Origin of the sequence: Shewanella sp. NKUCC05_KAH, from assembly GCF_019345585.1 — a bacterium.
GTDB lineage: Bacteria > Pseudomonadota > Gammaproteobacteria > Enterobacterales > Shewanellaceae > Shewanella > Shewanella oncorhynchi.
On sequence record NZ_JAHKQZ010000003.1, the window covers coordinates 57,672 to 115,342 of the forward strand.

A 57,671-nucleotide genomic window follows, 5' to 3' on the forward strand; every position below is an offset into this window, starting at 1 on the left:
GATTGAAGCGACATCTATTCTACTGACGGACTTTTCTGCACGCTTTCTTGCGGAGCGATTTCCTTCCGATAAAGATGATATTGATTATCTTGCTAAGCGCTTTAATGAAACAGTTTCTCAAGCGTGGGAGAGAGTCGTTGAATTTGCTAAGTTACATTATTGTTTATCCGACAGGTCAGACTCTGCTTTCTGGCGTGATAATCGCACCGATGAAACTATTCCTGAAGGCTTAAAACAACGTCTTAAAATGTGGCAAGATTTTATTCCAATCGCAGAGGATTTCCCTTCAAAGTTTGAAGTGTTCAACAGAGAAAATTATTTATATGTGCTTTACGGTATGAAGTATTCTACTCGACCCACTTATAGCAATGCAGAAGTTGATCAACGCGTTGTTCAACATCTGGCTAAGATGACGTTGTTAAAAAGTAAAATGATAAGTGAGTTGCCAGATCATAGAGAACTACTTGATAAAATCCGTCTCTACGGATTGCAATCTATATAGAATTGTACGAGTTATATAGAAAATATTAACAAGGAAAATAAAGATGACAACACATTATGTCCCTTTGAATGATTCTATTCATAGACACTTAAAAGTGAAAAATATTATTGACTATAAAGTTTTTGAAAAAATGCACATGTTGCCTCTTCAGGTTCAAGAGTTCATGTCAGCAGCAACGAGCTTTCCTATTATATTTACCAAAAACTCTCAAACAGGTGAATTCTTACCTGTAGCAGTTACATCTTTAAAAGAGAACTCGAACAAATTGATGATAAATGGTAGATGGATTGCTCGTTATTTACCTATTCAAGTTCAATTGTATCCTTTGGGTGCGAGTTATATTGATAATAAAATAATTATTGGAATTGATCTAAATAACTCGTCTGTGTGTGAAAACGGTGAAAATTCTTTGTTTACAGCTGATGGCGATAATACTGCTTATCTCAATACGCAGCTAGAGTTGGCCAGTCTTCAGGCTGACTATCAGGGAATTACAAAACATTTTATTAAGACTTTAATACAGCATGAGCTATTACAGCCTAGAACATTAACAGTAAATGCTCTGGACGGTACTAAGACCAATATTAATGGTATTTATACCGTTGATGAACAAAAAATTCATGAACTAGACGAAAGCGTTATGCTGGATTTTGCAAAATGTGGATTTTACTCTGTGATTTATGCACACCTTTGTTCTCTTAGTTTAATTGATTTAGTCATGGATAAATAACATTTAAAGAATGGTGTCATGCTGTATTGGTGGCATCAAATTATACGATTTATTTATGCTAGCTTTAAATTTAAGTAATGAATATGAATCACTTATAAATTTCTAACTCGCCAACATGACGCTACCCGTCAAAATGATCCAAATGGAGAAAAAGAGTTTTAATACTTTTACTGGGAGAAAGAGTGCTAATTTACGAGCGAGTAATCCTCCGATAATGGCGCCAGGGCCTGCGAATAACACTAACTCAAAGAGGGCATGGCTATTTGTTGAAAAAATATGGATAGGGCTTGCCGACCAGACTGTAATCGCAGAAACAACAACGCCAGTGGCGACCGCCATTTTGGCGCATAGTCCCTTTATCATGAGATAAATGACGACTAATTCACCGACACCTACCGATAACCAAGCTGTGATAATACCGCCGAAATAGCCAATGAGAGCGAGCCAAAGAAAATCGACCGGCATTATAGAGCGAGTGATTTGTGTGCTACTTTTGCTACTGATAATGATGGCGATACCAAGCACTATCGAGAAAATGCTAAAGCTGGTGTGTAGCGAAGAGGGCGAATTGAGTTGTAGTAATTGGCTACTCCAGAAACCTAAGACAGAAAAGAAGGCAGCAAGTAATGATGCTTTTACAAAACCAGACCATGCATCATCTTCTCGGTGGTGCTTTTTATAATGCAGTGACCATGAAATCGCGCCTGCGGTCATGCCAAAGCATTGGATCATAAATGAAGTCGAGACACTTTGAGACTCACTAAAGTTGAGGCTCGAAAATACCGGAATAAAGATGACGCCACCGCCAGCTCCTGTCGAGTTTGCAAATATCGCTCCTGTGATTCCTAGAAAAACGAAGCGTCCATATTCTTGGATAAGATCAAATAGCGAATGAAAATGGCTCGCCCAAAATAACCAAGCTCCACAGAGTAGTAATATCAAACTGAGGTTTAGGTAATATCGATTTAAGCGCGGAGCAGGCTGGGTATTATTGGGCACAAGTGTGTTAATGGGATTCATCAATAGCTACCGTGATCTTTGTCATGTTATCGCTATGTTATCAATGAAAGACAGCGTTGTCATATAAGCTTGAATAAATAAATTAAACATTTTAAGTATATGAAAAATTAGCATTAATTATGTATTTTCATAAAAAATAACAATAATTGTCAAAAAAATGTAGAAATCCTGTTCTTTCTTGTGTACTTTAATAATGACAACGCTGTCATCTGCTTGTGTGACGCGTTGTTTGTAAGGTCTGCATGAGAGGATGAGGTCTCCTTATCATGTGTTTGGCAGGAGTATTGCTGTCGGGCGGCGATACGTTTGTCTTTGATATTTTGATAGTCTCTCCCCAGAAACTAGCGTGGGCTGGGTACTGTAAGCAGTGCCCAGCCATTTTTTTAGGATGTTTTACGGTATTACTCAATTGCCTACCTCAGCACTTGAACGTTAGCGGCATAGATAAATAAAACTCACTGGTATAAACCAGATAATAAAAGAGGCTGCAATTTATGGCGATTCATTTAACGGCTGTGATGCGTGTCATTGCAATTGGCATGACGAGTGTCATTGCCCATATCACCGCACTCATCATGACAAGAAGAACGGTTGGCATACCCCTGTTTATAATGGCATTAGCGTTTTTTTCGGCATTTTCCTCTTTTGCTGTATTTGCTACCGACACAGCTATAAACCATTTAGCTTCAAATTCTGATGTGTCTAAATCGTCTGCACAGGTTTCAAAAAAAATCACCACCGCGATACAGCAGGAATGGTTACTAAAGTTACTTGATGAAGCACTGCGGCGCTCGGATTCGGGTTATCAAGCGCAAGAAATGTCGACTCAAATGAATCAAAAGCGCAAGGTCGAAGAAGCACTCGCTGGGACAGTCGACGTGTTTTGGAGCATGACCTCAAAGGAATTGGAAGAAACTGTGCTTCCCGTGCGCATTCCATTGTTTAAAGGGTTACTCGGTAATCGGCTGCTGATTATCCGTAAATCGGATGAGGCACGATTTGCTAATGTGAAAACCATGGCGGATTTTAGGCAGTTAAAGGTGGGGCAAAATCGTTATTGGCCCGATGCAACGATTTTAGAAGCCAATGGATTACCCGTCGTCACTAGCTATCAGTACACCAATTTATACCCCATGTTAGAAGGCGGGCGTTTCGATTATCTTGCCCTCGGCGCCCAGGAAATTGGCGAAGAACTCGCAAATCACCCCGATCCCGCACTTAAGGTCGATAGCCATATCCTGCTGCAATATCGTTCGCCAGCTTATTTCTTTGTTTCCCCTAAGCGCCCCGAACTTGCTGCGGCCATTTTAGCCGGGCTTGAAAGTATGGTAAGCGACGGCTCTTTTGATGAGATGTTTAATCGCGAGCTTAAAATTGAGCAACTGTATCGTGAGGCTAAGTTTGAACAACGGGTGATTATCCGTCTTGATACACCTGATTTAAGTCCATTAACACCAATAGAACGCACAGAATTATGGTTAGATCTTTTTAGTATGCAAGGTGCAAAATAATGAAAACATTAGCCTTAAAAGTACAGATTGGATTAGCGGCAGCAATTTTTATGATTGTTAGCGTTCTGTTCGGTGCATCTTACTGGTTGGCGAGCGATAAATTGGCCGCCAGTGAAACTGAGTTTGAAGAAAATACCGTCGCCAATTTACAAGTGACCATGGCGCAGCCCATCTTCACCTACGACTATGAGCAGATCCGTGCAGTGCTATCTGTGATGCTTAAATCTGCGCAGATTTATCATATTGTCGTGAGTGACCATCGCGGTAAAGTGTTAGCCGAGAGTCAACAGGCTCAAACAGTGGCCGATGAGTATCTAGTGAAACGTGAAATTCAATTTGCTGAGCAAGGTAACCCAACGGGCCAATTGGCTATTCAGTTTTCTATGTTGCCTATTCGCGCTCAGTTGTCAGATTTACTCTTAGGTTATTTCTTGCAGGCGTTGTTAATTCTCGGTGGCAGTTTATTTGTTATCTTCATTATTCTTAAACGTTTAGTGATTAATCCACTTGGGAATGTGGTCCGTGCTATGGAAGAAATTGCCAGCGGTGACGGCGATTTATGCCACAGATTACCCGTTGAGAGTCAGGATGAGATTGGTCAGCTTGCCAAGGCATTTAATGGTTTTGTTGAGCAAATTCACGGCACGATTTCCAGAGTGCACGAAACCTCAGGGCAATTACTGGGCGATGCCAAAGCGCTTGGTTCACTGTCGCAAACCAACAATGATCGTGTGCAAACCCAATTAAAAGAAACCGAGGCGGCAGTGACGGCTGTAACTCAGCTGAGCGCCAGTGCCAATGAAGTCGCCATTAATGCGAAACGCACCGCGGATGCGGCGAGTCAGGCCGATAAAGCGGTCGATGACAGCCAGCGGCAGTTCGATTCGGGATTAGACATTACTCGTAAACTGGCATCTGAATTAGCCCGCTCGGCACTGTCTGTTTCACAGTTACAGCAAGAAACGCAAAAGATTGATGAAGTCGTTGTAGTCATCAACAGTATTGCCGAACAAACCAACTTACTGGCGCTTAATGCTGCGATTGAAGCGGCGAGGGCGGGTGAACAAGGGCGCGGTTTTGCTGTGGTTGCCGACGAAGTGCGTACGCTGGCGAGCCGAACCCAACAGGCAACTGGTGAAATACAGAAAATGATCCAGCAGGTCCAGAGCCGAGTGGCCGAAACGGTCACTGTGATGCAAGCGAGCCAAGCCCTCTCAACTCAGGGCGTTAACCGCTCAGAAGAAATTAAGTTAGTGCTTACTAAAGTGACTGATTTAGTCTCAAATATCAGTAATATGAACATCGAAGTTTCCCATGCGGCACAGGAGCAAACCTGCGTCACCGAAGCGATTTCTCGCACGTTAAATGATCTTGCCAATGTCTCAGGTTCAGCCTCACTCGATAGCGAGCACTTAGCGCACTCGAGCGAGCGACTGTTTCACCAAGGGGAAAGACTGCGGACGTTAGTAACTTCCTTCAGATTATAGCCATTTCTGGAGCTAGATAAGGATAATCATGAATAAAACACTTTCAGCAAGCGCCATTTTACTGGCTTTAGGATTAGCGGCCTGTTCCGAGGCGCCTGTGACGCCTTCCGCAGCGTCAGCCGATAAGGCTGTAGCTCAAACACAGCAAGCTCAGGACGCATTAACTCAAGCGCAGTTACAACAACTCGGGGATTCGTTAGTCGTAACTTACCGTGTTGTGACCAATGTGCCAGACGATAAGTGCCTAAAAGATAAAGCCGATGGCCGCTGTTTTGTCGCTCAAATTGATTTCGTCCCTGGTATGGATTTAGCCAGCCAAGATTGGGAAATTTATTTAAGCCAAATGCGCCCTGTGCAATCGGTTGAAAGCGGTGAATTGACGATAACGCACGTTAAAGGCGATTTACATCGTATTACGCCAACGGCCGCTTTTAAGGGATTTGTTAAGGGCGAGAAAAAGCAACTGACGTTCCGTGGTGAGCCGTGGCAATTGGCTGAAACCGACGCTATGCCAAACTATTACCTCGCAGCAAAAGGATTAGAGCCCGTCATTATCGCCAGCACTCAAGTTGGTAAAGATGCCGAAACGGGTTTAGAGACACGTCCGTATGTTGAAGGGGTTACGAATTTTAAAACCCAATATCAACGCACTGAAACGGATAAACTCGCGCCAGCCGATGCCGCGCAATTATTTAAAGCTAATCAAAGCGTGAGTGAAGATGCCGCCTTGGCTGTGGATACCATTATCCCAACGCCACAAAAGGTGAAGATCCATTCAACCGATACACCAGTATCCCTTGCTGGTGGTATTAAGCTCGAATATCAGCATGATAACCCAGAGCAAAAGCGTCAAGTTGCGGCGGCGGTGGTACGTTTAGCTCGCCTGGGTGTGGCTGAATCTGCGAGTGGCATTACGGTGAAATTTGCCAGCCAAAAAGGGGATGAGGGCAGTTATCGCTTAGATATTCAGCCAACTGAAATTGTGATCGCTGCCAATGATGTGGCGGGCTTCTCTTACGGTTTGTCATCATTAGCAAGCCTTGTGGATGTGAATTCGCTGAAAATGAATGCCATGACCATCGAAGACAGCCCACGCTATCCGTTCCGTGGTATGCACATTGATGTGGCTCGTAATTTCCACAGCAAACAATTGTTGCTGGATTTGCTCGACCAAATGGCGGCTTATAAGCTCAATAAACTGCATTTACACATGGCTGATGATGAAGGTTGGCGACTCGAAATCGACGGGCTACCTGAGCTGACCGACATCGGTAGTAAACGTTGTCATGATCTTGCTGAAAATACCTGTCTGTTACCGCAACTGGGCAGTGGTCCTTTTGCGGAGTCGAGCGTTAATGGTTTCTATACTAAACAAGACTATATCGACATAGTGAAATATGCCGAGGCGCGTCAAATTCAAGTGATCCCATCGATGGATATGCCGGGTCACAGCCGCGCCGCGATTAAAGCGATGGATGCGCGTTTTCGTCGATTACAGGCTGAAGACGTAGAGCTTAAAAACACGGGCAAAGTGCAGGTTGTCCCTGTGCAGGAAACGGCAAATCAAGCTAACACAGCGGTAAAAGCGTTAGATGCGGGCGCTCGTCAATTGCAAGCTGAAGGGAAAACTACTACAGCTGAGCAATATTTGTTATCCGATGCAAACGACAAAACGGTTTATTCTTCAGTGCAATATTACGACGACAATACGCTTAACGTGTGTATGGAGTCGACTTATCACTTTGTCGATAAAGTGATTGATGAAATTGCCAAGTTACACCAAGCCGCGGGTCAACCATTGACGCGTTACCACATTGGTGCCGATGAAACGGCGGGAGCTTGGAAACAATCTCCGCAGTGTTTAGCATTTGTCGCCAATAACGATAAAGGCGTTAAGTCGATAGATGACTTAGGCGCTTATTTTATTGAACGAATTTCGACTATGTTAGCGGCAAAAGGCATTGAAGCAGCAGGATGGAGTGATGGTATGAGCCATGTTCGCCCTGAAAATATGCCCGCTAAGGTGCAGTCTAATATTTGGGATGTGATTGCCCACAAAGGTCATTCGCGCGCCAATCAGCAGGCAAATCTCGGCTGGGAAACCGTACTTTCTAATCCTGAGGTGTTGTACTTTGACTTCCCCTATGAGGCCGATCCTAAAGAGCATGGTTATTATTGGGCGAGCCGCGCGACCAATAGCCATAAAGTCTTTAGCTTTATGCCTGATAATTTAGCCGCTAACGCCGAGCAATGGACCGATATTGAAAATCAGCCATTCGAAGCGGATGACAGAATAAAACTTGATGAGGCGGGTAACAAAGTCTCGGGCCCAAGGGAGAAAGGCAAACCTTTTACTGGCTTGCAAGGGCAGATTTGGAGTGAGTCGATTCGCAGTGACGATACGATTGAATACATGGTGTTTCCGCGTTTGTTGATGTTGGCTGAGCGTGCTTGGCATCAAGCCGTATGGGAAGTACCTTATCAATATCAAGGTGCTGTATATAATCAAAGCTCGGGTGCTTTTACCTTAACCATGCGTGATGCACAGGCAAAGGAGTGGCAACAACTCGCGAATACCTTGGGCCACAAAGAGTTTATCAAGCTAGATAAAGCGGGGATTGATTATCGCGTACCGACGGTCGGCGCCGAGATCCGTGACGGTAAACTGTTTGCTAATATCGCCTATCCCGGCCTTAAACTCGAATACCGTAGCCTCAATGGCCAATGGCAAGCTTATCAAGCGGGATTGGCGGTCACTGCACCGATTGAGATCCGCGCCATTGCGGCCGATGGTATTCGTAAAGGCCGAAGTTTAATCGTTAACTAAATCAATTTTTATATCTGGCTGTATTTTAAAGATAAAATACAGCCTTTTTGTTTTTCTGTGTCAGTGATTTCCTAAATTTGATTTTAGATCATAAATCACTTAAAAAAGTAAATGACAACGCTGTCATTTTTGCTGTAACATTGAGTTAACTAAAGTTGAGCGCTGTATTAACGGCAAATAATAAGCAACGGTAGCGCTGCATTGATAGGTGAAGAGGGGTGTCATGGGGTTAGTCCAGACAAAAGATCAACCACTGTTTATAGGTGTAGATGGAGGCGGTAGTAAATGCCGAGCCACCATCTACTCAGCAGAGGGTACCGTTTTAGGGACAGGTGTTGCTGGACGCGCAAATCCACTGCATGGTCTAACACAAACATTTGAATCCATTGAAGCATCGACTCGCCTAGCGTTGCTGGATGCGGGCATGAACGAGAGCGATAGTCACTTGCTGGTGGCGGGTCTTGGTCTTGCTGGCGTAAATGTCCCTAGGTTATATCAAGATGTTATCAACTGGCAGCATCCTTTTGCAGCTATGTATGTCACTACCGATTTGCATACGGCTTGTATTGGTGCCCACCGCGGTGCCGATGGCGCTGTGATCATCACGGGTACTGGCTCTTGCGGTTATGCCCATGTTGGTGATACCAGCTTGAGTATTGGTGGTTATGGTTTTGCATTGGGCGATAAGGGCAGCGGTGCTTGGCTTGGATTAAAAGCTGCGGAACACGTGCTGTTAGCACTCGATGGCTTTGCCGTACCAACTCGATTAATCGATATGCTGTTGAATGAGTTTGGTGTCACCGATGCGCTAGGCATTGTCGAAAATCTAGCGGGTAAATCATCAAGTTGCTACGCCGCATTAGCCAGAAGCGTACTCGATTGTGCCAATGAAGGTGACGCAGTCGCGACTGCCATAGTGCAAGAAGGTGCTGATTATATTAGCGAAATGGCGCGTAAGTTATTTAGCTTAAATCCGGTGCGTTTTTCTATGATCGGTGGTCTTGCTGAGCCTTTACAAGCTTGGCTCGGTGCCGATGTGGTCGCTAAGATTTCAGAAACCTTAGCACCACCCGAACTCGGTGCTATGTATTTCGCCCAGCAAGAATTTAATAAGTCGTTGTCAGTGCACATAGGCACTGAAGCCAAATCCTGTATTTGAACGTGAAGGTAAAAGACATGACAAACACTATTATGGAACAAGAAGCACGCACTGCACCGCAAAAAATTGCGGGTCAATTAGAAGCTAACGCTGACATCATGCAGCAGTTAGGTGAGAAACTGCGCGCCTTCGCCCCTCGTTTTGTGATGATAGTAGGTCGCGGCTCATCGGATCATGCGGGAGTGTTCGCTAAATACTTATTTGAGATTGAAGCGGGTGTACCGACCTTCGCCGCCGCACCTTCAGTGGCGAGTGTGTATGGTAAAACCTTGAAACTCGAAGGCGCGTTAGTCATTGTGATTTCACAATCTGGCCGGAGCCCTGACATTTTGGCGCAGGCGCGTATGGCAAAAAATGCCGGTGCTTTCTGTGTTGCCTTAGTGAATGATGAAAGTGCACCGATTAAAGATATCGTCGATGTCGTTGTGCCTTTACGTGCCGGCGAAGAAAAAGCCGTTGCCGCGACTAAGAGTTACCTCGCGACGTTGTCGGCGATTTTACAACTTGCCGCCGCTTGGACTCAAAGCGAATCGCTTGCTAGCGCCGTCGCTTCTTTACCCCAAGCGCTGCAAACGGCGGTGGACGCTGAGCCACAACTCACGCCAGAATCCGTTGCCGACGTGAAGAACTTAGTCGTACTCGGCCGTGGTTTAGGTTATGCGGTATCGAAGGAAATCGCGCTTAAGCTAAAAGAAGTGTGTTCAATCCATGCCGAAGCGTTCAGCAGCGCCGAGTTCCTCCACGGCCCTGTCACTTTAGTTGAGAAAAAACTCACTATCGTCGATGTGTGTATTGGCGATGAATCTTACGCTAGCCATATTGAACAAATTGAAAACGTGAGCCAACGCGGCGCCGATTTAGTGCATCTGAATCAAACCTCGACGGACATTCACCCTCGTGTTGCTCCGTTAGCGTTATTACAACGATTCTATATCGATGTGGCTGCGGTTGCGATTGCCCGCGGTATCGATCCCGATCAACCTGCTGGCCTTAAAAAAGTGACCCAAACGCTTTAAGCTGCCTAGCTTTAAGTGGCCAAAGTTTAAGAGGTTTAGGTGTTGCGGATTAGATTTAGCGGACTTTTAGCTGCACGATTAAACCTGTTCAGCTAAGCTCGTGCAGCTAAGCCCTCGCAGTGAACTTAATTTAAGACTTAAGTCACTCGTGTTATTTATTGAAAGAGGTTTGCGATGAAAATCACCTTGATCGCCGAGCGTATTTTTGATGGTGAATATTTCCATCAAGATGTGCCTGTAACTGTTGAAGACGGGCACATTCTGGCGTTTGATACGGTTGTTGGCGCGAAGGAAATCCGCCAAGCCGGAACGCTGGTGCCTGGTTTTATCGATGTACAAGTGAACGGTGGCGGCGGGGCGTTATTCAATGCCAATCCGAGTGTTGATTGTATTGAGACTATCGGCCGTGCTCATGCGCGTTTTGGCACGACAGGATTTTTACCCACACTTATCACCGATGATGTCAGCGTGATGGCCAATGCGGCCGATGCCGTGGCTGAGGCTTTAGTCAAAGGTAGCACTGGCGTTTTAGGGGTGCATTTTGAAGGGCCACATTTATCTGTACCTAAAAAAGGTGTGCATCCACAGGGCTTTATTCGCGAAATCACAGAGGCTGAACTCGCGGTATTTTGTCGTCAAGATCTGGGGATTAAAGTGGTCACGCTTGCGCCTGAGAATGTGTCGCCAGAGGTGATCCGTACGCTCGTTGCTTCGGGCGTTAAGGTGTGTTTGGGTCATTCTAATGCCGACTACGATACTGTGGTTGCGGCATTAGCGGCAGGCGCTACGGGCTTTACTCACCTTTATAATGCTATGTCTCCTCTGGGCTCCCGTGAGCCAGGCATGGTTGGCGCGGCGATTGAGAGTGAAACCGCTTGGTGTGGTTTGATTGTCGATGGTCATCATGTGCATCCCGCGGCGGCAAAGGTCGCACTACGGGCAAAACCGAGGGGCAAAATGATGTTAGTCACCGATGCTATGCCGCCTGTGGGTATGGACGGTGAGACTAGCTTCGAGCTCTTCGGTACGCAAGTGCTGAGAGTCGGCGACAGATTAAATGCTGTGACAGGTGAGCTGGCGGGCTGTGTGCTCGATATGGCGACTGCGGTCAATAATACCGTCAACTTGTTGGGTTTACCTTTGGCGGAAGCCTTGAGAATGGCGGCGTTGTATCCCGCACAGTTCCTCGGGATTGATCATAAAGCTGGCCGTTTAGCACTGGGACATAGGGCTGATTTTGTTTTGCTCGATGCGCAGAACAAAGTGCAGGCAAATTACATTGCGGGACAAGCAGTCTATTCAGGGCCGATTTATGCGGGCCAGGCAATAGGGGCACACCCTTAAATCGCTTTCGCAGTTTAGGTGATGTGTAACAATTGGCCCTTGTCGTATTTTGATGACAGGGGCTAAGTTTTTTTATTGTACAGCACTAATTTTAAACAGTATTAGTTTTGCTCAACTTTTATAAAAGCTTTTAATAACAATAATAAAGGATGATGGCATGGGGACTACACAGACAAACGCAATTATGCCAGCAAAGGTGAATAAACCTAGGTTGATGTCTCTGGATGCACTGCGCGGCTTCGATATGTTTTGGATTTTGGGCGGTGAGGCCCTGTTTGGGGGCTTGCTTATTTTAACGGGCTGGGCAGGTTGGCAATGGGGCGATGAACAAATGCACCATAGCCAATGGCATGGTTTTCACTTCTACGATTTGATTTTTCCGCTGTTTATTTTCCTCTCTGGTGTGGCCTTAGGTTTATCTCCCAAACGTTTAGATAAATTACCGATGAAGGATCGATTACCTGTGTATCGGCATGGGATTAAACGACTCTTTTTATTGCTGCTACTGGGCATTTTATATAATCACGGTTGGGGTACGGGCGCGCCTGCCGATCCTGAAAAAATTCGCTATGCCAGTGTGTTAGGTCGAATCGCCTTTGCATGGTTCTTTGCCGCATTACTGGTGTGGCATACGAGCCTACGAACGCAAGTTATTGTCGCCTTGGGCATTTTACTCGGTTATGGCGCAATGCAACTTTGGTTGCCTTTCCCCGGTGGACAGGCAGGCGTGCTCTCGCAAACGCAATCCATCAATGCCTATGTCGATTCGATTTTATTACCCGGCATAAGCTATCAGGGACGTACACCCGATCCTGAAGGTTTACTGTCGACCATCCCCGCCATAGTCAATGCGTTAGCGGGTGTGTTTGTCGGCCACTTTATTGTTAAATCCCATCCTAAAGGTGAGTGGGTCAAAGTGGGATTACTCGCCGTAGCAGGTGGTGCTTGCTTAGCCTTAGGTTGGCTGTTGGATCTTATTATTCCGGTCAATAAAGATCTGTGGACCAGTTCATTTGTGCTGGTGACGTCGGGCTGGAGCATGCTCCTACTGGCGGTATTCTATGCACTAGTCGATGTGCTTAAGTGGCAAAAAGCCGCATTTCTCTTCGTGGTGATAGGCACCAACGCCATCATTATTTACCTAGCCTCGAGTTTAGTGGATTGGAAATATATCGCCCAAAGCGTGTTTGGCGGCTTAGTGATGGCCTTGCCTGAAAATGCTCAAGCGTTAGCTGCGGTTATCAGCTTACTTGCGGTGCAGTGGCTGGTTTTATATTGGATGTATCGCCGCAATATTTTTGTCAGAATTTAGTCAGTTAGCTTAATCGCTTGAGATAAGCCGCACGCACTCAGTGTCTGCGGCTTTTTTTACATTATTTTCTGGATGTGAGTCATCACTTACTTATAACTTATCAGATGGCCAATCGATGATTACGAGGGAATATTCGCGAGAATTTATTAAATGACAGCGTTGTCTTTTTGTGTTATTTGTTTTAACATCACTGAAACAATGGTGCGTTTGGATGATAACATTAGCCATTGCGGACGAGTCGCGATACGGATATTCGGGAACTTAGGCATTAATTTAAACCCCGTTATCACCTAAATAATTAATTACTATAAGAAGCAGGTTTATGGAAATGACACTCGATAAAAGCCAGCAGAAAAGCAGCTTTCTCCCCATGGCCATAGTGGCCGCTCTCTTTTTCATCCTCGGATTCGCCACTTGGTTGAATGGTTCTTTGATGCCTTATTTGAAACAAATATTGCAACTCAATCCCTTTCAAGCGTCGTTGATCCTGTTTTCTTTTTACATTGCAGTGACCTTTACTGCCTTGCCATCCGCTTGGCTTATTCGCAAAGTCGGCTATAAGAATGGTATGGCGATAGGCATGGGCGTGATGATGTTGGCGGGCTTACTGTTTATCCCTGCTGCGGAAACACAAATATTTGCCCTATTCCTTTTCGCCCAATTAGTGATGGGCGCAGGCCAAACCCTATTACAAACTGCGGTTAACCCTTATGTGGTGCGTTTGGGGCCTGAAGAATCTGCGGCCGCCCGTGTCAGTGTGATGGGTATTTTGAATAAAGGTGCGGGTGTGATTGCGCCTTTGGTGTTTTCGGCGTTGATTTTAGACAGCTTTAAAGACCGTATTGGTACTGAGCTAACTCAAGTACAAATTGAAGAAATGGCTGACGGTTTAGTATTCCCCTATTTAGGCATGGCTATTTTTATCGGTATTTTAGCGCTCGCGGTAAAAAAATCACCTTTGCCAGAGTTGTTGAATGAAGATGAAGCTGCTGAAAATACGGATAAAGGGCAACTTAAAGCGGCATTATCTCACCCTAACTTAGCCTTTGGCGTGTTAGCGCTGTTTGTTTATGTTGCTGTAGAGGTTATTGCTGGCGATACCATTGGTACATTTGCTTTGTCTTTAGGCATAGAGTCATACGGTGTTATGACTTCCTATACTATGGTGTGTATGGTGCTGGGTTATTCTTTAGGTATCCTGTTAATTCCTCGTTTTATTTCACAACCTAAGGCTTTGATGGTGTCGGCTATTCTGGGTTTGTTACTGACATGCGGTATTTTGTTTGGCGACAATAATTCCTACGCTATTGCTAATGTTTTGTTAGTGCCTTTTGGCGGTGTGGCGCTGCCCGATACTTTGTTGATGATTGCTTTTCTTGGTTTAGCTAATGCGATTGTTTGGCCTGCGGTGTGGCCGCTAGCTTTGTCAGGTATGGGTAAATTGACCAGTACAGGTTCTGCGCTTCTCATCATGGGGATTGCAGGTGGTGCCTTTGGTCCAGTGTCTTGGGGGTTAATGAGTTCAGCGACAGATATGGGAATGCAGGGCGGTTATATTGTGATGTTGCCATGCTACTTGTTCATTCTGTTCTACGCGGTGAAAGGCCATAAGATGCGCAGTTGGTAGTCAAGTCTGTTTGAACAGCTAAAAAGAAGCCCTCGATGATGAGGGCTTTTTTGTGTCTTAGTTAATCTAACCTAAGGCGAAATTAGAACGCGTAACTTACGCTCGCAAGCACGGTATCTGAGTTTTTGAATGCGCCATCAGAGACCTTTTGGTCACCGCTGAGATCTGTTCCTAACCAAGCGAGAGAAAGCCCAAAGCCTGCCAATTCGGTCGATACGCCAACAGAGTAATCAGAGTAGCTATCAAAACCTTCACCATCATCTAAGGCATCACCCACATTGTAACCATAGTGCAAATCTAGGCTCCAATTCTCGACAAATTCGTAGGAGTAGTTTAGTTCTCCATAGTGATAATCTAAGTCAGTACCACCGTAATCATTGGTAAACCAATAGGCTAGGCGAAAGCCCTTAAATTCCATACCCGTAATCACTTCGAAATAACCTATATCACTCTCACCTGAGTAGTTATAACGGTTAAGGGTGATGTCGTAGGTCAGATCTTCGTTGATCTCACCACCATAGGCGACATAGAAATCGTATTCGATCGCTGGGCCGTTATAACCTGGCTCATCAAAGTCCACGTTACTTGCCCAAGCCCCGACAGAGAAACCCGAATCGAAGCTCCAATCGATACCACCTTGCAGGGCAGGATCTCCAGCGGTTTGTGATACGCCGCGAAAACGATAGTCGTTAGTAAGACTAATTTCCCCAGTCACTTCGGCGGCGACCATGCCGGAGAATAGGGTCGTGGTTAGCGCGAGTCCGACAAGCTGTACCAGCCGTTTTTTTTTCAGATTATTATGCACGGTATTTCTCCCATTTTCTTTGTTGACTCGGACGTGTTACTGGCGACCATGGTTATTCAATCGCGCCAGTGCATCCGTTGGTTTGCCAAACAACAGCCTAGGAAAACCCGTTGCTGTGACCTCATGGCGAGTTATTGCTAAGATAACTTAGCTTTTTTGAGGCTAACATCAGCCTCGTCGATCTCACTTTTGCTCGAAAATGACGTAAACCTTGCGGCAGGGCTCCACTACTTCCCAAGTGCCTTGAAAACCCGCGGGTATGATAAACCTGTCACCCACAGTGAACGTCTGCGATTGACCTTGAAGATCGGTGATAACACTTATTCCTTCGAGGATTTCGCAGTACTCGTATTCAGTGTAGTTTATTTTCCAAGCGCCTGATTCACTTTGCCAAATTCCACTGTGAAATTGATCACAAGGGCTAGAATAATGATTCTCTAGCCCTTGAGTTGGATTGCCAGCTAACAACTTTTCCGTCGGTAACTGGTAGGTTTCGACGGGTGTTTGCGCCGTAGCAAAGCGAATAATGGCGTTGATACTCACAGTCATTTGCGATTTCCTTGTTGAGCTGACATTCGGCTATTTCATCGTTGGCATCACAAACTCGGCTTGAGTCTGTTTACCCACCGGCCAGCGGGCAGTAATTGCCTTACGCTTAGTATAAAAACGCACGCCATCGGGGCCATGCATATGCAGTGGCCCAAACAGTGAACGCTTCCAACCGCCAAAACTGTGGAACGCCATTGGTACCGGGATCTGCACATTCACCCCAACCATACCGACTTGTACGTGGTGACAGAAATGTCGCGCCGCTTCACCACTTTGGGTGAAAATCGCCGTGCCATTGCCAAATTCGTGTCGGTTAATCAGCTCAAGCGCCGTTGGGTAATCTTTCACGCGCACAATCGCCAGCACTGGCCCAAAGATTTCTTCGCGGTAGATGCTCATTTCAGGCGTGACGTGGTCGAACAAACAGGCGCCGAGGAAATAGCCCTGTGGATTTTCTTCAACACTCAGTTTACGGCCATCGACCAGCAGCGCTGCGCCTTCTTGCACACCGGCTTCAACATATTGGGTGACCTTGGCAAGGTGCTGTTTTGAGATCAGCGGACCCATTTCCATCTCTGGCGTTAGGCCGTTGCCGACTTTTAAGGTTTGGATTTGCGGTAGCAGTTTTTCCACTAACGCGTCGCCTACATCGCCTACTGCCAGCACGACTGAAATTGCCATACAACGCTCACCAGCACTGCCGTAAGCGGCGCCCATTAAGGCGCTAACGGCTTGATCTAAATCCGCATCTGGCATGAGTAACATATGGTTTTTCGCGCCGCCTAAGGCTTGTACGCGTTTGCCATGTTTAGAGGCTGTGCTGTAAATGTATTCGGCTATTGGCGTTGAGCCTACAAAGCTCACCGCTTGCACATCTTTATGGGTGAGTAAGGTATCGACGGCTTCTTTGTCGCCGTTAATCACGTTAAACACGCCATCGGGAAGACCCGCTTCTTTAAGCAGCTCGGCAATCCGCATCACCGAGCTTGGGTCTTTTTCCGAGGGTTTCATAATAAAGGTGTTACCGCAGGCAATCGCGATTGGGAACATCCACATGGGAACCATCACGGGGAAGTTAAAGGGCGCTATGCCTGCGACAACACCTAAAGCTTGATTAACTGACCAAGAATCGACGCCGCCACCGACTTGCTGGGTGTGTTCACCTTTAAGCAAGTGCGGAATACCACAGGCAAATTCGACCACTTCGAGACCACGGATCAACTCGCCCTTAGCATCGTCGATCACTTTGCCGTGCTCACGGGTGATAAGCTGCGCCATTTCATCTAGGTGCTGCTCGACTAAGGCTTTGAATTTAAACAGCACTCGAGCACGGTTGAGCGGCGTGACTTGCGACCATGTTTCAAAGGCGGTTTTAGCGATAGCGATGGCTTCGCCGACTTCGGTTTCGCTTGCCAGTGAGACTTGGCCACGTAGCTCACCCGTAGCGGGTTCAAAAATATCTTGGGTTCTTATACTGGCAGGGGTGTGCTGACCATTAACAAAATGAGTGATCTTGAGCATAGTTAACCTTTGAAGTTCCCCGCCGCAGCGGGGTGTTAAATGTGAGAGTGGAACGAACCGCTGGTGCTATTATCCAACAGCGTTAATGGCATCGCTTAGGCTATTAACCATTTGGTCAATCTCGCGTTTATCGACAATCAGTGGCGGTGACATGGCAATGATGTCGCCCGTGGCTCGCACTAAAGTGCCGTGGCGGAAGCAGTGTTCAAACACGCCGTAACCCCGTTTACCCGCGCCTTGAGCGTTAGGGGAGAATTGAATCCCCGCCACTAAACCTGTGTTGCGGATATCAATCACATTCGGCAACCCTTTGAGGCTGTGCACTGCGTCTTCAAAGTAGCGCTCAAGCTCAAAACTACGTTCGAATAATTGCTCATTCTCATAAATTGATAGGGTGGCAAGTGCCGCAGCCGCGGCCACGGGATGACCTGAATAGGTGTAGCCGTGGAAAAACTCAATCAGTTCATTAGGGCCTTGCATGCAAGTGTCGTGAATAAAATCTTGCACAAACACTGCGCCCATAGGGATGGCGCCGTTATTGATGGCTTTAGCCGTGGTGATTATATCTGGGATAACGCCCCAACGTTGACTCGCAAAAGCGGCGCCAACGCGGCCAAAAGCGGTAATGACTTCGTCAAAAATCAGTAGGATGCCGTGTTTTTTGGTGATTTCACGTAGACGTTTTAAGTAACCTTGTGGCGGCAATATCACCCCTGCTGAACCCGACATAGGTTCAACGATCACGGCGGCAATATTCTCGGCGCCATGCAGGGTCACTAGTTGTTCTAATACTTCGGCTTTTTCAGCGCCAAAGTGTGAGAGTCCACGGGTAAATGCCGCATTTTGGATATCTAAGGTGTGCGGTAAGTGATCGACGCCTTGCAGTAATTGGCCGCTAAATGCCTTGCGATTATTGCTTAACCCACCCACAGAGATGCCGCCAAAGCCGACACCGTGGTAACCCATTTCGCGCCCGATAAAGCGGGTGCGTGAGGCTTGACCATTGGCTCTGTGATAGCAAAGTGCCATCTTAAGCGCAGTATCGACGGACTCAGAACCTGAGTTAGTAAAGAAGACTTTGTTCAATCCCTCAGGACTGAGCTCGACTAACCGCTCGGCAAGTTCAAAGGCGATAGGATGACCCATTTGGAAGGAGGGCGCGTAGTCCATCTCTTTAATTTGTTTGCTGACCGCTTCGCTGATTTCCTTGCGACCATGGCCTGCGTTACAACACCATAAACCTGCGGTGGCATCTAACACTTTATTACCATCAATATCCGTGTAATACATGCCTTCGGCCTTGGCGAGTAACCGCGGACTGGCTTTGAATTGGCGGTTAGCGGTAAAAGGCATCCAGAAATGTTCAAGTGAGGGTACGCTTGAGGAATTGAGCGGCAAATCGGCCATAGTGTCTACCTTGTCCTGTATTTTCAGGTCTTGTTTTAGGGTGGCTAATATTTGCTATGCTATGTTAGAAATAATGAACATGGAAGAGCCGTGTGCAGTTATTTGTGGCAAAAAAGCTATTTTTGTAAAAAATATTGAATTTTATTGCTTAAACAGCGTAACCTGAAGCTCGGATTATGACTGTGATGATGTTTACCATTTGCACTAAAGTCGTCACAGACCACTATTTTCTTGTCGATGAACGATAAACCACACCTATACGAATGATTAAGAGGTCATCATGAGCACACCGAAGAGCCGCAGCGAATGGGAAAGTCTGGCTGCCAGCCTGTCTATTAATGGTAAGGCGTTTATCAATGGCGAATACCAAGATGCCGTTTCGGGTAACACCTTTGATTGTATTAGTCCTATCGATGGCCGCTTGTTGGTAAAAGTGGCGAGTTGCGATCTTGCAGATGCTAATCTTGCGGTTGCTAATGGCCGCAGCGTATTCGAGTCTGGTGTTTGGTCGCAGCAATCTCCGGTAAAGCGCAAACAAGTGATGATACGTTTCGCCGAGTTACTGGAAGAAAATGCCAATGAACTCGCGCTGTTAGAAACCCTCGACATGGGTAAACCAATTCGTTTCTCCAAAGCGGTGGATGTGGCGGGGGCTGCCCGTGCGATTCGCTGGTCTGGCGAAGCGATTGATAAAATTTACGATGAACTCGCGCCAACGGCTCACAATGAAATTGGCATGATCACCCGTGAGCCTGTGGGGGTTGTGGCCGCGATTGTTCCGTGGAACTTCCCAATGCTGATGGCGTGTTGGAAGCTCGGGCCCGCGCTGGCCACGGGTAATAGTGTAGTGTTAAAACCCTCTGAAAAGTCACCCTTAACGGCTATCCGTATGGCGCAATTGGCTATCGAAGCTGGGATCCCACAAGGCGTACTCAACGTGTTGCCAGGATTTGGTCATACCGTAGGTAAAGCCTTAGCGTTGCATATGGATGTGGATACGTTGGTGTTCACAGGTTCCACCAAAATTGCTAAACAATTAATGATTTACGCTGGTGAGTCGAACATGAAACGCGTGTGGTTAGAGGCGGGAGGCAAGAGCCCTAATATCGTCTTTAATGACGCGCCAGATCTCAAAGCCGCTGCTGTTGCTGCTGCCGAAGCCATTGCTTTTAACCAAGGTGAAGTTTGCACCGCAGGTTCGCGTTTGCTGGTGGAGTCCGGGGTGAAAGATGAGCTTATCGCGCTTATCGCAGAGGAGCTAGCCTCATGGCATCCAGGGCATCCACTCGACCCTGCCACTGTGAGCGGCGCCGTTGTTGATAAACAACAGTTAGACACAGTACTCAGTTACATTAAAGCAGGTAAAGATGAAGGCGCAACCTTAGTCCACGGTGGCTGCCAAGTCATGGCCGACACAGGCGGCGTGTATGTGCAGCCAACGGTATTTTCTAACGTAAATAACCAGATGAAGATTGCCAGTGAAGAAATCTTTGGCCCTGTGTTATCTGTTATTGAATTTAATGGCATGGAAGAGGCGATATCAATCGCCAACGATACTATTTACGGTTTAGCCGCTGGTGTATGGACATCGGATATCAGCAAGGCCCATAAAACTGCTAAAGCCCTGCGCTCTGGCATGGTGTGGATCAACCATTATGATGGCGGCGACATGACAGCGCCATTCGGTGGCTATAAACAGTCAGGTAATGGCCGAGATAAATCTCTGCACTCCTTCGACAAATACACAGAATTGAAAGCGACTTGGATCGTGTTATAACCGCTCTTTTTTTGTCTATATTTGTCTATATAAGAGAAGGAGCCGCTTTCGCTAAATACTAAAACCTCTTTTTATATTACATGGAAAGAGGTTTTTTATTTTTTGGAGCTCAAGGCGTCCCCATTTTTATAAGCCATATTTCACTTGTAAAATCTGCATCTGTTACCGTAAATAAAATGTTACCGTCTTAATTCATAATCTTGTTGCTCATTTATACCCGATAGAATATTGACTTTAAACACTCCCATTAATATCTCAATTTACTTCCATTCTTATCTGCTTCATAAATATCGTAAGTTATCGCTTATAAATTTGTGGCTTTCAAACATTACCATTAATGAATTTAGTCATAGAGTGAAAAGTGTTGTAAGTTATTTGTGATATTATAGGGTGCTTAGAGCATTGAATAAGAAGGCAAGTATGCACAATGTAGAAGAGTTTGGGGCAATCGTCAGTAAAGCTCTAGATAGTTACAAATCCGATTTTATGGAACTTGTTAGGGAATATGCGATTTCTTGTAAAAATCAAGGTGAGGCATATTGCGATTTTTTTGTCGATATAGCCTCTATGATGAATGGCGCATGGCTTTTAACCGCAGTATGTGAGTTTGAGTATGCTTCTGAATTTAAAGCCTTTAATTGGTATCAATTATTGAATGTTGATATAGACAATATGCCAGAAGATGATTTGTTCTCCCTACAAAATAAGCTATATGAAATCGGTTATATTTGGTTGGTGGAGCAATTAATTTCCTCTAAAAAAGAAATAAAATGTATCGAAATTAGGTTGTTTCATAATGGCAGCAATGAATACCAATCTTTGGCATAATTAGCTTCTAACAGAGCTAAACGACATCAGTCACTGGGCTCATTGGATAGACTTTTTTGTGTGTGGTTATGTCATACCGTTGGTAGTATTTACCTCTAGGGCAAGTATGAAGAACTTTATTAGCAAAGATCTAGATATTGAAGAGTTCAAAAAAAGATTTGATAACACCAGAGAAAGTTTTATAAATTCTCTAAAAACAGCAAGTAAAGGTTATCGAAATGTAAGGTTCTTCGCTTGTGATGAAAGTGGAGTCCCCATTAAATGGGTATGGGATGATGAAACGTTCACACATAACTGGGAAGAGGGCACTCTTGAAGACGCTATTCAGTTTGCCCGTCACATGATAAATAGTGGAATGTATTTTGCGTTTATGGGGTGTTTGTCTGGTTCCAGTGATCTTGATATTTGGCTGACCACCTTTGAAAACCCCATAAAGAAACCTACATGGCCAAGTGGTAAAGAACCCAAATTTGAGATTATCCATGAAGTGTTAACTCGTTAGGGCTTTGTTTACCGATCTAAATTAGGAAACAAAGCCTCGTTATGACTGCATATTTTATCTCAACGTAAGAGCATTCACCTGTAAATACGTGATTTTAGCGTGCAACTGCTGTAGCCTCGTGGAAATTTATTGTTTCTTATTTTGATCTTTTAGGATGCAGGTCTTGAGCTTTGCCATCTAAGGTTGTTCGTTATTTCCCAGTGATTTTTTGCTGAGCCAATCACTCGTCAGCAAAGCGTTCACTCATTAGAGAGGGTGTCATGTGAATGCACTTCAAAACCCAATTAGGCAGTTCAATGTCGTCAAACTAGCTGTACTGGCATTACTAAGCTTTTTGGCCGGCTGTTCTTCAATGCAGACGGGTGAGAATGGAAACTGGGTGGGATTCACGGAAGCTGGTCAGGCTTCATTTTATGGGGATAAACATCAGAATAAGCAGACGGCCAGCGGTGAACTTTACAAACATAAATTAAAGACAGCAGCGCATAAAAAGTTACCCTTTGGCTCGAGTGTTAAGGTCACCAATGTCGATAATGGCAAAAGTGTGATTGTGAAAATCAATGATAGAGGGCCTTTCGTGCGTGGCCGCATTATTGATCTGTCTAAATCGGCGTTCAGTAGTATAGGCAATACTTCTTCTGGCTTGATTGACGTGAAAATAGAAGTCATTAAATAGCGGCTATTTTGAAAACGGCTATCTTGAACACGGCCATATCGAAAAGATTGTTTTGAAAGCTGCATCTTAAAAATGAGCAGTTTGAAAGCACTATCTTCAAAACACGGCTTCGACGCAATCTAATGATTGAATGCACTAATGATTGAATGCACTAATGATTGAGCGCATAAAATCGAGTCCACGCTTTTAAAGAAAAGACAAAGCAGACAATTTGTTAAGCCGATATTTGGGCTTTACGGCATTTGGTGAGAGACTAGCGGCAGACTTGGATAACAGTAAAAGGACCCGCTATGGAATACCCACTTGTTAGTACGCAGTGGCTCGAAGCACACCTCACCGATCCCCATTTAGTCTTGCTCGATGCCAGTATGGAAACCGTTATTGGTAAAGAACCCTTAGTTTACGATGAGCCTATTTGCATTCCGCGCTCACGTCGATTCGACTTGGAAAATGTGTTTTGCGATAAGACTTCAACCCAAATTCATGCCTTGCCGACGTTTGAGCAATTCAGCCAAGGGATAGCCCAACTTGGGATTGAGGTCGACAGTGTTATCGTTATCTATGATAACCAAGGCATTTATTCATCTCCACGGGCGTGGTGGACCTTTAAAGTCATGGGTTTTAATCGAGTCTATGTACTAGATGGTGGCTTGCCTCAGTGGATTGAAGAAGACCGCATCACCTCATCGCGTTATCAAGCCGAAGGCGTCGATTACGGCCCGACGGATATCGATACATTAGCTGATGTGCTGCAATACCACCCCGAGCGGGTGATGGATGCCGAGGCCGTGTTATCACGTATCGAAGATGCCGGAACGGCGATTGTCGATGCCCGTGGTGCGCCACGCTTTTTAGGGAAAGTGAGTGAGCCGCGTCCCGGTGTGCGCTCTGGGCATATTCCTTGCTCGGTTAATTTACCCTTCGCTCAAGTGCTCGATGGTAATAAAATCAAAACGGTCAGTGAGCTACAGTCTATTTATCAAGGGCTAGCAGCGGATAAATCCGCAATGATATTCAGCTGTGGTTCTGGGATTACGGCGTGTATTTTGATCTTAGCTTCGGTTGCAGCGGGGCATAAAAATCCTATCCTCTATGACGGTTCATGGGCGGATTGGGGCAGCCGTAACGATCTGCCGATAGAGTGTTAATTGAGTATCACCATTGAAATTAGTGCTGTAGATTAATTAAGTTAGCGTGGTTTTTGTTGAACATCATGTGACTTTTACGTCGTTTGGCGAAATGCCAAGGAGAAACCTTTGATAGCGAGATTGATCGATAAGTTGGTATTTGGATTTATTTTAGTGATTGCCTTACAGTTACCACAACTGGCTGATCATTATCAGCAATTTTTATCAGGCCTTTATGAATCGACTCGATGGCAGGTAGAAGGTTACGAGGCAACGGCTAAGGAATATCATTACGCCGATGTTGATGCCATGATTGCCAGCCACCAGCAAAATGAGGAGCCAAGTGTGCGTGCCGACGCTGAGCAAAAGGTACAGACACTGGCGCTTTATAAAGCGTTAACACAGGGCGTGGCGATCTTTAATACGGGCAATTTGTTTGAGAAAACTGCCTATATGTTTAACCCTGTTCGCTTTGATTATCTTGAGAAAACCATCAGTAACTTTAAGCCAGGGATACCTTTAACTTCTAGTGGTATTGGCTTTGGCGTCTTGGTGGCTTTAGTCGTGCATTATCTTGGGTCTATCCCTTTTATCCTGTGGGCAAGGCGTAACAAGCGACTTAAAACAAGTCCTTAAATCTGTGATACAGCATGCCTGCAGCGAGTATAGGTGAGCGGAATGTTGGGCCGCCGGGGAAGGTGATGTGTTTGATTTTAGCGAACACATCGAAATGTCCCGCCTGTTGGCAAATAGCCTCGGCAAGCAGTTTTGCCGCCATGTGAGTGGCATTCACGCCGTGTCCCGCATAGGCTTGGGCGTAAAAAATATTATTTGCATCGGGAAGGCGACCAATTTGTGGCATACGGTTAGCACCGATACCTATCATACCGCCCCATTCATAATCGATACGCACGCCTTTTAACTGCGGGAAAACTTTCTCAAGATTCGGTCTCAGTGCCGCTTCAATATCTTTCGGATCTTTACCCGAATAGGTACAAAGGCCGCCAAACAGCAAACGACGATCTGCCGATAAGTGAAAGTAATCTAGGGCAATTCGCATATCTGCGAAGGCCATGTTTTGCGGGATAATACTCGCGCATTGGGCCTCAGTTAAGGGCTCTGTTGCCAATAAATAACTGCCTGCAGGTAATACTTTCCCCCCTACAAAGCTATTAAGTTTGTGGCCAATATAGGCATTGCCCGCCAGCACTAAGTATTGGCATGTGACTTCGCCCTTAGCGGTAATGACCTTAGGTTTGGCGCCTTGAATGATTTTTTCAGCAGCGCTGTACTCAAACAACCTAGCGCCGAGATTGCGGGCGACGCGAGCTTCACCGAGGGCAAGATTAAGTGGGTGTAGATGACCGCTACCCATATCAACCAGCGCACCTTGATAAAAATCTGAGCCTATGACTTCACCTAATTGTGGCTTAGTTAACAGCTTGATTTCTTGCTGATAACCCATGGCCTTGAGTGCGCTAAATTCTTCTTCAAGCTCATCCATGTGACGAGGTTTTACCGCTAAGTCGCAATAACCCATTTGCAGATCACAGTCGATACTGTGTTCTCGTATGCGATTTCGCACTATCTCGACGGCTTCAAAGCCCATCTGTTGAATTGCTTGAACACCTTCAGTGCCTATTTCACTTTGAAATTGTGCAGGGTCATGGCCTATGCCGCGAATGAGTTCGCCGCCATTACGCCCCGATGCGCCCCAGCCAATTCGCCTCGCTTCTAACAGCACAACACTCATACCGCGCTGTGCGAGTTCTATGGCGGTATTGATACCGCTAAAGCCGCCGCCCACTATGCAGACATCGGCACTGATATTGCCTTCGAGTTGTGGGTGCGCGTAAATTTCTTTAGCGGTATCAACATAATAAGAGTGTGGATACTGTTCGCTGTGCACTGGAGGTTTGCTTGCCATTATGGCTCCCAAAAATTGTTTTTATTGTAAATTGGACTTGTCTCAGTATACTCATCACACTTTTAACATGACGCAAAAAAGTGTTCGTTTTATTTAACACGCTTTTTATGTAGAATACAATGAAAGCAGTAAAACACGCGCTTTTTGGGCGAAAATGCGTTCTGGATGGTGTTTATCCTGAACAACCTGTTCGTCATCTATCGGGATTGACCCGAGCCTTTAGGGGGATGTGAAATTTGGATATTGGAGCCAGCCTCAAAACTGTTCGAAAAATGAAAGGCTTATCTCAACGAGAATTAGCCAAACGTGCTGGTGTGACTAACAGTACGATTTCAATGATCGAGAAAAACAGTGTTAGCCCGTCAGTCAGCTCTTTAAAAAAAGTGCTGTCGGGTATCCCGATGTCTTTAGTGGACTTTTTCTCCATTGAAGCCTCAACGGATAGTGAGCAAAAGGTCGTCTATCGATCCAATGAATTACTGAATATCGGTACTGGGCCACTTGAATTTAAACTGATTGGCCGTGATTACCCGAACCGTGCAATGTCAGTGATGAATGAGATTTACCCACCCGGTTCAGATACGGGTGAAGAGATGCTAAAGCACGAAGGTGAAGAGGCCGCTATGGTGATAGAAGGTAAATTCGAACTCACTGTTGGGGATGAAGTGTATATTTTGGAAGCGGGTGACAGTTATTATTTTAACAGTGAATTACCCCATAGATTCCGCAATCCCTTCGATGAACCTTGTCGCCTTGTGAGTGCGACTACGCCTGCAAACTTCTAATTAAGTCATTAACTTACCCTATTATTCAACATATTAGGCCACTTATTAGCTAAAAGTGAGTGGCGTAATACTGTTATTCAACATTCCTGCGTATTTATACCAATCACATTAAATATCTAATCAGTTCAGAGCCTCACAGGCATTTCAATCCAAGGCGCATTGACGCAGAAATGGTCATTCCCTTTTAAGTCAATGCAACACGGGAGTGGGATGCCTGTGAGGCTCCCGAAGGGCGGGTTTCAACGCACTTTATACTGCGTTTAAGGCTTTCGACAGAGCACCACTATGCCTTAAGCCTTCGCCTTGTCTAAAGCGCGTTGAACTCCCGCTGAATGAACAGATATTTAATACGATTGGTATTACCTGCTTTCTAACCCTGTCATATTGGTTATGTATCCTCTTCTTTGTGTAAATAATATTGGTTCAAATTTGGTTCGAATACGGTTTAATTTACCCTGTAAAAAGTGAGCTTTATGCTGGTGTAACCGCTGGTTTATATACATGAATTAGCGAGAAATGGGGTAAATATACATTTAACTACATGTTATTTATGCTTATTAAGAATAAGTGGATTAAATAACCTTTAACAAGTGTTTAACCTCTTGCCTAGTGCTAAATTTCGGTGTACTGTGTGAAAAAATGAACATTTAAAGGCAAAGTGTTCGTTATGCTAGTAAAATCAATTCTAAAGGTGAGATATGTCAGCCGATTTACCCCTCATAGGTGTTATTGCATGCAATCAACAATTGGGATCACACCCCTTTAATATTGTTGGTGAAAAATACCTTTTAGGCGTAGTTAATGGCGCGAAAGGCTGGCCGTTAGTGATCCCATCTTTAGGTGGCGATTTACCGATAGACGCTATTTTAGATCGTCTTGACGGTATTTTGTTTACTGGCTCTCCTTCTAATGTAGAACCCCATCTTTATGCAGGCCAGCCGAGTGAGCTTGGTACACACCATGATCCTAAACGTGACGCGACAACTTTGCCGCTGATCCACGCTGCTATTGCTGCTGGGGTACCTGTATTAGGTATTTGTCGCGGTTTTCAAGAAATGAATGTGGCTTTTGGTGGCAGTTTGCATCAGAAGCTCCATGAGGTGGGTGGCTTTATTGAACATCGAGAAGATAAAACCACATCCTTAGATGTGCAGTATGGGGCTTCTCACAGTATTACTGTTGAGCCCGGGGGGCTTATTTACGAGGCCTGGGGCCGTAACTCTGCAGAGATTAACTCTGTACATACTCAAGGCGTGGAGCGCCTGGGTGTTGGGTTGCGGCCAGAAGCTTATGCTCCAGATGGGTTAGTGGAGGCTTTCTCCGTAATTGGTACTAAAGAATTTGCCCTCGGTGTGCAATGGCATCCAGAGTGGAAGGTGAGCGAGAATCCGTTTTACCTCTCCATTTTCAATGCTTTCGGTGATGCATGCCGACGTAGGGCTACAACTCGAGTGAAATAATAATGAATAAGCTAATCGCTTTTTTAAAAGAACGAAAAATCACAGAAGTCGAATGTGTTATCAGTGACATGACTGGCATCGCCCGCGGCAAGATTGCTCCAGTCGATAAGTTTCTCGATGAAAAAGGCATGCGTTTGCCCGAAAGTGTGTTGTTGCAAACTGTGACCGGTGATTTTGTCGACGAAGAGATTTATTACAGTTTGCTCGATCCCGCCGACATCGATTTTGTTTGTGTACCCGATGAAAATGCCGTCTTTATGTTGCCTTGGACCATCGAAGCCACGGCACAGGTTATCCACGATTGCTACGACAGAATGGGTAATCCTATTGAGCTTTCACCACGTAACGTATTGAAAAAAGTCTTGTCTCTCTATGACGAACAGGGCTGGGAACCTGTTATCGCTCCCGAAATGGAGTTCTATTTGACTCGTCGTAGTGACGACCACGATTTACCCCTAAAGCCTCCAATTGGTCGTTCAGGCCGCCCCGAAGCGGGTCGCCAGTCATTCTCTATTGATGCTGCCAACGAATACGATCCTATGTTTGAAGACATGTACGATTGGTGTGAGCTTCAAGGTTTAGATATCGATACTTTAATCCATGAAGATGGTCCCGCACAGATGGAGATTAACTTCAGTCATGGCAACGCATTATCTTTAGCTGATCAAGTGTTTATCTTTAAGCGCACTTTACGGGAAGCCGCGCTGAAGCACGATGTTTGCGCCACTTTTATGGCAAAACCCGTGACGGATGAGCCTGGCAGTGCGATGCATATTCATCAAAGCGTGATCAATAAAGAGACGGGCAAGAATATTTTCACCAATGAAGATGGGACTAAGAGCAAGCTATTCTTGGGATATATTGCAGGCCTACAAAAATTCATTCCTGAGTTGCTGCCACTGATGGCGCCAAATGCGAACTCGTTTCGTCGTTTCCTCCCCGGCACTTCGGCACCTGTAAACTTAGAATGGGGCGATGAAAACCGTACCTGTGGTTTACGCATTCCAGAATCTTCACCACAAAACCGTCGCATTGAAAACCGCATTCCCGGCGCCGATGCTAACTGTTATTTGGCGATTGCCGCGAGCTTGTTGTGTGGCTATATCGGCATGGTTGAGTCGCTAAAACCTTCGACTCCTGTGCAAGGTAAAGCCAATGAAAGCCGTAGCAATAATACCCATTGTTTACCGCTGACATTAGAGGAAGCATTAGCGGCGATGGAAGAAAGTGATGCCTGTAAGCAATATTTAGGCGAATCCTTCACCACTGGATTTGTTGCGGTAAAACAGGCTGAACTTGAAAACTTCCGCCGTGTTGTCAGCTCATGGGAACGTGAATTCTTATTACTCACTGTGTAATGTTTTGGATTGATTGCACTGACCGTGTTGCCGCGTTAACCCAAGGAATAAGGGGTTAACGTTGGCCATAACGATACTGATGCGTGCACTGTTTTAGTGAGGTTGCACTTAACTGGTGCAACTCGCTTGTTAAATAATATGATGGTTTTTAATGGTTTGTCCGTTAAAGTGAATATTCAATTCCATCGCTTGTCTGCTAGGGAAATAAAATAGGTTTAACAATTTTAGGTTGTTCGCTTACTAGCGTTACTAACTAATTGTTAGTCATATTTAAAATGTGTTTATCTAAGTGTTTTTTTGCGATTGCTTAGGGACTTGAGGCATTTGCCTTAATGTTGCAAAATGTACAAGCAGTGTCATATTTAGTCTATTTTTTTGAGTGTTAATGCAATACCGATGCCTCGAAAATTTGGCACGAAACCTGATACTTAACAAATTGCAGCAAGATATAAAGTAGGCATGGTTATCATGCCGTAGAGACTGCCGATGCGGTTTTTAAGGTGTAGCATTGGTCGAAAATAACAACAATATCCGGGCAGCCCGGTGACACAATGTCAGAATTTGCTTAAGCAGTTCTGCTACCCGAGAAAGGAGAAAGCATGAAGCTATTTAATAAGATGACCACATTAGCGCTGGTGACTGCGAGCGTATTTGCGAGCGCAGTGGCCCAAGCGGAAGAAGTGGTTCGCGTGTATAACTGGTCAGATTATATCGCGGAAGATACCTTAGAAAACTTCAAGAAAGAAACGAGCATTAGGGTAATTTACGATGTATTTGATAGTAACGAAGTGCTTGAGGCTAAATTACTGTCTGGTCGTAGTGGCTACGATATCGTTGTACCTTCTAACCACTTTCTCGCTAAGCAAATCAAAGCGGGTGCCTTCAAACCTTTAGACCGCGCTAAGTTACCTAACTTTAAAAATTTAAATCCAGCTCTGATGAAGTTGCTTGAAAAAGCCGATCCGGGTAACCAATATGCCGTGCCTTATTTATGGGGAACCAATGGCATTGGTTACAACATAGATAAAGTGAAAGCCGCTGTGGGGGAAGATGCGCCATTTAACTCAATGGAACTGATCTTCAATCCTAAATACGCTGAAAAAATTTCTAAGTGTGGCTTTGCTATGTTGGACTCTGCCGACGATATGGTGCCACAGGCGATGATTTATTTAGGCTTAGATCCTAACAGCACTAAGGCTGAAGATTATGAAAAAGCGGGTGAGTTACTGGAAAAAATTCGTCCTTATGTGACGTATTTCCATTCTTCACGTTATATTTCTGACTTAGCGAACGGTGACATCTGTGTCGCTTACGGTTTCTCCGGTGACGTATTTCAAGCGAAAGCCCGTGCTGAAGAAGCAAAAAATGGCAATAAGATCGGCTACTCCATTCCAAAAGAAGGTGCCAATCTGTGGTTCGATATGTTAGCTATCCCTGCTGATTCAACGAACGTCGATAATGCACTCACGCTGATTAACTATTTTCTGCGTCCAGAAGTCATAGCGCCTATCTCTAACTATGTGGCCTATGCTAACCCGAACGATCCCGCTCAACCTCTGGTTGATGAGGCTATCCGTACCGATCCTGCGATCTATCCACCACAAGAAGTGTTAGACAAACTTTATATCGGTGAAATTCGTCCTTTGAAAATTCAGCGCGTATTAACTCGTGTTTGGACCAAAGTGAAGTCAGGACAATAGTCGATAGGGGGCAAGCCTAGCTTGCCCCCAGCTTGGCAAACTTCTATGTCCAATCCTATGCATAGTTAATCCACGTATAGGATTTGACACAGTTTGTTTAACCACTTTTCATTCATTAATCGTGTTGAACCTAGAGTTTGAGCGTATCTACGCCTCATTTTCGGGTGGAGAAGTACTATGGCAATCACCTCGAGCGTCACCAATAAACCGACAACAAAGACGCAAGAAAAAGTACTGCTCAAGATTGAGCGGGTAAGCAAATTATTCGATGACGTGCGGGCTGTCGACGATGTGTCATTAACTATCAATAAAGGCGAAATTTTTGCCTTACTTGGCGGGTCAGGCTCGGGTAAGTCAACACTACTGCGCATGTTGGCGGGTTTTGAAAAGCCTACTTCTGGCCGTATTTTCCTTGATGGGGAAGATATCACCGATTTACCGCCATACGAACGTCCCATCAATATGATGTTTCAATCCTATGCTTTGTTTCCCCACATGACAGTGGCACAAAACATTGCATTTGGTTTGAAGCAAGACAAGCTGCCTAAAGCCGAAATTGAACAGCGTGTGCAAGATATGCTGAAACTCGTGCATATGGAGCAATACGGTAAGCGTAAACCGCATCAGTTATCTGGTGGTCAGCGCCAGCGTGTTGCACTGGCCCGTTCACTGGCGAAACGACCTAAATTATTACTGCTCGATGAGCCTATGGGCGCATTGGATAAAAAATTGCGTACCCAAATGCAGCTAGAAGTGGTTGAAATCCTTGAGCGTGTCGGCGTGACCTGCGTGATGGTGACCCACGATCAGGAAGAAGCCATGACAATGGCAGGTCGAATTTCGATCATGAGTGATGGCTGGATTGCTCAAACTGGCTCGCCAATGGATATTTACGAAAGCCCGAACAGCCGCATGATTGCCGAGTTTATCGGTACTGTGAATTTGTTTGGTGGCGCGATTGAAGTGGATGAAGTCGACCATCTGATCATTAAATCTAATGATTTGGCTCAACCTTTCTATGTCGGTTATGGCGTCACGACTAACGTTGAAGATAAGAATGTTTGGCTAGCAGTGCGTCCCGAAAAGACCATTATTAGCCGTGAACAGCCTGAAGGTCAGTACAACTGGGCAAAAGGAATCGTGCATGATATCGCTTATTTAGGCGGTATTTCAGTCTATTACATTCGTTTAGAGAATGGTCAAATCGTACAGTGCAGTATGACTAACCGTGAACGCCGCGCCGATCATGCCACATGGGATGACGAAGTGTTCATTAGTTGGGAGGACACCAGTGGCGTGGTGTTGAGATCATGAAGAAACCCATTAAATTAAAGTGGCTTAAGGGCCGCTTCTGGACCATAGGTATTCCCTACGCTTGGCTGCTGCTGTTTTTTGCCTTACCGTTTGCGATTGTCCTTAAACTGAGTTTTTCGACGGCGGCGATTGCTATCCCGCCCTATGAAGCAACATTCCAATATGCTGACGATGTATTAAATATCTTCCTGCATTTGGGTAACTATTTGATGTTGCTCGATGATTCGCTATATTACATGGCTTATCTCAGCTCATTGAAAATGGCGTTAATTTCGACCTTGGGCTGCTTGATTATTGGCTACCCAATGGCCTATGCCATTGCCCGTGCCCCTGCGCGGTTGCAAACCGTGCTGCTGCTGTTAGTTATGTTGCCTTCTTGGACCTCATTTTTAATCCGTGTTTACGCTTGGATGGGGATCTTAAGTAACACAGGGATCATCAACAATTCACTGATGTGGTTGGGGATTATTTCTGAGCCGTTACAGATCCTCAATACCAATATTGCCGTGTATATCGGTATTATCTATGCGTATTTACCCTTTATGATTCTGCCCTTGTACGCCACTTTAGTGAAACTTGATATGAGTTTGATTGAAGCTGCGTCTGACTTAGGTTCAAGCCGTTTGAATACCTTCTGGAAAATCACTTTCCCGCTGTCAAAAAGTGGTGTGATTGCTGGTTCTATGTTGGTGTTTATTCCTGCCGTGGGTGAGTTTGTGATCCCAGAGCTACTCGGTGGTCCCGATTCCTTGATGATAGGTCGAGTGTTATGGCAAGAGTTTTTCAATAACCGCGACTGGCCTGTGGCTTCGTCACTGGCGATTGTGATGCTGGGCTTATTGATTATTCCGATCACTTTATTCCATCGCTATCAGGCGCGTAGTTTGGAGAAAGACCTATGAAAAAATTAAGCTTTTCTTCAGTAATGCTCTGGTTTGGCTTGTTTTTCTTGTATGCACCTATGTTAGTGCTGGTGATTTATTCCTTTAACGACTCTAAATTAGTGACGGTATGGGGCGGATTTTCACCTAAATGGTATGGCGAGTTATTTCAAGACCAACAAATTTTAGATGCAGTATGGACCAGCCTGCGGATTGCGTTTTATAGCTCAACTATGGCGGTCATTATCGGTACTATGGCAGCCTTTGTGATGACACGCTTTAAGCGTTCATGGGCAAAACTGACCCTGTCGAACATGATTACTGCACCGCTGGTAATGCCTGAAGTGATCACTGGTCTGTCTTTGCTTTTACTGTTTGTGCACATGGCAGATTTGTTGGGCTGGCCCAGAGAGCGTGGCATGATGACAGTGTGGATTGCACACTCAACATTTTGTGCTGCCTATGTAGCTGTGGTGGTGTCTTCAAGATTGCGCGAGCTTGATATGTCAATCGAAGAAGCGGCAATGGACTTAGGGGCAACACCGCTCAAGACTTTCTTCTTGATCACTGTGCCTATGATTTCGCCGGCGCTGGTGGCGGGTTGGTTGTTGTCATTCAGTTTGTCCTTAGACGATTTAGTGATCGCAAGTTTTGCCTCAGGCCCTGGTGCAACGACCTTGCCTATGGTGGTGTTCTCTTCGGTACGTTTAGGGGTTTCTCCTAAAATCAATGCCTTAGCGACGCTGATCATACTGTGTGTTTCACTCATCGCTTTCCTTTCTTGGTATATGGCAAGACGGGCAGAGAAACGCGACCGTACACCAATGAACTAGTTAGCTTAATTTTGGGATGGCTTTGGTATTGCCAAAGCCATCCTTGATATTTGTCACCGCTCCCATCACCCGCTTTGCTTTGCAGGCTAGTCCTGTTACTCAAGATCACCAGAATTGAATCACTGAGCTAAAAATAATCGCGTGTTTGATATATCAAACAAAATGTAAATTATTGCGCTTTTCTGGCTAGTGTTTCGTTTTATGAAGGTGTAGGATGTGATGGCTGTTTAAAATAATGAACATTAGAATTCAAGGGAACAACATGTCTGCCATAGCTCACGCTGGATCATATTATGCGGCATCGGCCAACGATAAGGTTGAACGTCCGCGTCTACAGGAATCGATTGAAGCCGATGTTTGTGTGATTGGCGCAGGTTATACAGGCCTTTCTGCCGCGCTGCATTTATTAGAATCGGGCATGAGTGTGGTGGTGTTAGAAGCCGCTCGCATAGGCTGGGGCGCCTCGGGCCGTAATGGTGGACAAATCGTTAATAGTTATAGCCGTGACATTGATACTATTGAAAAAACAGTCGGTAAAGAACAAGGTAAACTCTTTGGCCAAATGGCCTTTGAGGGCGGGCAAATCATCCGCGATCGTATTGCTAAGTATAATATTCAATGCGATCTAAAAGATGGCGGCGTATTTGCCGCGATGAACGAAAAGCAAATGGGCCATCTACGCCATCAAAAACAACTGTGGGAAAGCCACGGCCATGTTAATCAGCTCGAACTTCTCGATGCTAAAGGTATTCGCGGTGTGGTAAATACTGAGCGTTATGTCGGTGGTCTACTCGATAAAAGCGGTGGCCATATTCACCCGCTTAATTTAGCCCTAGGCGAAGCGCGCGCGGTTGAATCCCTCGGCGGTAAAATTTTTGAAGACTCAGCAGTGCTGAGTGTCGATGAAGGCGATAGCCCAGTTGTGCATACGGCGCAGGGCAGTGTAAAAACCAAGTTTGTGGTCGTGGCGGGTAACGCCTATCTGGGTAAATTAATGCCAGAGCTGCAGGCAAAATCTATGCCCTGCGGCACGCAAGTGATTACCACAGAGCCTTTGAGTGCCGATCTGGCTGCGAGCTTATTACCACAGGATTACTGCGTCGAAGATTGTAACTATCTGCTCGATTATTTCCGTCTGTCTGGCGACAAGCGAATGATTTACGGTGGCGGCGTAGTGTATGGCGCCCGCGATCCGGCGGATATCAAATCGATCATTATTCCGAATATGCTCAAAACCTTCCCGCAATTAAAAGATGTGAAGATCGATTATGCGTGGACAGGTAACTTCCTCCTGACGCTATCGCGCCTGCCACAGGTCGGTCGTATCGGTAAGAACATCTATTATTCACAGGGTTGCAGTGGCCACGGTGTCACTTATACCCATCTGGCGGGCAAGTTACTGGCCGAGATGCTCAACGGCCAAGCCACGCGCTTCGATGCCTTTGCTGCATTGCCACATTATCCTTTTCCCGGCGGTCACGCACTTCGCGTCCCTTTTAGTGCTATCGGAGCTTGGTATTACACGTTAAGAGACAAACTAGGTCTCTAACATCATCACTTTTAAGAAGCTAGGTAGCTTCACAATACGAGGAAATCCTTGTGCAATTAAATGATCCGAGTTTGCTACGTCAACAGTCTTTTATTAATGGTCAATGGTGTGATGCCGTTTCTGGTGACACGCTAAAGGTGGTTAATCCCGCAACCAATGCCCTGATTGGCTACGTTCCTAATATGGGACAAGTTGAAACTGAAATGGCGATTAAGGCGGCAGAAGCGGCTTTACCTGCATGGCGAGCGCTCACTGCCAAAGAGCGCGGCGCTAAGTTAAGGCGTTGGTTTGAATTACTCAATGAAAACAGTGATGACTTAGCATTGCTCATGACGACTGAGCAGGGTAAACCGCTGGCAGAAGCGAAAGGTGAAGTAACCTATGCCGCTTCGTTTATCGAGTGGTTTGCCGAAGAAGCGAAACGTATTTATGGCGATACCATTCCTGGGCATCAAGGGGATAAGCGCTTGATAGTAATTAAGCAGCCTGTCGGTGTAACCGCCGCGATTACGCCGTGGAACTTTCCTGCTGCTATGATCACCCGCAAAGCCGCTCCAGCGTTAGCTGCGGGTTGCACTATGGTGGTAAAACCTGCGCACCAAACACCATTTACCGCATTAGCGATGGCTGAACTTGCTAAGCGTGCCGGTATTCCTGCGGGCGTATTTAGTGTGTTAACGGGTGATGCGGTGCAGATTGGTAATGAAATGTGCAGCAACCCGATAGTGCGTAAGCTGTCTTTCACTGGCTCAACCAATATAGGTATTAAATTAATGGCGCAATGTGCGCCTACCTTAAAAAAACTGTCGCTAGAGCTTGGCGGCAATGCACCATTTATCGTATTTAACGATGCCAATATCGATGCCGCTGTCGAAGGCGCCATGATAGCTAAATATCGTAATGCCGGCCAAACCTGCGTCTGCGCTAACCGCATTTATGTGCAAGACGGTGTATACGACGAGTTTGCCTTAAAACTTAGCACTGCTGTTGGCAAGCTTAAGGTCGGAGAGGGCATCAACGAGGGCGTCACTACGGGTCCGTTGATCAATGCTGCCGCAGTCGAGAAAGTACAAAGTCACCTTATCGATGCTATCGCCAAAGGCGCTTCTGTGATCGCGGGCGGCAAAGTTCATGATCTTGGCGGTAATTTCTTCGAGCCAACCGTGCTCACCAATGTCGATAAAAGCATGCTTGTTGCCCGCGAAGAAACCTTTGGTCCACTCGCGCCGCTGTTTAAATTCAGCGATGTCGACGATGTGATTAAACAAGCTAATGATACTGAATTTGGCCTCGCCGCCTATTTCTATGGTCGCGATATTTCATTGGTGTGGAAAGTCGCCGAAGCCTTGGAATATGGCATGGTTGGGGTCAACACTGGCTTGATTTCGACGGAAGTCGCACCTTTTGGCGGGATGAAATCTTCAGGGCTTGGCCGCGAAGGCTCTAAGTTCGGTATCGAAGAATACCTAGAAATCAAATACATCTGCATGTCCGTTTAATACGGCCCGATTTGGCGAGTGAGGAAGACTAAATGACAACAACCAATGATTCATTGATGGCACGTCGCCAAGCCGCAGTTGCGGGTGGTGTCGGGCAAATTCACCCTATTTTTACCGCCCGCGCCGAAAATGCTACTGTGTGGGATGTTGAAGGTCGCGAGTTTATCGATTTTGCGGGCGGCATTGCCGTGCTCAATACGGGCCACCTTCATCCTAAAGTGAAGGCGGCGGTTGCGGCTCAGCTGGATAATTTTTCCCATACCTGTTTTATGGTGCTCGGCTACGAGAGCTATATCCAAGTATGTGAAAAGCTCAATCAACTGGTTCCTGGGGATTTTGCCAAGAAGACGGCACTATTCACTAGTGGTTCAGAAGCGGTTGAAAACGCAGTTAAAGTGGCGCGTGCCTATACCAAACGTGCTGGCGTGATTGCGTTTACCTCGGGCTACCATGGTCGCACTATTGCGGCTTTGGCATTGACCGGAAAAGTCGCGCCTTACAGTAAAGGTATGGGGCTGATGTCGGCGAATGTGTTCCGCGCTGAGTTCCCGTGCGAAATGCATGGCGTGTCCGATGATGATGCTATGGCCTCGATTGAACGTATCTTTAAAAATGATGCTGAGCCGAGTGATATTGCCGCCATTATTTTAGAGCCAGTGCAGGGCGAGGGTGGTTTCTACGCCGCATCGCCCGCCTTTATGCAACGTTTACGCGCACTATGCGACCGTGAAGGCATTATGCTGATCGCCGATGAAGTGCAAACAGGCGCGGGCCGTACTGGCACTTTCTTCGCTATGGAGCAAATGGGTGTTGCTGCAGATATCACGACCTTTGCTAAATCTATTGCGGGTGGTTTTCCACTCTCGGGTATTACAGGCCGCGCCCAAGTCATGGATGCAGTGGGTCCCGGTGGTCTTGGCGGTACTTATGGTGGTAATCCGTTAGCGTGCGCCGCTGCGCTTGCTGTCATTGAAGTGTTTGAAGAAGAAAAGTTGCTAGAAAGGGCCAATGCCATTGGTGAGCGCATTAAGTCTGCCCTGAATGTAATGCAGGTCGAACATGCGCAAATCGCCGATGTGCGTGGTTTAGGCGCTATGATCGCCATTGAATTGATGGAAGAAGGTAAACCTGCGCCGCACTATTGCGCGCAAGTGTTGAGCGATGCCCGTGACCGAGGGTTGATTTTATTATCCTGCGGTACCTACGGTAATGTGTTGCGCATTTTGGTGCCATTAACGGCGCCGGATGCACAAATTGATGCAGGCCTTGGTATTCTTAGCGCCAGCTTTAATGCCGTACTGAAAAGCTAATATCGCTTTGATATAAAAACGATTTAGATGACAGTTTTGCCCAATAAAAATCCCGCTTCGGCGGGATTTTTATTGGGGCGATTGTTTTGGAATTGGCTGTTTTTACTGCCAGTGACTTTCAGCACTCATCAGTTAAATGAATCGCTATTTTTTAATCTCCATTAGGATCTGCAGCGCTTTTTTGCGTTTATCAAGGTCATACAAGTCGTTGGTAAAAATAAACTCATTCACGCCGAGTTCTTTTACGATCATTTCCAAGCGATGCTTAATCGTCGCTGGGCCACCAGTAACTGATAAACCTAAGAAATTATCGACATAGGTTTCTTCTTGCGCACTCCATAAGCCATCCATAGTATCAACCGGTGGCTTTAGCCATAACTCGTGACCACGGATAAGTGCCAGCACGCGCTGTTTCGAGGTTGTGCCCAGAAATTGCGCCTCTTCATCAGTGTTGGCGGCAACTAACGGCAAGCCGAGCATCACATAGGGTTTATCAAGCACTTGAGAAGGTTTAAAGTCGCGGCGATAGATTTCAATCGCATCGTAGAGAAAGCGTGGTGCAAAGTGGCCCGCAAACACATAGGGCAAGCCGCGCTGCGCCGCTAACTGTGCGCTAAAAAGACTCGAGCCCAATAACCAAATTGGCACATTAGTACCTTCTCCGGGAATCGCTCGCACCGCATGACGACCATTGTAAGGGCCAAGTAGAGTTTGTAATTCACTGACTTCTTCAGGGAATTGTTCGGCGCGACTGGTATCACGGTTCAGTGCTCGGCTGGTAATTTGATCGCTGCCGGGCGCGCGGCCCAGTCCTAAATCGATTCGACCAGGATATAAGCTTTCAAGGGTACCGAACTGTTCGGCGACCACTAAAGGCGCATGGTTTGGCAGCATAATCCCACCCGCGCCGACGCGAATACGCTGCGTATTGCCAGCAATATAACCAATTAATACCGAGGTCGCCGCGCTGGCGATACCGGGCATATTGTGGTGTTCGGCAAACCAAAAACGATTAAAGCCGAGTCTGTCGGCTTCCTTGGCATACTGCAAACTGTTTTGAAGCGTTTCGCCTACGGTTGAGCCTTGGCGCATGGGCGCGAGTTCCAATAGCGAGAAGGGAATATCGGCCAATATTGATGTCTGCTGTGACATAGTGTCTCCAAGTGACTGCCGTTTTTGCTAGCGACAACAAGAGGCGCTAACTGTGTTAGCGTATTGTTTGTTGCATTGCTAGGCTCATTGCTAAGAAAAAGCGTTAACGGCTCAGTCTTGATGAATAAAAGGTATTCAGTGTTATTGATATGGGGTTAACGACACTGCTTCTCAAGCTTTAATGGATAACACTTTTCCCTTTGTTATTTCATTCGTTATTCAATTTGAGTTTGCACTTGAGCATCGCCATACAACTGAGTGTGTACTCGCTTTGTAACAAATCGAGGGACTGAAGTCATCTGCGTGTGAGGGCCGATAATGTGGAACTGAAGTTCTTATTCTCAGCAACTCAGCGCTAAGCCAGTCACAGTAGAATTGCATGACTTTCGCTAAAGCTCATTTGGTTATGAGTAGCAATATAAGGGCATAAACGATGTTGAATGAAGTGATAAAAAAACTGCCGATAGCAGGGCTATCGGCAGTTAATGTTATGCAATAGAAAAATCGCTATTGTCAGTCGAGCATTACTGCTCGGCTTTCACATCCCGTAGCGATGCCGCAGCACTTTCATTAATATCATGATCAGCAGCATTGTTATGTGAATGGTGAGTCTCAGTCAGGCGACGCATCAGAGGTAATGCCGCAAGTGCGATAAAGGTACAGACCACAGCGGCTATACCTAGTTTATTAAACAGACTTGTGTATACGGGTAAGGTTTGCAGTGGGTCGACTAAATCCTTGGGTACACTGGCGAAGTTAGCAACCACACCGCCTAAATACTGGGAAATACCTGATGCGACGAAATAGGCACCCATCATAAAGCCGCCCATGCGTGCAGGTACGTAACGAGCAATCATGGCAAGTCCAAGACCACTCACCAGCAATTCCCCTAAAGAGTAAGAGGCATAGCCCCAGATCATGATCCATGAAGAGGTTTTACCATTGACGGCAAATTGGCCCGCAAAGCCATAGATAAAGAAGCCAATCGCCACAACGGCAAAACCGAGAGCAAATTTCGCCGCGATAGAAAAGTCTTTATCATTGCGTCCAGCCCACGAATAGCTCCATGCGAGTACTGGACTTAATACCATAATCCATAATGGATTTAATGCTTGGAACTGGGCAGGTGACCAAGTCCACAAGTGGGTACCAAAAACTTGAAAATCCCAATCCACGTTACGCAGGGCAAACAGCGCGAGTGACGTTGACATTTGTTGATAGAAAATAAAGAAGAACACGGTTTGCACGGTAAGGATCAGCGCTGCAATCAGTCCTGCTCTTTCACTGGTTTCGCTGGTGCGGATCAAGTGGAAGAAGATTGCCAATACGGCTACGCCTGCTGCATAAACGAAGACGCGCGCAACAGCTTCGTATTCAAGAATAATGGCTGAAGCGACAACCGACAATGCGGATAGACCCAATACAATCGCGAGGTTTTTCTTGTTCACAGGGCGAGTATCTGGCTCAGAACCGTAATGGACTAGACTCTTACGCATGAGTGCATAGTTACCTAATCCCACCAATATACCGACACAGCACACAGCAAAGGCCGCGTGCCAGCCAAATTCGTTGCCATATTGGGCGTTAACGTAATCTTTAATCCAAGGCGTGAGCAACATAGAGAAGGTCGAACCCACGTTTACCGCCATGTAATAGATGGTAAAAGCACTGTCGATTTTAGAATCGTCACCTTCATAGATTTTACGGACTAAGTTACCCGCATTCGGCTTGAATAGGCCGTTACCGACCACAATCACGCCGAGCGCTGAAAACATAAACCACGTATTTTCAGTGGGTACGGCCATTAGCGCATAACCCAGAGAGAGGATCCCCGCACCGAGCAGCATAGTGCGTTTGGTGCCGAGGATTTTATCCCCAACCCAGCCACCAATCGCTGGTGATACATAAATAAGTGCCGCACAGGCACTCCATACTAAGTTTGCACGTGAGTCATCAAAGCCAAGGCGCTGCACCATAAAGTACACAATCAGCGCTTGCATGCCGTAATAACCAAAGCGTTCCCATAATTCGATAAGAGACACAGTCATAAATGAATGTGTTTTACTTACCGGAGCAGTCCCAATAGTCATATCGCTTGCTTCCAACATTGTTGTTTTAATATTTGAGCTCAAAAGTATAAGGCGATAACCAATTCAAACCAATGGCAGACATAGGCAAAAACAGACTTTGTTACAAATGACCTTATCAATTTTAAGGTGGATTTAAGCGGGGACAGTTCTATCCAAGTTTTTCTGCTGCGGATAAATCAAGGAACATTCGCAGTACTATCGGATAAGCAGATAATGGCATGTGCGGTTATGCGCTATGGTGTATTTAAATACATTGAGGTTGATTGCTGTTTGTCCAGCAGGCATAGTGCGCTTGGAAATTCTAATGTAGATCACTTTAAAACGAAAAGTTCTACTTAGCAGCGTCTCTACAGTTGCAGATATGCATCAGGTTGTTAATGCACCGCTTTGCGTTAAATATATTTAAACGGAGTATATGAATGTTACGAATTGGTATCGATCTTGGTGGCACAAAAATCGAGGTAGTCGCATTAGATAGCGATGGTAACGAAGTCTTTCGTAAACGCATCCCGACACCGAGAGAATATGTTGCGACAGTCAATGCTTTGGTTGCATTGGTAACTGAAGTCGAAGACAGCCTGCAGCAAACCGCCACTATCGGAATAGGTATTCCTGGGGTTGTTTCTCCTTTTACTGGCTTAGTAAAAAACGCTAATTCAACTTGGATCAATGGTCATCCACTTGATGTGGATCTGGGGACTCGATTAAATCGTAAAGTAAAAATTGCTAATGATGCGAATTGTTTTGCCGTATCAGAAGCGGTAGATGGCGCTGCCGCAGGAAAGTCTGTTGTATTTGGTGCCATTATTGGAACGGGATGTGGTGCTGGTATCGCAATTAAAGGCCAAGTACATGACGGTGGCAATGGTATTGGTGGTGAGTGGGGCCATAATCCTTTACCGTGGATGAAAGCCGATGAATTTAATACCACGACGTGTTTTTGTGGTAATAGAGACTGTATCGAAACGTTTATATCTGGAACAGGCTTTGTTCGCGACTTTCGCGCTGCGGGCGGTGTTGCTGACAGCGGTATTGAAATTGCCCAAATGATGCAAGCGGGAGATCCGCTGGCAACTCAAGCATTTAACCGCTTTATTGACCGTTTAGCCCGTTCATTGGCTCATGTCATCAATATGATGGATCCTGATGTTATCGTCCTTGGCGGCGGCGTGTCTAACATCGATGCTATTTATACCGAATTACCAAAAATTTTGCCGCTCTATGTGGTTGGCCGAGAGTGCCACACACCCGTTGTTAAAAATTATTATGGTGCTTCATCTGGGGTGCGTGGCGCCGCTTGGTTGTGGGGACGCTAATCCTAGACTCAATCAAGAATAGTGTTTGATATTAAAGGCTGAATTCATTTATTTGAATTTGGCCTTTTTTTGATTTAGTCATTCAAAAGTTTTACATTCCATTGACAACTCTTTATCTTAAGTACTGGTAATTCTTACCCTAAGTGCTATTTTTAATGCTGTATAGAAAGTATAAAAATAAAGTAGATCAAAATAATTACGCTATTGTCGTTCTCTTGGGAGTTTACTAGATGAAGCATTTGTCCATCAGTACTAAGTTGTTGTGGATTACATCAGCATTATTTTTATCGATAGTGGCTATTTTATCTATCAGTTTATGGTGGACACTGTCGGCTCAAAACGCGCAATTATCGGATCAAGTTCAAAATACCCTACAAACTGAAACGCGGGATAAACTCGAAGCCCGCGCCGGTGAATATGGCGAAATGGTCGCTGGATTTATTAACGAAGCCTATCGTATTCCTTACTCTTTTGCCGGTATGGTGGAGAGTACGGCAGAAGAACTTCCCTTAAAGCGTGATCGTTTAGAACTCACTGTGGCGGCTGTGCTTAAGAAGAATGCGCAAGTTTCCTCCATGTATGCCCAGTTTGAACCTAATGGTTATGATGGGCTCGATACTGAGTTTCTGAATATTAATTCCAGCCACAGTGTAACGACATCAGGTGCCCTAGAGGTTTACTATACCCGTGATGACAATGGCACTGTTGCACATCAACAGGTTGAAGATTCGTCAGAAAAATACCTTACTAGCCTAAATGAATTTGGGATCCGTGATGCAGAATGGTATTTATGCGGTAAAGAAACCTTAAAGCCCTGTCTAATGGAGCCGTATTTATACGAAATCACTCCCGGTAACAAAGCATTAATGACCTCGCTAACTGTTCCTGTGCTTAAGCGTAAACAGTTTATCGGTGTGGTCGGTGTTGATTTAAACTTACCCGTCTTTCAAACCCTTATCGATAAGTTATCTAAGAGCCTCTACGATGGGCAAGCGAAAGTAACTTTATTGAGTACCCGCGGTTTAGTGGTTGCAGCAAGTCATTACAGTAAAAAGGCTCGTCCTTTAGCTGAGTCAATCAATCCAGCTATTGCCTCACAAATTATCTCGTTACACAAGAACTCGGGTTACATGGTTAATGATGATGAAATTATTGTTGCCTACCCAATTAAGATCCCTTTAGCGAATGCCGAGTGGTCCTTAGTGATCCAAGTGCCGACTGCGCAGGCGTACAAGAGTTCGATTGTGTTGAATAATGATATGGATGAAATGGCAACTTCCTTGGGAAGTTTGTTGCTCATGGTCGGTGTTGTCGTGTCGATTGCTGCTGTGATTACGATTAGCCTAGTGATCCGTAGCATTATTTCACCCTTAAAGATGATCCAAGGGCGTGTAGAACACTTGGCAAGCGCTGATGGCGATTTAACGCAATCGATAGAAGTGGACTCCCATGCAGAGTTGATTGCGTTAGCAAAAGGTTTCAACTCCTTTATTTATAAACTGAAAAACCTGATTGCCGAGCTTAAAACCCTCGCGAGTCGTTCTCAGGAAGAAAGCCAAGCTTCAGCGAAAATTGCCCAGCTCACGCGTGATAGTGTCAATCGTCAATATGGTGAAATTGAGAGTGTGGTAACGGCCGTAAACCAAATGAGTGCCACCGCACTTGAGGTTGCTAAGGCGTCTGAGCAAACCGCTGCAGAAACAGAAGCTATGTCACGCAACATTCGTCACAGTGAAGAAAGTCTGACTAAGGCGATGGGCTTTGTGGCGACTATGTCTAAAGAGTCAATGGAAGCTAAGCTGGCCGTGAGTAAAGTCGCAGACAGCAGTATGAATATTAGTCGTATTCTTGAGGTGATCAGCTCCATTGCCGCACAAACAAACCTGCTGGCACTAAATGCGGCGATTGAGGCGGCGAGAGCGGGTGAACAAGGACGGGGTTTTGCCGTGGTGGCTGACGAAGTCCGTGCGCTGGCATCTAAGACTCAAAGCTCGACGAATGATATTAGTACTCTTATCGATGCACTGCAAAAAGAAGTTCAAAGTGCTTCTGGCATCATAGATAAAGGCGCTGAACGGGCACAAATGGCCGTATCTCAAACTGAGCAAGCGCTGAACTCATTGAACTCTATGGTGAGTCAGATTGAAGAAATTTCGGGCCAAGTGACCCATATCGCGGCAGCAGCAGAAGAGCAGAGCGCGGTGACTGAAGAGGTTAATCGCAATATTACAGGCATTTCTGATTCGGCTTCTGAACTTGCACGTCTTGCGGGTGAAGCACAGCAAAGCAGTGTAGTTTTAGCAAACTTAGTGAAGCAGCAACATGAGCAGTTAGGCAAGTTAAAAACCTAGCACCAGAGGTTTGTTGAATTAGTTCATTGATTTTAAATAGGCTCTTTGATTGTGTTGCTGCTTAACACTTATCAAAGAGCCTATTTTTATGGATATTTAAATAGCATCGAATAGGCTAAAAATTTAAAACACTTCAGCGAGGGGAATGTGTAAATACACGGATATTGTGTGATAACTAGCGGAGATCAGTTTTTAGATACAAAAAAGCCCATTGAATCAATGGGCTTTTTCGTTGAATCGGGTGGTGGCCCCTCACGGACTTGAACCGTGGACCTAACGATTATGAGTCGTGTGCTCTAACCAACTGAGCTAAGGGGCCGACTTAAGGTAATCGTCATTACCTGAAGCGGGAGGAAGTATACTAAGCTTACTTACGCTTGTCACCCGTGTTTTGGCTGGAAATTCACGCAACTGATTCAATTGGTTATCTGTTAATCAACTTAAATGCCCTCGTCGCCTAAATTTAAGGCTTCGATGCTGTGCTTGTGCATAAATTGAGGTGATAAAGACAATAAAAAGCCCTGCATGGGCAGGGCTTCAAATCTTACTTAGATTACTTTAGGCTTTTAACAGCCTATTCATCTAGGAACGATTTTAAGATTTCTGAGCGTGAAGGGTGACGCAGTTTGCGCAGTGCCTTAGCTTCAATCTGACGAATACGTTCACGGGTCACGTCGAACTGTTTACCCACTTCTTCAAGAGTGTGGTCAGTGTTCATATCGATACCAAAACGCATACGCAGCACTTTCGCTTCACGGGCGGTTAAACCTGCTAACACTTCGTGGGTGGCGTTTTTCAAGCTTTCGCTGGTCGCTGAATCCAGTGGTAATTCGAGGGTAGTATCCTCGATAAAATCACCTAAATGCGAATCTTCATCGTCACCGATTGGGGTTTCCATGGAGATAGGTTCTTTAGCGATTTTCAGTACCTTACGGATCTTATCTTCCGGCATCATCATACGCTCAGCCAGTTCTTCAGGTGAAGGCTCGCGGCCCATTTCCTGTAGCATTTGGCGAGAGATACGGTTCAGCTTGTTGATGGTTTCGATCATGTGTACTGGAATTCGAATAGTACGAGCTTGGTCGGCGATAGAACGGGTAATCGCCTGACGGATCCACCAAGTTGCATAGGTCGAAAATTTGTAACCACGACGGTATTCGAATTTATCCACGGCTTTCATTAAGCCAATGTTACCTTCTTGGATTAAGTCCAAGAATTGCAGACCACGGTTGGTGTATTTCTTCGCGATAGAAATTACCAGACGTAAGTTCGCTTCAACCATTTCTTTCTTCGCACGGCGTGCTTTGGCTTCACCGATTGACATACGACGGTTGATGTCTTTTATGGCAGAAATCGCTAAGCCAGTTTCTTCTTCTACTGCAGCAAGTTTGCTGCGACAACGAATGACGTCATCTTCAACCATTCTTAGGCCTTCGGCATAAGGTTTCGTTGAGGCTTTCTCAGTGTTGAACCAATCGAGGTTGGTTTCGTTGCCAGTGAAGAATTTGACGAAGTTTTTCTTCGGCATTTTGGCTTGTTCAACGCACAGTTTTAATACTAAACGTTCTTGAACACGTACGCGGTCCATCATAGTGCGCATGCTTTTGACTAAACGGTCAAACTGCTTAGGCACTAAGCGGAATTCTTTGAAAATTTCGCCGATTTCGAAGAGGGCTTTTACCGATTCAGGGTGTTCACGGCCCTTAGCTTCGATAATTTTCAGTGCGCTTTCGTAAGCGGCTCTGAGTTGACCGAATCTTTCTCGAGCTTCTTCAGGATCAGGCCCTTTGTTGCCTTCTTCTTCATCTTCGCTGTCATCGTCATCCTCTTCGTCATCTTCATCGTCCAGCTCTTCTTCAGATAATTCTGAGCCGATGTGAGTGGCGGTCGGGGCGACGTCATCTTCGTCCGGGTTTACAAATCCAGAGATAATATCAGATAAGCGCAGTTCGTCGGCTTCAAATTGGTCGAATTGCTCAAGGATCATAGCGATCGCTTGTGGGTATTCGGCGACTGAACTTTGAACTGTGTTGATGCCTTCTTCGATGCGTTTGGCGATAACAATTTCGCCTTCTCGGGTCAGAAGCTCAACGGTACCCATTTCACGCATGTACATGCGTACGGGATCGGTTGTGCGGCCAAGTTCGCTTTCTACTGTTGCCAGTGCTGCGGCGGCTTCTTCTGCTGCATCTTCGTCTGTGTTGTCTTCCGACATCATCATGTCATCGGCATCGGGGGCTTCTTCGAACACCCGGATACCCATGTCATTTATCATCTGGATAATATCTTCGATCTGGTCAGAATCGACCATGTCTGCAGGTAAGTGATCGTTCACTTCTGCATAGGTTAAGTAACCTTGCTCTTTACCTTTGGCAAGCAACAGCTTAAGTTGCGACTGCGGAGTATGATCCATAGATATCATCCAAGTTGGGAAACTGTTACAACGACGGACACTTAGCATAAGCCAAGTGCCGCGCAAATCGTCAATTATAGCCGTGTGCACATATCTGTGCTAGTCACTGGGGTAGCGAATGAGGACATTTTTGCCTCAGTTTAACCCTTTCATGACTGAGATCAGCTTCGAGAGCTGCATCTTCTCTTCTTTTGTATGAGTCTGTTTTAGACTCAATTCCTGATATCGTTGTTCAATATATTGATTGTTCAACCAAACCAGGGTTTGTTTAAACTTTTCGAGCAAGTTTTCATCCGCCACTTGATGGTCCCATTGGGCCAATTTATGGAGAGTGCCGCTGTAAGGGTGCTCTCGGAATTGTTCAAGTAGTTGTGCGCTGTTTAACGTTTGCTCTCGAGTCATCTCCAATAACAGTGGCAGCAATTCTATGCCTGGCATCTGCAAGTGGGCGAGTGCGGGTTGTGGGGGTAAACCCATACCCAGTTTAGGATGTTGTACTAGCAGTGCGATGGCGAGTCGCAATGGTGTACCGCGTCCTTTTAATCCTTTACTTGCCATTGGTTTAGCTTGTTTCACGCTAAAGCCTAGCTTCTTTTTCATATCTTCTGAGCTGTTCATTCCTAACTTGTGAGCTAAGTTCTCAAGCAGTAAATTTTGCAGCACAGTGTCTTGAATTTTTTCAATTAAGATAAAAGCTTGTTTCGCTAAGTTGCCTTTATCTGTACCGTATTTTGTCGCTAACGTGTCAAATAGAAACTCGGGTAGTGCAATGGCAGAGTCCATTAAGGTTTCAAATGCATCTTTACCAATTTTACGTACCATAGAATCAGGATCTTCGGCCTGAGGCAGGAACATAAATCGCACTTGATCGCCAGGCTTTAATAATGGCAATGCTGTTTCTAAGGCGCGCCATGCCGCTTCAGTACCCGCTCTGTCACCGTCGTAACAGCAAATCACTTCTTTAGCGCTGCGCAGCAAAAGCTGAAATTGCTCTGCTGTGGTCGAGGTGCCTAATGATGCGACAGCATAATCGACGCCAAATTGCGCCAATGCCACCACATCCATATAGCCTTCAACGATCAGTACTTTGTCTGGATCGCGATAGCGCTGCTTTAGTTCATAGAGACCATAAAGCTCATTGCCCTTATGAAATATGGGCGTTTCTGGAGAATTCAAGTATTTGGGTGTGCCATCACCTAAAACTCTGCCACCAAAACCAATGACTCGTCCGCGCCTGTCGCGGATAGGAAACATGAGGCGGTCACGAAATCTGTCGTAACGTTTCCCACTGTCGTTGCTAATTAACATCCCCGCAGTCAGTAACTTATCCTGCGCATCTTGATTCTGACGATAGCGGCCCAATAAGCCATCCCAACCGTCTGGCGCAAAGCCAATACCAAAATGTTCTACTACATCATCGGATAAACCGCGATAGGCAAGATAATCGATAACTTTTTGTTTATCTTGGTGTTGTCTAAGTTGGTTTTGAAAGTAAAGGCTCGCTTCTTCCATGAGTTGATATAAGTCACGGCTTAAACCGTCATCATGTCGCTTGCCTGTGCCTTGTTCTCTGGGAACCTCTAATCCAAGCTGGCCCGCCAAATCTTCAATGGCATCAATAAAATCGAGTCGGTCATACTCCATCACAAAATCGATGGCGTTGCCGTGAGCACCGCAGCCAAAGCAATGATAGAACTGTTTATCACGGCTGACGGTAAACGAAGGTGATTTTTCGCTATGAAAAGGACAACAGGCCGAGTAGTTCTTACCCGCCTTTTTCAAGGGCACCTTACGATCGATAAGTTCGACTATGTCAGTGCGAGCGATTAGCTCATTGATAAAATCACGAGGTATTGCCATTGAGTGCTTAAAATCCCGCCTTGCGCGAATTTAAACAAACAAGCCGCGCATAGGCACGGCTTGTTCATACAGTGAAACGCTAATTATTGCAATTTAGCACGGATCATAGCGCCGATAGCGCCCATGTCTGCACGTCCTTGCACTTTAGATTTCAATGCTCCCATTACTTTGCCCATATCCGCCATGGCGGATGCACCTACTTCTACAATAGTTGCATCGATGAGCGCCGCGATTTCCGCCTCTGTAAGAGGGGTAGGCAGGAAAGCTTCAATAACTTGAATCTCTGCTGCTTCCACGTCGGCCAACTCGTTACGACCCGCTGCTTCAAATTGAGCAATCGAGTCACGACGTTGTTTCACCATTTTGGTTAAGACCGCTATAACCTGTTCATCAGTCAGAGATTCGCGGGTATCCACTTCAATCTGTTTGATGGCGGCTAATGCCATACGAATAGTGCTCAAGCGCGCCTTCTCTTTGGCGATCATGGCCTGTTTCATATGGTCTTTTAGCTGATCAATTAGGCTCATATGAGATTAATATAAACGTACGCGACGTGCGTTTTCGCGAGAAAGCTTCTTAGCTAAACGTTTAACTGCAGCTGCTTTTGCGCGCTTACGTGCAGTAGTTGGCTTCTCGTAGAATTCACGAGCACGCACGTCGGCTAAAATACCAGCTTTTTCACAAGAGCGCTTGAAACGACGCAGAGCTACGTCGAATGGTTCGTTTTCACGTACTTTAATAATTGGCATACGCCATCACCCCTTAGGTGTAGGTTGTTCTGGTTCAATTGCTCGAACCAAGTCTATTTAAAATGGTGCGGAATTTTATACCGAGACACCTAGGCTTGTAAAGCCCTAAAACTGAGCTCAGTCCTATAGTGGACTCAATATGGCCTGCGCGACTGGAGTAATCGAGCGCTTGCAGGTAGAATTGGCGCCCTTTAGTTAGCAATTGATGAGACACCATGCGGGTTTTAGGTATTGAAACATCCTGTGACGAGACAGGTATCGCCGTCTATGACGATGAACTGGGCTTATTATCTCATACTTTATACAGTCAGGTTAAGCTGCATGCTGACTATGGTGGTGTGGTGCCTGAGTTGGCGTCACGTGACCATGTGCGCAAAATTGTGCCGCTTATTCGTCAAGCGCTGAAAGATGCAAATACTGAAATTGCTGATCTCGACGGGATTGCCTATACCAAGGGCCCTGGTTTGATTGGTGCTTTGCTTGTCGGCGCTTGTGTTGGGCGGTCACTGGCGTTTGCTTGGGACAAGCCTGCAATCGGTGTGCACCATATGGAAGGGCACCTGCTGGCGCCTATGCTTGAAGATGATGCGCCTGAGTTCCCCTTTGTGGCCTTATTAGTCTCTGGTGGCCATTCTATGTTGGTTAAAGTCGACGGGATTGGCCGCTATGAAGTATTAGGCGAGTCTGTTGATGATGCTGCGGGTGAAGCGTTTGATAAAACAGCGAAGTTAATGGGGCTGGATTATCCCGGCGGTCCGCGTTTAGCAAAGCTTGCTGCTAAAGGTTTACCTGCAGGGTATAAGTTTCCGCGGCCTATGACCGATAGACCTGGACTCGATTTTAGCTTTTCGGGTCTAAAAACCTTTACCGCTAATACCATTGCTGCCGAACCTGACGATGAACAGACTCGTGCCAATATTGCGCGTGCTTTTGAAGAAGCTGTGGTTGATACGCTAGCGATTAAATGTCGCCGTGCACTGAAGCAAACAGGCTATAACCGCTTAGTGATCGCCGGTGGCGTGAGTGCGAATACGCGCTTAAGAGAAACCTTGGCCGAAATGATGAGCTCGCTTGGTGGACAAGTGTTTTATCCCCGTGGTGAGTTTTGTACCGATAACGGCGCTATGATTGCCTTTGCAGGATTGCAGCGTTTAAAAGCGGGGCAGCACGAAGATTTGGCGGTAAAAGGTCAGCCAAGATGGCCGTTAGATACCTTGCCACCTGTGGCATAAAACGCCTTTGATGTTGATAGGTTATGTTGAGACAAAAAAACTGCGCTTATAGCGCAGTTTTTTATTAGGATAATGTTGTCACATTAAGATTTTTTAGGTGTTTTTTTACGTGAAACTTTGGACTCTTCACCTTTAAGTAGCCGTTGGATATTGTCTTTATGACGAATAATGATAAGCGTCGATAGCATGGCAACGGGAATGGTAAATCTGTCGTCTAACCACCAAGTATAAAGTGGTGCAAGCAATGCCGTCAGAATGGCTGCAAGGGACGAGTAGCGGCTAATTAAGAGTAGAACAATCCAAGATGCCATTAAGCAAATGGCTAAATCATCGCCAATGGGAGCCATAGCACCAAAAGCTGTTGCGACACCTTTCCCCCCCTTAAATCCAAAAAATACGGGATAAATATGCCCAAGGCAGGCGGCGATAGCGATAAGTCCGAGTGAGACTGCATCTATGCCCATCAGATAGGCTAAATAAGATGGCAGGGCGCCTTTGAGCATGTCGAAAAACAACACCATGGCAGCCGAACTCGCGCCGCCAATTCGCAGTACATTGGTGGCTCCCGGATTACCTGAACCCTGTAATCTTGGATCGGGTAAACCCCTCATTCTACAAACCAGCACAGCACTCGAGATTGAACCTGCCAAATAGGCGGCCAAAATCATCAAAAGTGTCAGTGTTAATGGACTCACATTGGTTTCCTTACGCGTCTTAAGGTATTATCGCGCAACAATTTAAAAAGCTGACTCAGTTGTCAATCCCGCTATAGGTTTGTGGAATAACTCACCCATTTGAGGTTGAGATATTTTCTGAATGAGCAAATCCTTTTAGGGCGTTATCCTACTGTGGATTGGCTCGAGTAGAAAGCAAATTAGTTATCTGTCAGAAGATTGCGGATTATACAGCTAGGATCGCTTTTAGCTTATCAGACCTCATAGTAGTAAGTTAGTTGGAGAAAGCATGGATAAAGTACTTATACGGCAATTACGCGTTGATACTGTGATTGGTGTCTATGAGTGGGAAAAGACAATCCATCAGAGCCTGTTGCTAGATTTAGATATGGCGTGGGATAACAAACCTGCCGCCGCGACAGACGATTATCAATATGCGCTTTGCTATGAGACAGTTTCCAATCGATTAACAGAACTTATTACTGAGCATCCAATCGAGTTAATCGAAACGGTTGCCGAGCGTGTAGCGGATTGCTTACTTCAAGAATTTAACGTGACTTGGGTGAAAGTTGTCGTGATGAAGCCGGGGGCAGTAGCCACTGCCGCATCGGTTGGCGTTGAGATAGAGCGCTCACGTTAGATAAGAGTTTGATCAACTCGACTGTTGATTAAGAAATCATGTTTATCTTCAGATAAATCGGACATTGCATGGCACGTATTTATATCAGTCTAGGTAGCAATATCGAGCCTGAACAGCATCTGCAAGCAGGATTAACATCGCTGCGAGCGTGTTTTGGGCCGCTGCGCCTCTCATCCATGTATGAAAGTGAAGCGGTAGGTTTTAGTGGCACTAACTTTTTGAATATGGTTGCTAGTGCTGAAACTGACCTTAATATTGCTGCGGTAGTTGCGCAGTTTAAGCAAATCGAGCAGAATCACGGCCGGCTTGTCGGGGCGAAGAAATTTAGCCCAAGAACTTTAGATTTAGACCTGCTGCTTTATGACCATGTGGTATGTGAAACGCCTGTTGTGCTGCCCCGTGCAGAGATAGTTAATAATGCCTTTGTGTTATGGCCATTAGCCGAGTTAGCGCCGGAATTGATTCATCCGTTGGTTGATAAAAGCTATGCCAGTTTGTGGCAAGAGTATGATAAAGAGTCACAGCGACTTTGGCCTGTGATGTTTGAATGGCCCCAAGGGCTGACGTTTTAATTTATTGATAGGATTGTCATGGATACGTTTCAGGTCATTATTTTAGCGCTTATTCAAGGGCTAACTGAGTTTTTACCTATTTCTAGTTCTGCCCACTTAATTCTGCCTGCTCAGCTTTTAGGCTGGGAAGATCAAGGTTTGTCATTCGACGTGGCGGTGAATACTGGGTCGTTATTTGCTGTAGTGATTTATTTTAGACACGAGTTATGGGCTATGTTTAATGCTTGGGTTGCAAGCATTTTTAAAGGTCAGCAATCCGAAGACAGCAAGCTGGCATGGTGGATTATTCTGGCGACGTTACCCGCTGTATTTTTTGGTTTTATGGCTAAGGATTTTATTGCAACTCACCTACGTAATACAGAGGTTATCGCGGTCACGACAGTCGTTTTTGGTTTATTGCTGTGGTGGGCTGATAAGATGTCGCGCCGCGATTTAACAATCTATCAGACTGGATGGCGCAAAGCCTTGTTAATTGGTTTCGCCCAGGCGCTTGCTTTAATCCCTGGAACTTCACGTTCTGGTGCCACTATGACCGCGGCGCTAATGCTAGGTTTGAGTCGAGATGCTGCGGCTCGCTTTTCATTCTTAATGTCAGTGCCTGTGAGCTTAGGCGCGGCAATTTTAGTGGGTAAAGATTTGGCGGAAAGCGAGCTGCCAATTGATTATCAAGCATTGATCTTAGGCACTTTAATTTCCTTTGTTGCAGCTTATGCATGTATTCATTATTTCTTGAAAATCATCAGCCGCATGGGAATGACCCCGTTTGTTATTTACCGTTTGGCACTGGGTGCTGTGCTGTGTGGATTTATTTTTTTGTAGTCATTCCAGCTTAGTCATCATAGTGAAATTATGAATAATAGAATCGGGTCAAGTACCCGATTTTTGTTTTTGGAGCTTCCTCATTTTTCTGAAGCTTAACTTATTTTTGGAGCTTTATATGGGTCTCGAATATCAGTGTCCAACCTGCGGACTTGCGTTAAAACAACACAAAGCCTCACAAGGTTTTTATTGTGCAAATAAGCATCACTTTGATCGGAATGAGCAAGGGTATTGGGTTTTTACTAAACCACAACGCCAAAAGCCGACAGGGGATTCGCGCGAGCAAGTTAGGGCTAAGCGTTTTCTTCTCGAATCAGGCATCTTTTCGCCTTTAATCGATAAACTGGCTGAGTTAATCACGGGCTCTATCAAGCCTGACGCTTGTTTATTGGATTATGAATGCGCTGAGGGCTTCTATTTGCGTGCTTTAGCTTCCAAGTTGGCAGAGGTCGAAAATCCGCGAAACGTCCAGTACGTAGGTATAGCGGACGCAGAAAATGCTATTTTTGCTGCAGCAAAAGCGCAGACTCCTGGGATCTTGTGTTTAAGCTCTTCTAAAAAATTACCCTTCGCCGATAATTGTGTGGATTTTATTACTGTTATTGATAGGCCGTTAAAGGGAAAAGAGTCTGTCAGGGTATTGAAAGACGATGGGACCATGTTACTGGTTATGCCTGGGCCACGACATCTATGGCAACTCAGAGAATATATTTATTCCGACTTGGCTGAAAAACCTTTCCAAGTGAATTTACCTTCAGCATTATTGGTAAAAGAAACTCAGTCACTGCGCTTCACCTTATCTGTTACCGGTGAGCAGGCATTAACGTTATTGGATATGGCACCCTATGCGTGGCGTGCAACTGACAAGATGAAACACGATATTCAAGCTAATCATTTTGAGTCGCTAGAAATTGATTATGTATTAGTCTTAGCACATAAACGCGTGAGTGAATCGCTATAGGTTAAAACTTGCAGTCGATGCGGTTAATTTTAAGACAATTCATAGGCTTAGTTAGATGGTTTTTTGATGTTTTAAAAGGCTATATTACTCAAGTCTATGATTCTGTTTGACGTTTTTATGTTATTTTTATGTTGGATAGGCTGAAGGTGTTATTGTTTTTAACTTTAGGCCTATTTGTTCAGTGACAAATACAACCTTCTTATTGCCTTTGTTTCCCCATATAGCCTCGATTTTTTTATCTATAGCTGTGCTTTAAATTAATAGCTTTCATTTCCCATAAATACATTTTTTATGATAAATGAGGCTGATTGTTAGGGATGCTTAAAAACGTAAACGAGAAGTTTAGATTAATAACGCGACTTTATTTAAAAGAGGGATAGCACTCGTTTATACAGAAGTATGCCAAGGCTAACTTTTAGGGGGAGGTAGGCGAATCGCCTTTAACATGCCTTTGGAAGTTTAAAATCAATTTAGCGATTTTGTATTGCCGCATTCGCTATTCTTTGCATGGCAATCTTGAATTGCAGGTATAAAAAAAGGCTTAGATTGATGTGCTTATCGCTTTCATCTTTCTTAAGCCTTTTGTCTTAACTTACTAAATAGTAAGCTAAATTACCTTTCATTACTTCTTGTAACGAGAAGCAACGTTGTCTAAACGGTCGTTTGCGCGTTTAGCTTCTGCTTGTGCGTCCATAGATGCTGCTTTTGCATCTTTAACGTCTGCAGACAGTTTGCTTTGCTCTGATTTCAGAGAACCAACATCAGCTGACAATTGATCAACTTTGTTGCCCAGAGTTGCAACGCTTTCTTCCAGAGCAGTAGTGTTCGCGCAACCACCTAGTAGGGCAGTCATTGCTAAACCAGCAATCATCAGTACTTTTTTGTTCATTGTAAAAAATCCCTTAAAATAGGTTGGATTTGAATGTTTCGTTACTTTGTAAGCGAAACTGCCTAATTATGACATAGCTATTTTAATTTGCTACGAATATTAATGTGTTTAACCACTATAGGCATATAAATTTTTTTTAAAAGCTTTTTTTCTATGTGATATCGACATTTCTAATCGTAAAATGGGGCATTATTCACCATGCAGTGATGCACGACTTACAAATCCTTTACAAACTACTGGTTGTCCATCGGCAGTTTTGTTTGCATTTTTTGTTTAAACTGACTGACGGCTTCAACTCGATGTAAATTTAAGGCTTGTTTTATCTCTGCGCCTTGGAAACCAGTGGCTATGATGGCGGCAATATCGACATTATTGGCGACAGTGAAGCACTGAGTTAAATACTCTCCCTGAGGATATGGGATGTTTTCAAATCCTGTGCGGCCACGCATATCTGCGGTGCAAGCTAATATAAGTTGCGTTAAGCGCTCTGGTTTACGCCAAAAGTCAGCTTTATCGAATATTTTAACGATAGTTTCGGCTCTGAGCTCGAATGCCTGATGGACGTTCTGATGTTGGTCGCTGACGAGCAACGCCAGATCGCGTGCCTCATTCGGTACTCGTAAACGTGTACAGAGTGCTTTTATGAGTGGCAAGCCTTTCTGGCCGTGGCCGTGATGCTTTGGTAAATGCTCTTTTGGGCTCAGTGCTTTGCCCAAATCATGTACTAGGGCGGCAAACCGAACGCTTTTATCTCCAGTGAGCAGTGCGGCTTGAGCGAGCACCATTAAGGTATGCACGCCAGTATCTATTTCAGGATGCCATTTTTCAGGTTGAGGTATGCCAAATAAGGCGTGAATTTCAGGGAATAGGACTTCGAGTGCGCCACATTGGTGAAGTACCTCAAAAAAGACCTCTGGGTGAGGTCCGCCTAAACTTTTATCAACTTCTTGCCAAACTCGCTCCGCCGTTAAAGCGCTAAGCTCATCGCTTGCGCTAATTTGACGCATCAGTGCCAGGGTTTCTGCGGCAATTTGAAATCCTAAGGCATGAAACCTTGCGGCAAAGCGGGCGACGCGTAACACTCGCAGTGGATCTTCAACGAAAGCATCCGACACATGGCGTAACAGGCGCGCGTTAATATCCTCAATACCATTAAAAGGATCATATAAGTTGCCCTTTTCATCTTGGGCGATCGCATTGATGGTTAGATCTCGGCGCAACAAATCTTGCTCTAAAGTCACATCTGGGCTGGCGTGGCAGCTAAAACCACCATAACCCAGACCAATTTTTCGTTCGGTTCGGGCTAAAGCATATTCTTGTTGATTTTTGGGGTGTAGAAATACGGGGAAATCTTTACCCACTTGGCGGTAACCCTGTTGCAGCATTTGTTCTGGTGTTGCTCCAACGACGAGGTAATCTTTATCTTTAATGGGAAGATTGAGCAGGCTGTCACGTACAGCACCGCCGACGAGATATATTTTCACAGGCAAGATTCGGCTAATGTGTCATGAACATAGCTTATCACGCTCATTAAGATGATGGATAAAGTCGTTGCGAGATATTTGCGCACTTATCTGTCACATTGATGTTGCAGATATTTTGACAATAAC

General features: G+C 45.4%; 48 protein-coding genes and 1 tRNA gene (1 of these 49 only partly in view). 33 read left to right on the forward strand and 16 right to left on the reverse strand.

What is annotated here, in order from left to right; translation table 11 throughout:
• Both KO533_RS03940 and KO533_RS03945 read left to right on the forward strand, forming a co-directional pair.
• On the forward strand, nt 1-502 hold the final stretch of the coding sequence (locus KO533_RS03940; RefSeq protein WP_219252945.1) for a tryptophan halogenase family protein. It extends 1,022 nt beyond the left edge of the window; the window shows 502 of its 1,524 coding nt (coding positions 1,023-1,524); its start codon lies beyond the left edge, outside the window; its stop codon occupies nt 500-502.
• A 43-nt stretch (nt 503-545) separates the two neighbouring features.
• A complete protein-coding gene (locus tag KO533_RS03945) occupies nt 546-1,232 on the forward strand; it encodes a SapC family protein (protein ID WP_219252947.1) in 687 nt (228 codons plus the stop codon).
• A 102-nt stretch (nt 1,233-1,334) separates the two neighbouring features.
• Here the strand turns inward: KO533_RS03945 and KO533_RS03950 are convergent, their stop codons facing one another.
• A complete protein-coding gene (locus tag KO533_RS03950; protein WP_219252949.1) occupies nt 1,335-2,252 on the reverse strand; it encodes a sulfite exporter TauE/SafE family protein in 918 nt (305 codons plus the stop codon).
• 494 nt (nt 2,253-2,746) lie between these two features.
• On the opposite strand from KO533_RS03950, the gene KO533_RS03955 reads away from it, so the two are divergent.
• From KO533_RS03955 to KO533_RS03990, 8 genes are all read left to right on the forward strand, one after another.
• Nucleotides 2,747-3,763 carry a transporter substrate-binding domain-containing protein gene (locus KO533_RS03955; RefSeq protein WP_219252952.1) on the forward strand — a complete coding sequence of 339 codons (1,017 nt, stop codon included), beginning with the start codon at nt 2,747-2,749 and terminating at the stop codon, nt 3,761-3,763.
• Nucleotides 3,763-5,250: a methyl-accepting chemotaxis protein gene (locus KO533_RS03960; RefSeq protein WP_173246238.1), complete on the forward strand. Its 1,488-nt coding sequence runs from the start codon at nt 3,763-3,765 to the stop codon at nt 5,248-5,250. Before KO533_RS03955 ends, KO533_RS03960 begins: the two co-directional genes overlap by 1 nt.
• A 28-nt stretch (nt 5,251-5,278) precedes the next feature.
• Entirely contained in the window at nt 5,279-8,077 is a 2,799-nt protein-coding gene (locus KO533_RS03965; protein ID WP_219252953.1) for a family 20 glycosylhydrolase, read from the forward strand.
• Nucleotides 8,078-8,300: 223 nt separating this feature from the next.
• Nucleotides 8,301-9,236: a BadF/BadG/BcrA/BcrD ATPase family protein gene (locus tag KO533_RS03970; protein WP_219252954.1), complete on the forward strand. Its 936-nt coding sequence runs from the start codon at nt 8,301-8,303 to the stop codon at nt 9,234-9,236.
• Nucleotides 9,237-9,253: 17 nt separating this feature from the next.
• Nucleotides 9,254-10,252 (forward strand): SIS domain-containing protein, encoded by a 999-nt coding sequence (locus tag KO533_RS03975; protein WP_028760900.1) that lies wholly within the window; start codon nt 9,254-9,256, stop codon nt 10,250-10,252.
• A 174-nt stretch (nt 10,253-10,426) separates the two neighbouring features.
• On the forward strand, nt 10,427-11,596 hold the full coding sequence (nagA, locus tag KO533_RS03980) for an N-acetylglucosamine-6-phosphate deacetylase (RefSeq protein ID WP_219252955.1): 1,170 nt from the start codon (nt 10,427-10,429) through the stop codon (nt 11,594-11,596).
• A 157-nt stretch (nt 11,597-11,753) separates the two neighbouring features.
• Nucleotides 11,754-12,908 carry a DUF5009 domain-containing protein gene (locus KO533_RS03985; protein WP_219252956.1) on the forward strand — a complete coding sequence of 385 codons (1,155 nt, stop codon included), beginning with the start codon at nt 11,754-11,756 and terminating at the stop codon, nt 12,906-12,908.
• Between the two features lie 328 nt (nt 12,909-13,236).
• Nucleotides 13,237-14,535, forward strand: coding sequence for a sugar MFS transporter (locus tag KO533_RS03990; protein ID WP_105252977.1), 1,299 nt, complete (start codon nt 13,237-13,239; stop codon nt 14,533-14,535).
• An 82-nt stretch (nt 14,536-14,617) separates the two neighbouring features.
• Here KO533_RS03990 and KO533_RS03995 read toward each other — a convergent pair whose 3' ends face one another.
• The 4 genes from KO533_RS03995 to KO533_RS04010 all read right to left on the reverse strand — a co-directional run bounded on the left by KO533_RS03995 (nt 14,618) and on the right by KO533_RS04010 (nt 18,817).
• The gene (locus tag KO533_RS03995) at nt 14,618-15,340 is read right to left on the reverse strand and encodes a TorF family putative porin (RefSeq protein ID WP_131525457.1); all 723 of its coding nucleotides are present in this window, start codon (nt 15,338-15,340) and stop codon (nt 14,618-14,620) included.
• 183 nt (nt 15,341-15,523) lie between these two features.
• Nucleotides 15,524-15,889 (reverse strand): cupin domain-containing protein, encoded by a 366-nt coding sequence (locus KO533_RS04000; protein ID WP_115335277.1) that lies wholly within the window; start codon nt 15,887-15,889, stop codon nt 15,524-15,526.
• Nucleotides 15,890-15,919: 30 nt separating this feature from the next.
• Nucleotides 15,920-17,410: a CoA-acylating methylmalonate-semialdehyde dehydrogenase gene (locus KO533_RS04005; protein ID WP_219252957.1), complete on the reverse strand. Its 1,491-nt coding sequence runs from the start codon at nt 17,408-17,410 to the stop codon at nt 15,920-15,922.
• Between the two features lie 69 nt (nt 17,411-17,479).
• The gene (locus KO533_RS04010; RefSeq protein WP_219252958.1) at nt 17,480-18,817 is read right to left on the reverse strand and encodes an aspartate aminotransferase family protein; all 1,338 of its coding nucleotides are present in this window, start codon (nt 18,815-18,817) and stop codon (nt 17,480-17,482) included.
• Between the two features lie 280 nt (nt 18,818-19,097).
• Between KO533_RS04010 and KO533_RS04015 the strand changes: the two genes are divergently transcribed.
• From KO533_RS04015 to KO533_RS04040, 6 genes are all read left to right on the forward strand, one after another.
• The gene (locus KO533_RS04015) at nt 19,098-20,594 is read left to right on the forward strand and encodes an aldehyde dehydrogenase (RefSeq protein ID WP_219252959.1); all 1,497 of its coding nucleotides are present in this window, start codon (nt 19,098-19,100) and stop codon (nt 20,592-20,594) included.
• Nucleotides 20,595-21,014: 420 nt separating this feature from the next.
• The gene (locus KO533_RS04020; RefSeq protein ID WP_028760891.1) at nt 21,015-21,422 is read left to right on the forward strand and encodes a hypothetical protein; all 408 of its coding nucleotides are present in this window, start codon (nt 21,015-21,017) and stop codon (nt 21,420-21,422) included.
• Nucleotides 21,423-21,528: 106 nt separating this feature from the next.
• The gene (locus KO533_RS04025) at nt 21,529-21,924 is read left to right on the forward strand and encodes a hypothetical protein (RefSeq protein WP_105249914.1); all 396 of its coding nucleotides are present in this window, start codon (nt 21,529-21,531) and stop codon (nt 21,922-21,924) included.
• Between the two features lie 262 nt (nt 21,925-22,186).
• Nucleotides 22,187-22,600, forward strand: a complete 414-nt coding sequence (locus tag KO533_RS04030; RefSeq protein WP_173246207.1) for a septal ring lytic transglycosylase RlpA family protein — start codon at nt 22,187-22,189, stop codon at nt 22,598-22,600.
• 290 nt (nt 22,601-22,890) lie between these two features.
• Nucleotides 22,891-23,748, forward strand: a complete 858-nt coding sequence (locus KO533_RS04035; protein ID WP_219252961.1) for a sulfurtransferase — start codon at nt 22,891-22,893, stop codon at nt 23,746-23,748.
• Nucleotides 23,749-23,856: 108 nt separating this feature from the next.
• Nucleotides 23,857-24,363, forward strand: coding sequence for a DUF2937 family protein (locus tag KO533_RS04040; protein ID WP_105249911.1), 507 nt, complete (start codon nt 23,857-23,859; stop codon nt 24,361-24,363).
• On the opposite strand, the gene KO533_RS04045 is transcribed toward KO533_RS04040, so the two are convergent.
• Entirely contained in the window at nt 24,347-25,654 is a 1,308-nt protein-coding gene (locus tag KO533_RS04045) for an FAD-binding oxidoreductase (RefSeq protein WP_219252963.1), read from the reverse strand. The two genes, KO533_RS04040 and KO533_RS04045, sit on opposite strands and share 17 nt — an antisense overlap.
• Nucleotides 25,655-25,890: 236 nt before the next feature.
• Here KO533_RS04045 and KO533_RS04050 point away from each other — a divergent pair, with 236 nt between their 5' ends.
• The 10 genes from KO533_RS04050 to gabT all read left to right on the forward strand — a co-directional run bounded on the left by KO533_RS04050 (nt 25,891) and on the right by gabT (nt 38,343).
• Nucleotides 25,891-26,439, forward strand: coding sequence for a cupin domain-containing protein (locus tag KO533_RS04050; RefSeq protein WP_028760885.1), 549 nt, complete (start codon nt 25,891-25,893; stop codon nt 26,437-26,439).
• A 698-nt stretch (nt 26,440-27,137) separates the two neighbouring features.
• A complete protein-coding gene (locus KO533_RS04055; protein ID WP_219252965.1) occupies nt 27,138-27,899 on the forward strand; it encodes a gamma-glutamyl-gamma-aminobutyrate hydrolase family protein in 762 nt (253 codons plus the stop codon).
• Nucleotides 27,900-27,901: 2 nt separating this feature from the next.
• On the forward strand, nt 27,902-29,257 hold the full coding sequence (locus tag KO533_RS04060) for a glutamine synthetase family protein (RefSeq protein WP_105249908.1): 1,356 nt from the start codon (nt 27,902-27,904) through the stop codon (nt 29,255-29,257).
• Between the two features lie 599 nt (nt 29,258-29,856).
• The gene (locus tag KO533_RS04065; protein ID WP_028760882.1) at nt 29,857-30,957 is read left to right on the forward strand and encodes a polyamine ABC transporter substrate-binding protein; all 1,101 of its coding nucleotides are present in this window, start codon (nt 29,857-29,859) and stop codon (nt 30,955-30,957) included.
• Between the two features lie 177 nt (nt 30,958-31,134).
• Nucleotides 31,135-32,271 (forward strand): polyamine ABC transporter ATP-binding protein, encoded by a 1,137-nt coding sequence (potA, locus tag KO533_RS04070; RefSeq protein ID WP_028760881.1) that lies wholly within the window; start codon nt 31,135-31,137, stop codon nt 32,269-32,271.
• The gene (locus KO533_RS04075) at nt 32,268-33,173 is read left to right on the forward strand and encodes an ABC transporter permease subunit (RefSeq protein WP_028760880.1); all 906 of its coding nucleotides are present in this window, start codon (nt 32,268-32,270) and stop codon (nt 33,171-33,173) included. Before potA ends, KO533_RS04075 begins: the two co-directional genes overlap by 4 nt.
• Entirely contained in the window at nt 33,170-33,985 is an 816-nt protein-coding gene (locus KO533_RS04080; RefSeq protein ID WP_105249905.1) for an ABC transporter permease subunit, read from the forward strand. The genes KO533_RS04075 and KO533_RS04080 overlap by 4 nt, the downstream gene beginning before the upstream one ends.
• A gap of 262 nt (nt 33,986-34,247) precedes the next feature.
• Nucleotides 34,248-35,534 carry an FAD-binding oxidoreductase gene (locus KO533_RS04085; RefSeq protein WP_028760878.1) on the forward strand — a complete coding sequence of 429 codons (1,287 nt, stop codon included), beginning with the start codon at nt 34,248-34,250 and terminating at the stop codon, nt 35,532-35,534.
• 50 nt (nt 35,535-35,584) lie between these two features.
• A complete protein-coding gene (gene gabD, locus KO533_RS04090) occupies nt 35,585-37,033 on the forward strand; it encodes an NADP-dependent succinate-semialdehyde dehydrogenase (protein ID WP_219252967.1) in 1,449 nt (482 codons plus the stop codon).
• A gap of 32 nt (nt 37,034-37,065) precedes the next feature.
• On the forward strand, nt 37,066-38,343 hold the full coding sequence (gabT, locus tag KO533_RS04095) for a 4-aminobutyrate--2-oxoglutarate transaminase (protein WP_113941280.1): 1,278 nt from the start codon (nt 37,066-37,068) through the stop codon (nt 38,341-38,343).
• A gap of 144 nt (nt 38,344-38,487) precedes the next feature.
• Here the strand turns inward: gabT and KO533_RS04100 are convergent, their stop codons facing one another.
• Together KO533_RS04100 and KO533_RS04105 are read right to left on the reverse strand one after the other, a co-directional pair.
• Nucleotides 38,488-39,495, reverse strand: coding sequence for an LLM class flavin-dependent oxidoreductase (locus KO533_RS04100; protein ID WP_219252969.1), 1,008 nt, complete (start codon nt 39,493-39,495; stop codon nt 38,488-38,490).
• Between the two features lie 524 nt (nt 39,496-40,019).
• Nucleotides 40,020-41,585 (reverse strand): peptide MFS transporter, encoded by a 1,566-nt coding sequence (locus KO533_RS04105; protein WP_219252970.1) that lies wholly within the window; start codon nt 41,583-41,585, stop codon nt 40,020-40,022.
• Nucleotides 41,586-42,004: 419 nt separating this feature from the next.
• On the opposite strand from KO533_RS04105, the gene mak reads away from it, so the two are divergent.
• Together mak and KO533_RS04115 are read left to right on the forward strand one after the other, a co-directional pair.
• Nucleotides 42,005-42,901: a fructokinase gene (gene mak, locus KO533_RS04110; protein WP_028760873.1), complete on the forward strand. Its 897-nt coding sequence runs from the start codon at nt 42,005-42,007 to the stop codon at nt 42,899-42,901.
• 230 nt (nt 42,902-43,131) lie between these two features.
• Complete coding sequence (locus tag KO533_RS04115; RefSeq protein WP_105249900.1) at nt 43,132-45,252, forward strand: methyl-accepting chemotaxis protein; 2,121 nt, start codon at nt 43,132-43,134, stop codon at nt 45,250-45,252.
• 242 nt (nt 45,253-45,494) lie between these two features.
• Here the strand turns inward: KO533_RS04115 and KO533_RS04120 are convergent.
• From KO533_RS04120 to rpsU, 5 genes are all read right to left on the reverse strand, one after another.
• Nucleotides 45,495-45,571: transfer RNA gene (locus tag KO533_RS04120), tRNA-Ile, on the reverse strand.
• A gap of 255 nt (nt 45,572-45,826) precedes the next feature.
• Nucleotides 45,827-47,665, reverse strand: coding sequence for an RNA polymerase sigma factor RpoD (gene rpoD, locus KO533_RS04125; RefSeq protein ID WP_131523063.1), 1,839 nt, complete (start codon nt 47,663-47,665; stop codon nt 45,827-45,829).
• Between the two features lie 135 nt (nt 47,666-47,800).
• A complete protein-coding gene (dnaG, locus tag KO533_RS04130; protein WP_105249891.1) occupies nt 47,801-49,525 on the reverse strand; it encodes a DNA primase in 1,725 nt (574 codons plus the stop codon).
• 83 nt (nt 49,526-49,608) lie between these two features.
• Nucleotides 49,609-50,052 (reverse strand): GatB/YqeY domain-containing protein, encoded by a 444-nt coding sequence (locus KO533_RS04135; protein ID WP_028760869.1) that lies wholly within the window; start codon nt 50,050-50,052, stop codon nt 49,609-49,611.
• Nucleotides 50,053-50,058: 6 nt separating this feature from the next.
• Nucleotides 50,059-50,274 (reverse strand): 30S ribosomal protein S21, encoded by a 216-nt coding sequence (gene rpsU, locus KO533_RS04140; RefSeq protein ID WP_006080725.1) that lies wholly within the window; start codon nt 50,272-50,274, stop codon nt 50,059-50,061.
• Nucleotides 50,275-50,489: 215 nt separating this feature from the next.
• Here rpsU and tsaD point away from each other — a divergent pair, with 215 nt between their 5' ends.
• Nucleotides 50,490-51,506 carry a tRNA (adenosine(37)-N6)-threonylcarbamoyltransferase complex transferase subunit TsaD gene (tsaD, locus tag KO533_RS04145; protein WP_131523062.1) on the forward strand — a complete coding sequence of 339 codons (1,017 nt, stop codon included), beginning with the start codon at nt 50,490-50,492 and terminating at the stop codon, nt 51,504-51,506.
• Nucleotides 51,507-51,589: 83 nt separating this feature from the next.
• On the opposite strand, the gene plsY is transcribed toward tsaD, so the two are convergent.
• Complete coding sequence (gene plsY / locus KO533_RS04150) at nt 51,590-52,201, reverse strand: glycerol-3-phosphate 1-O-acyltransferase PlsY (protein ID WP_028760867.1); 612 nt, start codon at nt 52,199-52,201, stop codon at nt 51,590-51,592.
• Nucleotides 52,202-52,469: 268 nt separating this feature from the next.
• Here plsY and folB point away from each other — a divergent pair, with 268 nt between their 5' ends.
• The 4 genes from folB (at nt 52,470) to KO533_RS04170 (ending at nt 55,172) form a co-directional block, all read left to right on the forward strand.
• Nucleotides 52,470-52,820, forward strand: coding sequence for a dihydroneopterin aldolase (gene folB, locus KO533_RS04155; protein WP_105249889.1), 351 nt, complete (start codon nt 52,470-52,472; stop codon nt 52,818-52,820).
• Between the two features lie 68 nt (nt 52,821-52,888).
• Nucleotides 52,889-53,392 (forward strand): 2-amino-4-hydroxy-6-hydroxymethyldihydropteridine diphosphokinase, encoded by a 504-nt coding sequence (folK, locus tag KO533_RS04160; RefSeq protein ID WP_219252972.1) that lies wholly within the window; start codon nt 52,889-52,891, stop codon nt 53,390-53,392.
• 18 nt (nt 53,393-53,410) lie between these two features.
• Nucleotides 53,411-54,211, forward strand: coding sequence for an undecaprenyl-diphosphate phosphatase (locus KO533_RS04165; protein WP_105249887.1), 801 nt, complete (start codon nt 53,411-53,413; stop codon nt 54,209-54,211).
• 118 nt (nt 54,212-54,329) lie between these two features.
• A complete protein-coding gene (locus KO533_RS04170; protein ID WP_219252974.1) occupies nt 54,330-55,172 on the forward strand; it encodes a putative RNA methyltransferase in 843 nt (280 codons plus the stop codon).
• Between the two features lie 622 nt (nt 55,173-55,794).
• Here the strand turns inward: KO533_RS04170 and KO533_RS04175 are convergent.
• Both KO533_RS04175 and KO533_RS04180 read right to left on the reverse strand, forming a co-directional pair.
• Complete coding sequence (locus KO533_RS04175) at nt 55,795-56,061, reverse strand: Lpp/OprI family alanine-zipper lipoprotein (RefSeq protein WP_006080732.1); 267 nt, start codon at nt 56,059-56,061, stop codon at nt 55,795-55,797.
• A 233-nt stretch (nt 56,062-56,294) separates the two neighbouring features.
• Nucleotides 56,295-57,545 carry a multifunctional CCA addition/repair protein gene (locus KO533_RS04180; RefSeq protein ID WP_168823470.1) on the reverse strand — a complete coding sequence of 417 codons (1,251 nt, stop codon included), beginning with the start codon at nt 57,543-57,545 and terminating at the stop codon, nt 56,295-56,297.
• Nucleotides 57,546-57,671 lie beyond the last annotated feature (126 nt).

Coding starts and splice junctions, on each gene's coding strand:
- KO533_RS04115 (WP_105249900.1), top strand. CDS start 43,132: ATGAAGCATTTGTCCATCAGTACTAAGTTGTTGTGGATTACATCAGCA.
- KO533_RS03965 (WP_219252953.1), top strand. CDS start 5,279: ATGAATAAAACACTTTCAGCAAGCGCCATTTTACTGGCTTTAGGATTA.
- KO533_RS04005 (WP_219252957.1), bottom strand. CDS start 17,410: ATGCTCAAGATCACTCATTTTGTTAATGGTCAGCACACCCCTGCCAGT.
- KO533_RS04060 (WP_105249908.1), top strand. CDS start 27,902: ATGAATAAGCTAATCGCTTTTTTAAAAGAACGAAAAATCACAGAAGTC.
- folK (WP_219252972.1), top strand. CDS start 52,889: ATGGCACGTATTTATATCAGTCTAGGTAGCAATATCGAGCCTGAACAG.
- KO533_RS04080 (WP_105249905.1), top strand. CDS start 33,170: ATGAAAAAATTAAGCTTTTCTTCAGTAATGCTCTGGTTTGGCTTGTTT.
- KO533_RS04085 (WP_028760878.1), top strand. CDS start 34,248: ATGTCTGCCATAGCTCACGCTGGATCATATTATGCGGCATCGGCCAAC.
- KO533_RS03985 (WP_219252956.1), top strand. CDS start 11,754: ATGGGGACTACACAGACAAACGCAATTATGCCAGCAAAGGTGAATAAA.
- potA (WP_028760881.1), top strand. CDS start 31,135: ATGGCAATCACCTCGAGCGTCACCAATAAACCGACAACAAAGACGCAA.
- KO533_RS04055 (WP_219252965.1), top strand. CDS start 27,138: ATGTCAGCCGATTTACCCCTCATAGGTGTTATTGCATGCAATCAACAA.
- dnaG (WP_105249891.1), bottom strand. CDS start 49,525: ATGGCAATACCTCGTGATTTTATCAATGAGCTAATCGCTCGCACTGAC.
- mak (WP_028760873.1), top strand. CDS start 42,005: ATGTTACGAATTGGTATCGATCTTGGTGGCACAAAAATCGAGGTAGTC.
- KO533_RS04135 (WP_028760869.1), bottom strand. CDS start 50,052: ATGAGCCTAATTGATCAGCTAAAAGACCATATGAAACAGGCCATGATC.
- KO533_RS04105 (WP_219252970.1), bottom strand. CDS start 41,585: ATGACTATTGGGACTGCTCCGGTAAGTAAAACACATTCATTTATGACT.
- KO533_RS03975 (WP_028760900.1), top strand. CDS start 9,254: ATGACAAACACTATTATGGAACAAGAAGCACGCACTGCACCGCAAAAA.
- nagA (WP_219252955.1), top strand. CDS start 10,427: ATGAAAATCACCTTGATCGCCGAGCGTATTTTTGATGGTGAATATTTC.
- KO533_RS04075 (WP_028760880.1), top strand. CDS start 32,268: ATGAAGAAACCCATTAAATTAAAGTGGCTTAAGGGCCGCTTCTGGACC.
- folB (WP_105249889.1), top strand. CDS start 52,470: ATGGATAAAGTACTTATACGGCAATTACGCGTTGATACTGTGATTGGT.
- KO533_RS03990 (WP_105252977.1), top strand. CDS start 13,237: ATGACACTCGATAAAAGCCAGCAGAAAAGCAGCTTTCTCCCCATGGCC.
- KO533_RS04065 (WP_028760882.1), top strand. CDS start 29,857: ATGAAGCTATTTAATAAGATGACCACATTAGCGCTGGTGACTGCGAGC.
- KO533_RS04020 (WP_028760891.1), top strand. CDS start 21,015: ATGCACAATGTAGAAGAGTTTGGGGCAATCGTCAGTAAAGCTCTAGAT.
- KO533_RS04010 (WP_219252958.1), bottom strand. CDS start 18,817: ATGGCCGATTTGCCGCTCAATTCCTCAAGCGTACCCTCACTTGAACAT.
- KO533_RS04170 (WP_219252974.1), top strand. CDS start 54,330: ATGGGTCTCGAATATCAGTGTCCAACCTGCGGACTTGCGTTAAAACAA.
- KO533_RS03950 (WP_219252949.1), bottom strand. CDS start 2,252: ATGAATCCCATTAACACACTTGTGCCCAATAATACCCAGCCTGCTCCG.
- KO533_RS03945 (WP_219252947.1), top strand. CDS start 546: ATGACAACACATTATGTCCCTTTGAATGATTCTATTCATAGACACTTA.
- gabT (WP_113941280.1), top strand. CDS start 37,066: ATGACAACAACCAATGATTCATTGATGGCACGTCGCCAAGCCGCAGTT.
- KO533_RS04015 (WP_219252959.1), top strand. CDS start 19,098: ATGAGCACACCGAAGAGCCGCAGCGAATGGGAAAGTCTGGCTGCCAGC.
- KO533_RS03960 (WP_173246238.1), top strand. CDS start 3,763: ATGAAAACATTAGCCTTAAAAGTACAGATTGGATTAGCGGCAGCAATT.
- rpsU (WP_006080725.1), bottom strand. CDS start 50,274: ATGCCAATTATTAAAGTACGTGAAAACGAACCATTCGACGTAGCTCTG.
- KO533_RS04165 (WP_105249887.1), top strand. CDS start 53,411: ATGGATACGTTTCAGGTCATTATTTTAGCGCTTATTCAAGGGCTAACT.
- tsaD (WP_131523062.1), top strand. CDS start 50,490: ATGCGGGTTTTAGGTATTGAAACATCCTGTGACGAGACAGGTATCGCC.
- KO533_RS04035 (WP_219252961.1), top strand. CDS start 22,891: ATGGAATACCCACTTGTTAGTACGCAGTGGCTCGAAGCACACCTCACC.
- KO533_RS03955 (WP_219252952.1), top strand. CDS start 2,747: ATGGCGATTCATTTAACGGCTGTGATGCGTGTCATTGCAATTGGCATG.
- KO533_RS04045 (WP_219252963.1), bottom strand. CDS start 25,654: ATGGCAAGCAAACCTCCAGTGCACAGCGAACAGTATCCACACTCTTAT.
- KO533_RS04175 (WP_006080732.1), bottom strand. CDS start 56,061: ATGAACAAAAAAGTACTGATGATTGCTGGTTTAGCAATGACTGCCCTA.
- KO533_RS04100 (WP_219252969.1), bottom strand. CDS start 39,495: ATGTCACAGCAGACATCAATATTGGCCGATATTCCCTTCTCGCTATTG.
- KO533_RS04025 (WP_105249914.1), top strand. CDS start 21,529: ATGAAGAACTTTATTAGCAAAGATCTAGATATTGAAGAGTTCAAAAAA.
- rpoD (WP_131523063.1), bottom strand. CDS start 47,665: ATGGATCATACTCCGCAGTCGCAACTTAAGCTGTTGCTTGCCAAAGGT.
- KO533_RS04000 (WP_115335277.1), bottom strand. CDS start 15,889: ATGACTGTGAGTATCAACGCCATTATTCGCTTTGCTACGGCGCAAACA.
- KO533_RS03970 (WP_219252954.1), top strand. CDS start 8,301: ATGGGGTTAGTCCAGACAAAAGATCAACCACTGTTTATAGGTGTAGAT.